The following is a 47329-nucleotide window of genomic DNA, read 5'->3' on the forward strand; positions in this document are numbered from 1 at the left end:
CGAAACGAGCAGCACAAGGAAGCACAGGCCCGTGCCGTCTTCGTCTACAAGCCCCGCGTCGGCCAGCTTGATCGAGACCAATAAAAACACAAGCAGCAGGGCGAAAATGGCCAAGGTCGACCGTCGCGGTTTCCAGCTTGAACGTCGAGGGCCTGTGTGTTCGACGGCAGCCCCGCCGGGTTTCGCGGAGCTTTCCGAGGTGTTCCTTAACCGGGCCGCCTCCTCTCGCTCGAGCTCGATTAAGATCGAATTTAGTTCAAACTCCAAATGGCGTTCCAAAGAAAATGGCTTCGAGTTGATCTCGTCCTCCAACAGGCGGAGCTGCTGCTCTTCGGTCAATGGGAAGAGCAGCTTGTTCGTCGCCCGGAACGGGATGCCGCGGTTTTGCAGCTCCTTCACCCACAACTCCGCTTCCCCGACTTCGTAGAAAGGCACAGGCACGACGCGCCGCTGCGCTCCCTCCTGATAAACGGCATAGAGGATGGGCAAAACGTGGAAAACCGGCTGCTCTTCCGTCATTTTGCTCTTGCGGTAGGCGTAATGATACTGCGCGATGTACTTAGAAACGTAGATACACTCCACCCGCTCGAGAGGGATGGCATCCTCCCGAACGGTACGGGCGTCGTGATTGTAAATACGAAACGCGATCTGATCCGCATAGAGCCGATATCGGCTGAGGAGACGATTTTTCCGGATCGCCGCCCGCAAATAGCCGATGGAAAACTTTACAAGCCATGCACCAGGAAGCAGCAGGAGCAAAAGCAGATAAGTCCAGGATTGAAACTGATAGACCAGATAAACGGGTCCGGCAATCAGAGCGATTCCGAGTGCGATCAGAAAGCACATGGCTTCGAATGTCAAAATCCAGTAGAAGGGCTCCATGCGGCGGTCGACGCGTTCATGGATGAAGCTTCGATCGGCAGAGTCAATCAATCTTTTTCCTCCGTTCCCATTCGTTCTCTTCTTTTTTCTTATACGAGTATAGGGATGAAGAAGTTCCAGAAGTGGGAAGCGATTCAAAAGAATGCGGAAGGCCAGAGCCGATAAGGTCCTGAATAGTAGATTGAATATTCGATTAAATAGAGGGATTTGTCATGGCGCATGGAATAGCAGGATGAGGGAGGTGAATGACAGACGCATGAACGTTCATCACCACGGCGTACGGCTGACAAAGGAGAATAAAAGAAAGGGGTGCTTTCCATGCGGACAAGCAAGAAGGCGAAATGGACGGCAAGTGTAATGGCCTCGATGGTATTGCTCGTACCGGCAGCGGGTTACGCAGAATCTGCCCAGCAGACGGTGGACAGCCCGGCTCTGTCGAGCAACCCTCTCGTTGAGCAGAAGGTAGCGGGAACATTGTGGTTGAAGTCGGCGGAAGCAAGGGCTCTCTCGTACCAGGCATTCAACGTCGCAAAGCTGATGTACGACAAAGCGCTGGCGGAAAATGTGAAAAAGGAAAAGCTGGCGGTCGTGGTCGATATTGACGATACGATCATCGATACGACCGGGTACACGGCGGACGTCATTTTCGGCCTGGAAGCGTCCGGCGAGGCCTGGACGAAATGGATTCAGTCGCAAGTGGCCGTTCCGTTGCCCGGCTCGGTGGAGTTCCTGAATCACGTGGTGGAGACGGGCGGTGATGTCTACTACGTGACCAATCGTCTGCCCGACATCAAAGAGGACACGCTCAAAAGTCTCGAGAAATTAGGCTTCCCGCAGGCCGAGCGGGATCATCTCTTCATTCGGGAAGCGGGTATGCCGTCCAGCAAGGAGAGCAGAAGACAGGAGGTGGCCAAGGACCATCAGATCGTCCTGCTCATGGGAGACAACTTGGAAGACTTCTCGGACGCGTTCGCTCCCGTGAGCGTCCAGGCGCGTGCGGAAGCTGTCGATCAGGCCAGAGAGTTGTTCGGAAGCCGGTTCATCGTTTTGCCGAATCCGATGTACGGGGACTGGGAGAAAGCAATCGTGGAAAGCAAGAAAGACCTCACTATCCAGCAGACGAAGGAAATGAAGAGGAAGGCGCTCTCCGGAAAGGAATGAAGCCCTTATCCGATAGGAGCATCCGGGCGAGGAACCAAAGACGCTATCGTTTCTCCCCGGCTTTTCTGTGTGCAGCAACGAAAAGAAGGGATGAAGACTCCACCCGATGACAACGGTGCTTTCTCTTTCAGATGCTGTGGTATAGTGAGAAAACATCCGGCCTAAGAGGGAGGGGGTTTTATCCATGTCGGCAAAAATTTGGGAGGCGGAATGGGACGTTTCCGAAGACTTGGCCCAGCGGTTGATTGGTCGTCAATTTCCGCAGCTGGCTGCCAGGCCAGTCCGGAGATTGGGGCATGGCTGGGACAATACCGTTTACAGGGTCGGCGACGAATACGTGTTCCGGTTTCCGCGCAGAGACATCGCAGTGGAGCTGCTCCAGCGGGAGGGAATGCTGTTGCCGAAGCTGGCGGATCGCTTGCCGATTCCGTTTCCGAAGCCGATGTTTTACGGGGGGGTAGATGACGAGTATCCGTGCCCGTTTCTGGGATATACGTACGTCTCGGGGACGTTTCCGATCGGGCTTTCGGATGAGCAGCGGACAGCCTCGGCCCCTGTGCTTGCACAGTTTTTGAAAAGTCTCCACTCCACTCCGGTATCCATCGCCAAAGAGGCAAGAGCCCCTCTGGACCATCGAAATCTCAGAGATGTCGCCGCTCGCAAGGAGAGGATGCAGCGGTTTTTGTCCGATCTCTCCGCCTTGACGCAAGAGGAGGAGATCCGCACCGTCGCAGGCTATTTGGAGCGGCTGGAAATAGGGCCGCTGACGCAAAGCGATGTGCTTCTCCACGGCGATCTGCATTTCAAAAACATGCTGGTAGACGAGGCCGGCCGCCTTTCCGGCATCATCGATTGGGGAGACATAGGGATCGGACACCCCGGCTGCGACTTGAATATTGTCTACAGCTTCCTGCCGGCAAAGGCACGCTCCCGGTTTTTCGAGGAATACGGAGAAGTGGATGAGGCGACGAAGGGGTTGGCCCGCATGATGGCCGTTTACATCCCGATGCTGATTTGGATGCAGGCGCTCGACGCAAAGGAGGAAGCTGTCGCGGCAGAAGCCAGGGCAGTAATCCGGCGGGCACTGGAAGATTGATCGGAACAAGGCCATTGCATCGAAAAGAGGGAATGGCAGCAAGTGCTGCCACATATGTCTCAAGAGGAAAATCACCCAGTTGAGGAGGAGAGGTTTCGATGATCGTCAGCGTAAAGCGAACATCCGCAAATGACCCAGATTTCCGCCTGTTGGTCGAGCTGCTCGACAAGGACTTGTGGCTCCGCTATCCGGATACACAAGATTTCTTCACGCCGTTTAATGTCATCAAAGAGGATGGCAAAGTCGTAGTGGCTTACGTCGATGGCAGTCCCGCAGGCTGCGGCTGCTTTCGAGGCATGGATGATCGAAAAACCGTAGAAATCAAGCGAATGTACGTCAAAGACGAAGTGCGGGGCAAAGGGATCGGCAAACGAATCGTGGGCGAACTGGAAGCATGGGCGCTGGAGGAAGAAAAGACGAGGGCGGTTCTGGAGACCGGCAGGAACCAGCCGGAAGCGGTAGCGCTGTACAAAAAGCTGGGCTATGAAGAAACGGAAAGGTACGGTCCCTATGTAGACAGTGAAGCGAGCATTTGCATGGGAAAGACGCTGTCTGTCAAATGAAGCGGCGAGAGCGGGAGAATCGGCGGACGACCAGTATCTCTCTCCAAGGAAGAATGAAACGGCACCCGATTGTCAGACCGACCTGACAATGGAAGGTGCTTTTTTTTGTGCGACCGTTTGGCCAAAGGCAGGCATAATCGGGTCGGGGGAGCCGTAAGGAAAAGAGAGGACAACACAAATGGGGGAAGGAGGGGAGCGTATGGTCGCGAGCCCGTCCGATTATTTGCTGCTGACGTTGACGGGACTGTTTAGCGCACCCCACTGTATCGGCATGTGCGGGGGCATCATGTCCGCCTGGACGCTGCAATCCCGATCCACCATGCTGCAGACAGTCATGGCCTACAATACAGGCCGGATCCTCACGTACATGGGGACCGGGGCGTTTATGGGCGTGATCGGATCGTTTGTGGATGCGGCTGGAGCCATCGTCGGCTTTCAAGGAATCGCGAACATCCTGGGCGGGCTTCTGATTCTGCTGTGGGTCGGCAAAAAGTTCGCGTTGCCGCTCAGCAAATGGTCTGTCCTCCAGCTGCCCCTCGCGCAGAGCTGGCTGGATAAGCAAAAGAACCGGTCAGGAGCGCTGCCGGTCTTTTTGAGCGGGCTGTTGCTGGGCTTTTTGCCGTGCGGCTTGACTTATACCATGTACATGAAGGCTGCCGCTTCCGGGAGCGTCGCGGAAGGCGCGCTCACACTCGCTTTCTTCGGGATCGGGACACTGCCCGCCCTCTTCTTTATGGGGCTGTTTTCGGTCGTTTTGTCCAGGGCCCTCCGCTCCAAAATCTTGCTGATCGCCAATCTGCTGGCCGTCTACATCGGAGTGGTCTCGATCTTGCGTGGACTGGTAATCAACGGTTGGGTTCCCCATGTAAACCCGTGGCTGTGGTAAGGGGTTACGGCTCCGCGACAAACGGATACACCACCGTCGAGGTCTTCCCGTCCGCTTCAAACGTGATGTCCGCCTGCCACTCGCCCACCATCGTGGGGACGATTTTCGCGGCGAACTGTCCCGGCTCCCTGTACGACGACGCCGCATCTACAGCGCCGTGGTCCATGCTTGGCATGGTCAGCCTGACCGAGACTTTCGCGTTCTTCCACCGGTCAGCCTGTTCAGGCGGGAGGGCGATGAGCAGCTCGTTTTCCTTGAGAATCTTGGGGGGAGCGGGCTGCACGCTCACCTCGACCGTCAGCGAAAAAGGCGCAAACGTCAGCTTTCCCTTCTCGGCGCCGGTGGGCTGGGATGAAGGGCTTCCGGCTTCGGGACTCGCAGGCGAAGAGCAGGCAGGCAGCAGCAGTACGGCAGCCAACAGAAAAGAGGGCCAGCGATAAGCTCGTTTCAAAGGATCACCGCTTTCTTTCCGTCATGCAAGCACCATATCGTATTCGGAAACAGGCGGTTCCATGCCCGCTGCGAGGAAATTTCCCCGTATTCCCCCCGTCGCAACGGCGTTTACACGTTTGTGTAAATCAATTCCGCTCTTCGGTTTGGGGAATCTTCACTTGCATTCTAAATCTTCTCGGCAGCGCATACGTATTACAACGGGACATGCGTTGGTGACAGAGGAGTGTTCGGGAATGACCATGAGACAGACGTATCAGGTCACGGGGATGACTTGTGCAGCCTGTGCCAGCCGGATCGAGAAGATATTGACCAGGACAGATGGCGTGATAGAGGTGCAAGTCAGCCTGGCGACCAACAAGGCACGCGTCGCCTACGACGATCAGCAGATCGATGACGAAGCGATCATCGCGCGAATCGAAAAGCTCGGCTATCAGGCAAGGCCGGACAAGAAAGGCGAAGCGCATTCGGAAAAAGACGACCTGCTGCGCCGTTTTTTCTTGTCGGGGCTCCTGACCATCCCTTTTTTGTGGGCGATGGCCGCTCATTTTTCCTTTTCCTCGTTCATTTGGGTCCCGCCGCTGTTTTTGCACCCATATTTTCAACTGGCCTTGGCGCTGCCTATCCAGTTTTGGATCGGCTATCCCTTTTATGCGGGGGCTTGGCATGCCTTGAAAAGCAAGACAGCCAACATGGATGTCCTCGTCGTCCTCAGCACGTCCGCCGCTTTTTTTTACAGCCATTACATCACCTTTGCCACCCAACCGGCGTCCGCTCATCCTCCGACTCTCTACTACGAGACCTGCGCCGTCATTTTTACGTTTCTGCTCTTGGGCAAATACCTGGAAGCGATGGCCAAAGACCGCAGCAAGCACGCGATCCGGCAGCTCCACCAGCTGCAGCCGAAGATCGCAAATGTCCTGCGTCCCTCGGGTGTCACCCCCGTACCGGTCACGGAGCTGACTGTAGGCGATATTTTTATCGTCAAGCCAGGGGAGCGCATCCCGACTGACGGAGTCGTTATCGAAGGCCGATCGACGGTGGATCAGTCCATCTTCACAGGGGAAAGCTTGCCTGTCGAGAAAGGGAGCGGGGAGACGGTCATCGGAGCGACGTTGAACCAAAACGGCTGGCTGAAAGTAAAAACGACCAGGGTCGGGGACGAGACTGCCTTGACCCAGGTGATCCATACGGTGGAAGAAGCGCAAATGTCCAAAGCTCCGATTCAGCGAATGGCAGACGAGATGACGGACATTTTCGTGCCAATCATCATGACGATCGCAGTCACGACGTTTCTGGCCTGGTATTACGTTTTTACCTCCCACGCCTTTGGCGAGTCGCTGGAAAAGGCGATCGCGGTCCTCATCATCGCCTGTCCATGCGCGCTCGGGCTGGCCACCCCCATGTCCATTCTGGTCGTATCCGGAAGGGCGGCTCAGTTGGGGATCTTGTTCAAGCAGGGCAAATACCTGGAGACGCTGCAGAGGGTGGACACCGTCATCCTGGACAAAACCGGCACCTTGACCAAAGGCAAGCACGAGGTCGTGGAGATCTACACCACAGACGGGGAAAAAGAGGAGTTCATGCGCCTGGTGGCGGCGGCGGAGACCGCGTCCGAGCATCCGTTGGCCGCTGCGATCGTCTCCTATATGCAAAGCAGGGGGGTCAGTGTGCCGGCTCCTTCCGCGTTCACGCCTCTGCCGGGATACGGTATCATCGCCAACGTAGGCGACCGGTCTGTCATCGTAGGTTCGGCCAAGCTGATGAACAGCCACAACATCGACATCTCGCCTGTTCAGGAGCGTATCCGCGTGCATGCTGGGGAGGGGAGGATCGTCATGCTGGTGGCGATCAATCATCAGCTGGCGGGGTATATCGCTTTGTCGGATCCGCTCAAGGACGATGCCGGGGTGGCTGTCCAGCGCCTGAAAAAGCTGGGAAAAACCATCGTGATGATCACGGGGGACAATGAGCTGACGGCATGGAGTGTGGCCAGACAGGCCGGGATTCAACGGGTGTACGCGGGCAGGCTGCCGGCAGAAAAGGTGCAGATCATCAAAGAGCTGCAAAAGAAAGGGAAAACCGTCGCCATGGTCGGGGACGGGATCAATGACGCTCCTGCACTGACCGCGGCCAATATCGGAATCGCCCTCGGGACCGGCGCGGATATTTCCAAAGACTCGGCCGACGTGCTGATCATGCACGGGGAGCTGATGGGGATCGTCCACGCCTTTCTTCTCAGTCAGCAAGCGATGAAGAATATTCGCCAAAACCTGTTCTGGGCCTTGTTTTACAATACTGTCGCCATCCCTGCCACGATGATCGGGTTCCTGGCGCCGTGGGTAGCGGGAATCGCGATGGCTTTCAGCTCCTTGTCGGTTGTCCTCAATTCGCTGCGGCTAAGAAGGGGGAAGCTGTAAGGAAAAGAGTCGGCACGCCAAGAAGCCCCTGATCCAAACGGATTGGGAAGGCGTGCCGCTGGCCATGATCCTAAAGCCGGGAGACCTGCCTGTTTCGACGACACTGAAATGACCTGCGGGAGATAGGGAGGTGTTAGGAACGGTTTGGCAGGATTCCGTTATTTCCATTGCTTATTTAGGCATTTCTACCCTTTTCGAGGTTGGGAATGCTTTTTCGATTTCGGCTCCAAAGGCATGGGAAAGCAACGGGCAGATGTAGAGGACAAGCCGGTTCCATCAAGGAGGAACTCCATTGAACATGGAATAGAGAGAAAAGACGCAACTTTCCCGTTGGGCAAACGTCTGTAAAAATATGGATACCAGTGCCATGGGGGGAGAGCCATGAAAAAATGGGTAGTTTGGCTTTGTATGGGGCTGGCGGTGCTGGGCAGCGGGCGTGAGTCGATGGCGGCGGATCATTCGTCACTGTTACAAAAGCCGAACGTCCAGCACATGCAGGTCATCACCCAAAGCCCGGAAGAGTTGGTCATCGTAGACACGTGGCAGGACGTGGAAGAGAAGCATACGAGAATCGACCTCGTTGCCTACGGGCAATCAGGAGGAGCGGCGACGTCGATGAGCGAGCAGCGGTCCGTCACGATTTACCAGGGCCAGGAGCAAGTCAAATGGCCATTCGAGCTCGCCTTCAGACAAGGCGAGAACAAAGAGTTCAGCAGGGACATTTTCGATCCGTTCAACATCTCCAACAGCAAACGGATCCTGTTTGAGGCGTCAGCCCGCTCATTCGAGGGAGCGCGATGGGAGCATACAGGCACCTCCGAGATTGATGGAAAGCAGGTGAAACAGCTGCGGCGGACATATACCACGAAAGATGGCGGCTCTGCCGTCGCCTTCGCCTATACGGATCCTGCGACGGGCATGCCCGTCAAGGAAGGGCACTATCTCGAAGGGGACAGCACCCCTGCGATCACCAAGCTTTATCGCTTCGAGGAAATCCGTGATCCTACCGGATTTCTATTCACGAATGCTGCCGCTTCGCTACTCCAGAAGGAAGCTGCCGATTGGATATCGAAAGCCTTGGACTCCTTGATGCCAATGGACGACGCTCTCAACTTCGGAATGAAATATATTGCGATCGACCTGGGAGGCATACCGGGATTGAATGAGGCAGCCAAACAGCAGGTGCTGCGCTCCTTTGAAAAATACAAAGTGACGACGATGGATTCGTCGCTGGCGAAGCTGAGGGAACAAGGTCTGTACAATCGTAAAAACAGCATGCTCGACGGGGTGTTGTTACGGGTGTACAAAATCGAGTTTGTCGGAGATGCGGTAATGGTCCGTGCCTCCAAATACAGGAGTGGTGACGGAGCAATCGGAGTGAAGGTCATGCTGGAGGAGGTCGACGGAAATTGGAAGGTGACCAGTTCCGATGTAGTGTGGATCAGCTGATGGGGACTGGGCAACAGATCAAAAAAGAGGTCCGTTAATGCGGACCTCTTTGCTTTCCCATGCGTATCCTCCTATGGCGAAAAGCCAAAGCGAATCCGGCAAAGCTACGTTTGCCGGGAATTGGCATACACACAAAGCAGTTTCACAATCCCTTGCGTTCGGTTGTACCAGTTGTGCGGGTTGTTCGACTCCGTGTGAAAGCTGTCGCCCGGAAAGAGCTCGTATTCTTCCTGACCGAAAATCACGGTGAGCACGCCTTCCAATACATAGATGAACTCTTGCCCGTCGTGGGTAAAAGAAGTGACTTTCTGGTTGTTAGGCAAGAGCGTAACCAAGACAGGCTCAAACAAAGGATTCGGAATATCCCCGGACAAGCCTGTGTAGGTAAAGCTGGACTGCCGAAAGGGAAGGGGGCTGCTGCCCGCTCGCCGGATAAAGCCTTTTGGCTGGTTTCTTTCGGAGAAAAAATAGCTCGGGTTTACGCCCAATGCTTCTGCGATATGGGTAAGCGATTCGATTCGGACCGAGCACTTGGAACGCTCCACCTGAGACAAAAAACTGATGGAGAGGCTGGTTTTTTCGGACAACTGTTTCAAGGTCATTTTTCTTTGGAGACGAAGCTCCTTGATTAAAGGCCCCAGACTGTTTTCCATGATTGCTCCTTCACAAAGATAATGGCACAGATCCATTACATCAAAAGGACAATAATAAAAATTTTATCACAAGTGAGACAAAAACAGAAAGAAATATGCAGAATAATAAACGTAAATAAAGAAATATATATGAAATTTGTTGACAGTTTGAATATTTGTAATTATTATAATTGATAGCTATTCTCATTGAATTCTTATTTATGAAGATAATTGCATAAAAGCCCAAAGGACGAACACTCTTTTTTTGTACGGAATTTGAATCGGGACTTCAATTTATGAATTGGTATCAAAAAGATAGAAAATGGAGCAAGACGGCAAGGGATCCCGGTTCATACAGTCCTGACAGCAACGACATGTGCGGATGTCGCATAACTTTGCTTGTCCAAAAATTGAAGTGTACATGCAATTATTGAAGGGAGGATTGAATTCAAAGGGAGGCACTTTCATCGTTGTATTGCATAAGTCAAGCATAAAAGGGGGATGTGTGTATGGGGCAAGTACAAGTGGCGGTTTCAAGCAAAACCGCGAAGAGGGCGCTGATCGCAAGCTTGATCGGTAGCTCGATCGAATGGTTTGATTACTTTCTTTACGGAACGGTGGCTTCTCTCGTATTCAACAAGATTTTCTTCCCGAACTTTGATCCGGTCGTAGGTTTACTGCTCTCTTATTTATCCTTCGCACTGCCGTTCTTTATCCGTCCATTGGGCGGGATTGTGTTTAGCCACATCGGGGACAAGATCGGGCGAAAAAAGACACTGGTGCTTACTTTGTCGCTGATGGGCGGAGCCACCGTTCTCATCGGGCTTTTGCCCGATTATCAGGCGATCGGCGTATGGGCCCCGATCCTGTTGATTACGATGCGCTGCATCCAGGGCTTGGGAATCGGCGGAGAGTGGGGAGGAGCCTTGCTCCTGGCAGTCGAGTACTCAGGCAAGAATAACCGCGGTTTCTTCGGCAGCATTCCGCAAATGGGCGTCACTGTCGGGATGCTCTTGGGCACGTTGGCCGTATCCATGATGACCGTCTTGCCGGAAGCACAGTTTATGTCGTGGGGCTGGCGCGTGCCGTTTTTGCTGAGCGCTCTGCTGGTATTCCTCGGCTTGTGGATCCGCAATGGCCTGGATGAGACACCGGCATTTAAAGAAGCGAAGGAAACGGGCAATATCGCGAAAGTGCCGATCGTCGAAACGTTGCGTTACCACTGGAAAGCGGTGCTGATTGCCACGGGCGCCAAAGTGGTGGAGACAGGGCCCTTCTACATTTTCGGGACCTTTATCATTGCCTACGCGACAAAATATCAGGGCTATACCAACAGCGTGGCACTCAACGCGGTTACCATTGCGACACTGATCGCGACGTTCATGATTCCGTTCATGGGGAAACTGTCGGATAAATACGGCCGCAAACCTCTGTATATTGCAGGTACCGTAGCGATGCTGCTTTTCGCCTTCCCGTATTTTTACCTGATTTCATTGAAGTCGGCGGTATGGCTGACCGTTGCGACGGTAGTGGCTTTGGGGATTTTATGGACGCCGGTCACGGCAGTCCTGGGTACGATGTTCTCGGAAATTTTCAGCACGAATGTGCGTTATACCGGGGTGACGCTCGGATATCAATTGGGAGCGGCGCTGGCAGGGGGCACAGCACCTTTGATCGCCACAGCTTTGCTGACCAAATACAATAATTCATGGGTACCGGTAGCCATTTACATTATCGTGACGAGCGTGATTTCGCTGATCGCGGTGAGTGCTACCCGCGAAACGAAAAACGTCGACTTGGAAAAGTAGGCATTGGCTGTATCCCGCAAACAAAAGAGGAAGGGGGCGTAGAGCTCCCTTCCTCGATTTTTTTACATGGAGTGCTGGCCTTCCGTGTATATTTGGAAGCTCACACCGAACTTGTCCGTCACGATGCCGTAGGCTGGGCTAAAGAACGTTGCCTGCAGCGGCATGACAACGGTGCCGCCCTCTTGCAGGGCTTCGAAAAATTGCTTGGATTTGGCTGGATCGTCCGTCGAAAGACAGATGGTCACCAGACTGCCGTTTTGCACGGGCTGCCCAGGGAATGTGTCCGAGAACATCAAGTCGGATTCTCCGATCTTGATCGTCGCATGACTCACGCGGTTCCGTGCGGCTTCAGGTAGCGGAAACTCCGGGTTTTCCGGCATTTCTCCAAATGTCTGCATAAACAGCACGTTTGCGCCCAACGCTTTCTCGTAAAACTCGATCGCTTCTTTCGCAGTACCATCCATCATCAGGTAAGGGGTCAAGCGAATTGTCATGAACATTCAGCTCCTCGGCTAAAAATTGGGGTCATGCCAAAATGTGCGGCATATGGGTACATCCCCCAGTGTTGCCCGCAATTTGATTATAAAATCAGGAACGTATGTTTGTAAAAGAAAAGTTTGGGATTTGCCCCAACATCGCAATCGAGAAGAAATACCCTTATCTGATTCAGGCTAGAATAGGGAAGCCAAACAATCATCGCAAAGGAGCGCTTGGGATATGCAGGCTCCTCCTGCGATGCGGAAAGGGGAACGATTGTGGAAAAACAGCAGGAATTGAAAGGTGCAGGGGGGACGTTCGGAAGCAAAGGCAACTTGATGGTGATCATGGTGATGATCCTGGGCGTGTTCGTGGCGATTCTCAATGAAACGCTGCTGAACGTGGCGTTGACCAAAATCATGGACGACCTCGGCATTTTGCCCAGCACGGCGCAGTGGCTGTCTACCGGCTATCTGCTCGTCATCGGCGTGCTCATTCCCGTCACCGCTTACTTGCTTCAACGCTTTACGACCCGAACCTTGTTTTTGTCGGCCATGGGGCTCTTCACGCTGGGAACGTTCCTGGCCGCCGTATCCCCGGGCTTTTCTTTTCTGGTAGCGGGAAGGGTGCTTCAAGCGTCAGGTACGGGACTCCTGTTCCCTTTGCTGACCAATGTCGTATTTTCAATCGTCCCGCTGGAGAAAAGAGGATCGGCCATGGGGACAATCGGGATCGTCATCACGTTCGCGCCAGCGATCGGCCCGACTTTGTCGGGGATCATTGTCGAGCACTTCAGTTGGCGCGTCCTGTTTTACGGCGTGTTGCCGATCGCCATTTTCGTGATGGGGTTTGCCTTTGCCCGACTCAAAAATGTGACCGAGACGACGCGTCCGACGGTGGATTTGTTGTCGCTCCTGCTTTCGACCTGGGATTCGGAGGAATCGTGTACGGATTCAGCAGCGCAAGCGAAGGAAACGGGGGCTGGGCTGGCTACGGGGTGCTTCTTCCCATTGCGGTTGGCGCCGTTTCGCTGGCGCTCTTCACGTGGAGACAGCTCGCGATACCGGAGCCATTGCTTGACCTGCGCGCTTTTGGATACCGCATTTTCCGGATATCCGTGCTGATCATGATCATCGTCATGATGGCGATGTTTGCCGCGATGATGCTTCTGCCGATCTTTCTTCAAAATGCGCTGGACTACACCCCGCTGAAAGCAGGGCTGGTCATGCTCCCCGGCGGAGTGATCATGGGGATCATGTCTCCTGTGACCGGCCGCCTGTTCGATAAATTCGGGGCGAAATGGCTGGCGATTGCCGGACTGACGCTAATCGGGAATACGCTTTGGCAATTCGCCCACATTACGCTATCGACGTCGTACAGCACCATCATGCTGTTCAACACGCTGCTCATGCTCGGCATTTCCATGCTGATGATGCCTGTCATGACCAATGCGCTCAATGAGCTTCCTCCGCCGATGTACCCGCATGGGACTGCGATCATCGGGACGCTGCAGCAGGTAGCCGGAGCGGTCGGGACAGCGCTGCTGGTCACCGTCATGATGAACGGCTCGCGAAAGTACTTGGAGCATCCGTTGTCCGGACAGGATGAATCCGCCCTGCAGGCGCTGGCATTGATCGCAGGGATGAAAAACGCATCCCTGCTAGCATTCGGGCTCGTAGCCGTCGCGTGGGTGGCTTCTTTTTTCCTGAAGCGCGCTCATGGGCCCGAGCAGAAGCGGGCTGCCAAGCAAGTGTCCCCGGGATGAAGCGAAGGAACACGCCGTCCATCAGCACTATGTAGTAAAATTGACTAAAAGAGATCGGAGACCCGGCAACGCCAGGAAACGGAATGGAACTCGATAAAACTGTGGACCGCCTGGCACATGAATGGATGTTCGTGCCAGGCGAGTCTGATGGTGCGCTATATACAGTTTTTTTAGATGTGGGATATTTTTCAATCAACCAGGTTGACAATCGATTCTTTTCGTTTTACAATTATCTCGAATTCAAGATATTAAAAACAAAGGGAATGGTACCATGAGTAGAGAAGAGGACCTCGATGCTCTTTCCTTGAAGCTATTTGTGATCTTGTCCCGAGCCTATCGTTCGATAAGCGACTATGTATCGGAGGACATGAAGCGGTACGGATTGAACCCATCCGAGTTCATGGTTCTCGAGCTGCTGTACCATAAGGGCGATCAGCCCATCCAGAAAATCGGCAAGAAGGTGCTGCTCGCAAGCGGCAGCATGACGTACGTGATCGACAAGCTGGAAGCCAAGCGATTGCTGAAACGAAAGCTGTACCCGGAGGATCGGCGGGTCGTGTACGCAGCCATCACTGCAGAAGGGAAGAAGCTGATGGATGAAATTTTCCCGCAGCATCGGGCGGCGATCGAGACGCTGTTCGAGGAATGGACGTCCGAGCAAAAGGAAGCGGTGATTGAGCTGTTAAAAAGGACAGGGCGCAAAGTCTTGGACAGGAAGCAGTAACATTTTCTTGCAGGATATATCTTAAATTAAAGATACATGAATTCGAGAGGAGAGATCCCCATGAGTGATTTTTCTACCCTGGTAAAAGCAAGGCGTTCCGCCGCCAAATTCATTCCCGGTGTGGAGATGGCAGCAAGCGAGCTTGACGAGATTCTCGCGCTTGTGAAGTTTGCTCCATCCGCTTTCAACCTGCAGCACGCCCGCTATGTGATCGTAAATGATGACGAGACGAAACTCAGAGTATACGAGGCTGCCCAGAAGCAATATAAAGTCAAAACCGCTTCCGCTGTCATCCTCGTGCTCGGCGACAAGGAAGCGCACTTGCAGGCGGGAAAAATCAACGAGGGACTTCTCCAGCTGGGCGTCATCGATCAAAGGGAATACGATTATACCGTCTCCTCGATTCAGTCGTTTTACGAGAACGGCGGAGACATGCTGAAACGGGATGAGGCGATTCGCAATGCGAGCCTTTCCGCGATGCTGTTCATGCTGGCGGCAAAAGAGAAGGGCTGGGATACATGCCCGATGATTGGCTTCGATCCCGAAGAGATTCGCCGGATACTGGATATTCCCGAGCGGTTTGTGCCGGCCTTGATGATCGCGATCGGCAAAGAAGACCTGTCGGGCCAGCGTCCTCGAGGCTACCGCAAGCCCGTCGGAGAGTTTGTCAGCTACAACCGATTTCAACAAAAGTGATAATCAGGAGGGTGAATCATGATGAAACAGCAAACGACAGGAATCCATCATATTACGGCTTTTTCCAGAAACGCGCAGGAGAACGTAGACTTTTACGCAGGCTTGCTCGGCTTGCGGCTCGTCAAAAAGACCATTAACTTCGATGCGCCGGAAGTCTACCATCTTTATTTCGGCAATGAGGTGGGGAGTCCGGGAACGGCGATGACGTTCTTCCCGTGGTCGACTTCTCGCAAAGGCCGTGTGGGCGGCGGGCAGGTCGGGTATACGACCTTCCTGATTCCAGTTGGCACACTCGATTTTTGGGCGGATCGACTGGCAAAATTCAACGTCCCTTATACAAGAGTCGAGCGTTTTGGGGAAACGTACCTGCAGTTCGCGGATCAGGACGGTCTGCAGCTGGAGCTGGTTGAGCGCGAAGGCGGGCAGCCCAGCAAGTGGTCGTTCGGCGGCATTCCTGCGGAGAACGCGATCAAAGGATTCGGCGGGGCCATTCTGTACAGCGTCCATCCGGCCAAGACGATGGAAGTGCTGCAAACTGTGATGGGATTGGAAAAAATAGGCGAAGAGGGCGGCCTTGTGCGCTTCCGGGCGACAGGCGATTTGGGCAACATCATCGACGTCAATGCCGAGCCCATGCCGCGCGGGGCAGGAGGAGCCGGGACCGTTCACCATATTGCCTGGAGGGCGAAAGACGACCAGGATCATCGCAAATGGAGAGAGCACGTGCAGGCGAACGGGCTTCAGCCGACCGACATCGTGGACCGGCAATATTTCAACGCCGTCTACTTCCGCGAATACGGAGAAATTCTGTTTGAGATCGCGACCGATCCTCCGGGTTTCGAGAAAGACGAGCCGTTCGAGACACTGGGCGAAAAGCTGATGCTCCCGGAATGGTATGAGCCGTACCGCCAGCAAATCGAGCAGGGCCTGATGCCGATCGAGGTACGTGTCCTCAAGGGGGACGAGTGACATGAAGCATGTATTTCGCAAAGGAACCGATCTGAAGGCGCCTACCTTGCTGCTCCTGCACGGCACAGGCGGAGACGAAAACGATCTGCTGCCATTGGCTTCGCGCTTGTACCCAGGCGCTTCCGTGCTCAGCGTTCGGGGCAACGTACTGGAAAACGGCATGCCGCGCTTTTTCAGACGGCTGGCGGAAGGGGTATTTGACGAGGAAGACCTCATCTTCCGCACGAAAGAACTCAATGATTTTCTGGATCAGGCGGCTCTCGAATACCAGTTTGACCGTGATCATGTGGTAGCGGTCGGTTATTCCAACGGAGCGAACATCGCCGGGAGTCTGCTGTTCCATTACCAGGATGCGCTGAGCGGGGCGATTCTCTATCATCCGATGGTGCCGCGCAGGGGAATTCCGCTCCCGGATCTGTCCCGCGTGCCGATTTTCATCAGCGCTGGCAAGAACGACCCGATCTGCTCTCCGCAAGAGACGGAGGAGCTCGTCCGTCTGTTTGAAGGAGCACAAGCACCGGTGCAGGTCCATTGGACTTCCTTTGGCCATCAGCTCACCGGAGCGGAAGTGGATGCCTCAGCCGGATGGCTCCGAAAGGCGTTCGATCTGGACTGATTCGTACGACCGAAGAACAGCAGGAGAAGGGTTGCTCTGCTGTTTTTTGCTGCGCAAAAACCGGAGCTGCCGGGTAAAAGGACGGCGGACACGACCCGGCAGCAGTATTTTTCGATAAGAAGGGTTACTTAAACGTTTGTTTAGGGACCTTCCCGTGTCCAAAAGGCGTCGCTCGAAGGGGATGCGCCGGGGGAATCGATCAGGCGGATATTCCCCAGGGTCTATAAGCCCTAGTCAAAACAAGTCATTGCCTGTCCTGGCCAAGGCCGATCCGGGACAGGTTTTTTTCGTGGGATAAGGAGTGGCTTATCGGCATCGTTCTAGGCTTATGAAGTTTTACGAATGATGTAATAATTCTTTTTATATTTAAAATAATAAAAAAACGAACGTACAATGTTGCTGTAACGCCATTCGAAGTATAGGGGGTATTTCTTTGAGCCAACTGGGGACAGCAGCGAGCGCAGTGCCTGAAAAAGTGACGAAGGCGAGATGGATCTACATCGGATTGCCTTTGCTCATTTTATTCACCGTTTCCATGATCGACAAGTCAAACATCAACGTCCTGCTGGCGAACAAACCGTTTCTGCAGGATTTGGGGATCAAGGATGGCGCGATCAAGGGTTCCTTGAGCAGCATTTTCCTGATCACCTACGCCATTGGACAGTTTGGCTGGGGGTTTGTCGTTGACCGGATCGGCGCGTTTAAAAGCGGTCTTATCGGTATTTTCTTCTGGGTCGTCGCGATGGTATTGGGTGGATTGGCTGAATCGGTGTCTGCCCTGTTCTGGTCCCGCTCCATTCTCGGTTTGAGCGAAGGCGTGCTGTATCCGATCGCGCTGACGTTGACGGCGAAGTGGTTCCCCGGCAATGAGCAGGCGAAAGCGCAGGCGCTGTGGTTCAACGGCAACTCGCTCGGGCCGGTAATCGGTCTGCCGATTATCGCCATGGTGGCTCAAAACTATGGCTGGAGAGAAAGCTACCATGCGCTGGGTGCGGTTTCTCTCCTCTGTTTCATCTTGTTTTGGGTGATGGTCCGAAATAACCCCGGCTCTCACTACGCGGTAAGCGCCGCCGAAAAAAAATTCATCGAATCGGGCGCAGAAACCGGCAAAAAAGAGCTCGCCAATACGAGCGAAGTCAAAGCGGTATTGAAGAACCCGATCTTCTGGGTGCTGGTCGCGGTGTACGGCTGTATTTCCATCGGCTTCTACGGAATCTCCACATTTCTGCCGAGCTATTTGACGGAAGCCAAGCAAATCCCGTTTGTTCAATCCGCGGTAATCAACGCGGCGGGCTACGGACTGGCGATCCTGGTGCAGATGGGTTCCGGTTTCTGGTCGGACAGGCTCATGAAGCGCGCGGTGTTCGTTGGCGGAGCGAGTGCACTGATCATCCTTTTCATGCTCCTGGCGATGTTCACGTCCAGCGCGGTTGGCGCCCAGGTCTTGACCATTATGCTCATCAGCGTGCTCCTGATGCCGGCGGCTTTGACCATGACCATGCTGCACAAGGTGGCGTCTCCTCAGGTGATGGGACGCATTGGCGGTATTTTCGGCTGTATTTCGTACGTGTTGGCTGCGATCGGGCCGATGGTCGTAGGAGCAGTCAGTCAGCTTAGCGGGTCGTATACCGGAGGCTTCCTGGTGCTCCTCGGCTTTATCGTCGTCTCGCTGGTGCTCTGTCTGGTTTTGATGCGAAAAGGGTACTGACCGACCCATTCAGGACAGCTTAGGGATAACAGGAGGAGGATGTCGACATGTCACGTTTGCAGGAGTTTCGGGACGTAATGGATCAGATCAAGACAGCTTGGCGGGAGGGTCAAAAGACCGCCTTGCTCATGCTCATGAATGTTCAGGGATCGGCGTACAGGCTGCCAGGCACGAAGGTCATGATGGCGGAGGATGGCCGCATCTATGGAACGATCAGCGGGGGCTGTCTGGAGAGCGATTTGTTTGGCTGGGCGGAAAAAGCGATGCAGTCAGGTGAGCCGCGCCTCCAACGTTATGACCTGAGCGAAAGCGAAGTGTGGAGCCTGGGCATCGGCTGCAAGGGCTCGCTGGAGGTCGGCATCCTGCCTGTGGATCCCCACGATCGCTTTTGGCGACAGGTAGACGAAGCTTTGCAGCGGGAAGAGAGCCTGGCGTTGCTTTTGGAAATCGTGGACGGGGCACGTGTGCTGCTCAAGCAGGACGGTTCTGTCGCGGGTGACGTGGAGCAGCTGCCCGAGGCCGTTTTGCGCCATGCAAAAGAACGCTTTTCCCGCCAAACCCGCGCGGAAGTGTTCACGTTCGGCGGGCGGCGGTTCCTGATTGACGCCGCGAAGCCGAGCGAGCGGTTGGTAGTGGCCGGCGCGGGGCTGGATGCCCGGCCCGTCGTCGAGCTGGCTTCCCGAATGGGCTTTTCCGTCACGGTGCTGGACCCACGCAGCGGGTTCAACAATCCCGAGGCTTTTCCGGCCGCCGTTCGGCATCTCGTTCAGTCGCCGTCCGAGGCCGATCCAGCGGAGCTTCCGGGCAGCTGGTGGGTGATCATGAATCATCACTTGGAGCGCGATCAGCAATCGCTCGATTTGGCTTTGCGAAGCTCACCCAGGTTTATCGGGGTATTGGGCCCGCTGTCGCGGACGGAGGAGATGCTGTCCGGAATCAACCGCAGCCTGACCAGCGGGCCGATTCATGCGCCGATCGGGCTCGACCTCGGTGCCGAAACGATGGACGAGGTAGCCATGAGCATCGTCTCGCAGCTTATGGCGGCCAGAAACAGCAGGGATGCGCTGCCCCTGCACGGAAAGAGCAAAATCCATGCCTAGGATTGGAGCGATCATTTTGGCTGCCGGCCTGTCCAGGCGCATGGGAGAGGCCAAGCAGTTTTTGCCGGTGAACGGAAAGCCGCTATTTCGCCACGCGGTAGACAGGGCAATCGTCAATGGCCTGAGTCCGGTCCTGCTGATCGGCGGAGAGCACGTCGAGCGACTCAGACAGTTGACGGGTGACGAGCCGCGAGTGGAAGTGCTGGTCAACCCATCGTATGCGACGGGCATGGCGTCTTCCTTGCGAACGGGGATCGAAGCAGCAGCCGGGCGGGTGGATGCGGCGCTGGTGTTTTTGGCTGACCAGCCGTACGTGCCGAACGAAGTGGTGCAGGCGCTGATCCGGACGTACGAGGAGAACTGGAAGAGGGGGATTCGGATCGTTCGGCCTGTGTACGGGGAAGCAGCCGGCCATCCGGTTCTTTTTGACGCGTCTTTGTTCGGGGAGCTTGCACGCGTGGCAGGGGACCGGGGCGGCAAAGAAGTGGTCGAGAAATACAAGGCTCAGACGCAAAATGTCCCTTTCTCGTGCGCGAGGTGGAATCTCGACATCGATACGCCGGAAGAGTACCGGCAGCTGCAGCAGGCGATACGGCATCGTCCGGAATAAGGCGATCAGGATTTATCCGGTGCGCAGGAGCATCGGGTAAGTCCTTTTTTGCTCCAAAGGCAAAGCCGTGCCCCGATGCCAAACCGTATTACTGGTTAGACATCAGGGCACCATTCTATTTTCATGCAGACAAGAGAAAAGGATCTCTCGCCTGCGGAGAAAGCGCTTTCGATTTATGATACAAAGCAAGCAAAAAGTGCGAATCTTTTGGAAATTTCTTACATGACATCTCTGTTTTGCTCTTCGAAGTACCGGATGGTGAAATCCCGCAATTCGCGGGCAGCCATGGTGAGGTAGCGGCCTTTGATCCAGGATAGACCTACGACCCGTTTGGAGTAGTGATCGACGATTGGCAAATAGACAGGGGTATCCCTTTTTTCGGACGCATGGGTATGCCAGTGATCTGGGTACGTCCACCAATGCTCGGGGACGAGCGCGACACCGAGGCCATTGTGAACCATCCGCAGAATCACTTCGGCGTCGTTGCACTCAAAGGCGATGTTCGGTGTAAATCCGGCTTGCCGGCACATGTTGGTGGTCGTTTCCGTCAGCTCGTATGTTTTGGTCAAGCTGATGAACGTCTCTTCCGCCGCCTCCTGAAGCGATACTTGCTTTTGGCTTGCCAGACGGTGATTGGGGGGCACGGCGAGAAACATGTTCTCGGTCAGCAAAGGGACGCTCTGGACGCGCACTTCCTCAATCAGCGGATGGGTGATGGCGAGGTCGACCTCTCCCCGTTCCAACAGGTTTTGACATTCTTGGGTCGTGCCTTGCAGCAGCTTGACGTTGACGTGAGGATGCCGCCTGAGAAAGGAGCTGAGCAGCTCAGGCAGCAATCGGCCCGTCGCTGCTGCCAGGAATACTTGCCCCCGCTCCAAGCCGGTGAGGTCGGCGAGCTCGTGCTGGCCTTCCTCCAGCTCGGAAAAAACACGTTCGACGCGCTTGAGAAAAGCCTGGCCAAAACGGTTGAGACGGATTTGCTTGCCGTGGCGGTCAAAGAGCGGGACTCCCAAATGCTTTTCCAGCCGGCTGATCATTTTGCTCAAGGAAGGCTGGGAGATATGCAGCTCTTCGGCAGCCCGGGTCATATGTTCCAGGCGAGCGACGACCTGAAAGTATCGCAGTTGAAGCAGATCCATAGGCACTCCCACTTTCATATGTCGATTTGTCTATTGAATCATAAATGATTATGTATTTTAAATTATATAAAATCAAGGCTAAACTGGAGGAAACGGCAACAAGATGCCAGCTGGGGAGTGACGAAATCAATGAATCTAGCGGGTGAGACCACCTTTAAAGAGACCGTTCAGAATATTTGGGATGCTCTGCATAATCCGGAAATACTGAAAGGCGCGATCCCGGGCTGCGAACGTCTGGTCCTGAAAGAAAACGGCGAGTACGACGTCGTGTTGAAGCTGGGAGTGGCTGCGGTAAAGGGAGAGTACATCGGCCAAGTGAAGCTGGAAGATGTCGAGGAAGGCTCCCATTACATTTTGCTTGCGGAAGGCAGCGGTTCTCCTGGACACGTGAAGGCGAAGATGGATTGCAAGCTGGTTCCGACCGACAAAGGCTGCACGCTGACGTGGGACTGCGACGCGGAAGTGGGCGGTATGATCGCCAGCGTAGGCGGACGCGTGCTGGGCGGGATTGCGAAGTTCATGGCCGGTCAGTTTTTCAAAGCGATCGAAAAACAAGTCAAGAGTGGGGGAGCGTAAATGAAACCAGCCGCCTTTGAATATTTGCGCCCGTCGAGTTTGCAGGAAGCGCTTCAATTTCTCTCCGAACGGGGGGAGGATGCGAAGATCATTTCCGGAGGACAAAGCCTGATTCCCGTATTGAACATGCGGCTCTCGACGCCGAAGTACCTGATTGATATCGGCCGAGTGGAGGATCTCTCCTACATTCGCGAGGAGGACGGTTACCTCGTGATCGGCGCGTTGACCAGGCACCGCGATGTGGAATGCTCGCCCTTGGTGAAAGAGCGCTGCCCGCTGTTGGCCGAGGCCGTCCGCTGGATCGGGCATCCGCAGATTCGCCAGAGAGGGACCATCGGCGGGAGCATCGCCCACGCCGATCCGTCGGCCGAGCTCCCCTGCGTCATCGCCGCTCTGCGGGGAGAGATCGTCATCGCGCATGCAGACGGCGAAGAAACGGTGTCGCCGGACGAGTTTTTCCTGACCTATTTGCTGACCTCCTTGCAGCCGGACCAGATGGTAAAGGAGCTGCGCTTTCCGATTATGCCGGAGACGAGCGGGTACGAATTTACCGAGCTGTCCCGCCGCCACGGCGATTTTGCCCTGGTGGAGATCGCGGCGGTGGTTGATCTGGATGAAGCAGGCGAAATTTCGTTGGCCAGACTGGCTGCCGGCGGTGCAAACCCGGTGCCTTGCGTACTCACCGACGCGGAAGAGTTTTTGATTGGCAAGCGGCCTGACGAAGAAGTGCTGGAGGAGGCAAGCGTGCTGGCGAGCGAGCAGGTGGAGCCGGACGGCGACTTGCACGGCTCGGTGGAATACAGACGTTCGTTGGTGAAGACATTGACCAAACGAGCGTTGCAAACGGCAATCAAACGGGCGGGAGGGGCAGCGAGATGAATACGAGGGAAATAACCGTTACGGTAAACGGCAAACAGGTGACGGAGACAGTCGAAACACGCATCCTGCTGGCTGATTTTATTCGCGACCAGTTGAATCTGACCGGTACGCACCTCGGCTGCGAGCACGGCGTCTGCGGGGCGTGTACGGTTCTGGTGGACGGAAAGGCCGCTCGCTCTTGTCTAATGCTCGCCGTTCAAGCGGACGGCTGCACCATTGAAACGGTCGAATCGCTGGCAAGCGAGGACGGCAGCCTGCATCCGCTTCAGCAAGCGTTTTCCGACAATCACGCTCTGCAATGCGGCTTTTGCACCCCCGGATTCCTGATGACGCTGGTCGATTTCCTGAATGAAAATCCGAGCCCGTCCGAAACCGAAATCCGCGAAGCCATTTCCGGAAACCTGTGCCGTTGCACGGGGTACGCCAACATCGTCAAAGCGGTCGAGCAGGCTTCCAGGACGCTTGCCGGACAAGGAGAGTGAACCGATGGCAACTCTAATGGGACAAAGCTTGAGACGGAAAGAAGATTATCGTATGGTGACCGGGACGGGTAAATTCGTGGCGGACATCAAGGTGACGGGCATGGTTGAAGCGACATTCGTCCGCAGCACGCACGCCCATGCCAAGATCAAACACATCGATGTGGAAGCGGCCAAAGCCATGGATGGCGTATACGCCGTCTACACCGGGGCCGATCTGATCGGCAAGGTCAAGCCGCTCACGCAGATCGAGTCGCATTGCCGACTTCCAAAGCACATCGAGGATCAGATCCAGCCGATCATGCTCCACAACGAGGAGCCTGTGCTCGCCCAGGGAAAGGTCATGTACGTGGGCCAGAGCGTAGCGGTCGTGGTAGCGAAAAACCGCTACGTCGCGGAGGATGCGGCAGCGCTGATCAAGGTCGAATACGAACCGCTGCCGGCCGTTGTCGACCCGTTCAAAGCGCTGGAAGAGGGAGCTCCGCTGGTCCAGGACCATCTGGAGAGCAACCTGCAATCGTACTTCCACTTGCCGGTCGGAGACTATGAGGAAGTCCGGAAAAAGGCGGACCATGTGCTGAAAGGACGGTTTACGTCCCCGAGGGTATCCTCCAATCCCATCGAAACCCGTGGCGTGGTGGCGACCTACGATAGCCGAAGCGATCATTTGCATATCTGGTCCTCCACGCAAATGCCGTTCGAGGTGCGGCATTACGTGGCGAAAATTCTGGGCCTGATCGAACAGAACATTCGCGTGACGGCGCCGGACGTGGGCGGCGGTTTCGGTCCAAAGGGCGGCCTTTACACAGAAGAAGTCATGCTGGCTTATCTGGCCCGAGAGCTGAACCTTCCCATCCGGTGGATCGAAGACCGGGTGGAAAGCATGAGTGCGGCTCGCCATTCCCGCGACCAAATCCACGACATCGAAGTCGCCTTTACGAACGACGGCACAATCCTTGGGCTACGGGACGAATTCGTTCTCGACGTAGGGGCGATCAACTACTTCGCCCTTACCTGCGCGTACAACAGCGCGGCGCATTTCCGCGGGGCGTACAAAATTCCGGTGTTCGACCTCACCTGCCGCATCGCACTGACGCACAAGACTCCCAACGTTCCGTACCGTGGTGCGGGCAGGCCGGAAGTCGTCCTGGCGATGGACCGGATGGTCGACATGGTCGCCCGCCACCTGGGCATGGATCCGGCCGAAGTCATGCTGAAAAACATCATCCCTGCGGAAGAAATGCCGTACAGCCAGGGCATGTACTACAAGGATGGCGGCGAGCTCATCTACGATAGCGGCGACTATCCGGAAGCGCTGCGGATGGCGTTGGACATGGCCCGCTATGAGGAAATTCGGGCCAAGCAGGAAGAGTGGAGAAAGGAAGGCAGATACGTCGGAATCGGGGTTTCCTCCAATGTGGAAGGGACCGGCGTAGGCCCGTTTGAAGGAGCGAAGGCGGCCATCGACGCCTCGGGCCAAGTGATGATCCACACAGGCTCGTCTCCGCAAGGTCAAAGCCACGAGACGGTCTTCGGACAAGTCGCCGGGGATGTGCTGGGTGTCGGCCTGGAGAAAGTGACGGTCAAATGCGGAGATACGTCGCTCCTGGGCTTCGGGGCAGGGACGTATGCCAGCCGAAGCGCCGTAAACGCGGGCTCCGCGACCCATCTGGCGGCCGAGAAGCTGCGGGCTAAGGTGCTGGAAGTAGCAGGAAATGTCCTCGGCGTAGCCCCGGATGTATTGACAATGAAAGACGGCGTCGTGTACGCGGCAAACGATCCGGACAAAAAGCTGACCTTTGCGGAGGTGTACGAGGCTTCGCTCCCCGGCATGCGCTGCAAGGTGCCGGATGGCATGGAGCCGGGACTGGAGGCTACGCACTACTTCGTGCCGCCGACCGTTACGTACTCCTCGTCGGTTCACGTCGCCGTAGTGGAAGTGGATGTCGAGACGTGCTTCGTGAAGCTGAAAGACTACTGCATCGTGCACGACAGCGGCCGCGTGATCAACCCGATGATCGTCGAAGGCCAGGTCCAAGGCGGTTTTGCACAAGGGGTCGGGACGGCCCTGTACGAGGAGGTCGTCTACAACGACAACGGTCAGCTGCTGACGGGCACGTACATGGATTACTTGATGCCGACCGCGATGGAAGTGCCGAAAGCGGTGCAAGGGGAGCAGGAGTACTACTCCACGCGCAATCCGATCGGCGTCAAAGGGGTGGGGGAGAGCGGCGCGATCTCGTCGCCTGCCGCGATCGCCAATGCGGTCGTAGATGCCCTCGCTCCGTTCGGGATCAAGATCGACCGTCTGCCGGTCAGTCCGAACCGAGTCTTCCAACTGCTGCAAGAGAGCCAAAACACTTAGGATAAAAGATAGAAGAAAAAGAGGCGCATCCACTCGGTGTAAGAGGTTCTCTTTTGAATCACAAAATGAAAAAAATCATATGAATTAACAAAAGAAAAAGCATGACCATTCACATGTAGAATAGGTCATGCTTTTTCTCTAAATTTCAACTTTGTTAAAAATACGCTTCTATCTTTGGCATCAGCTTTTATTTAACCTCCATTCATTTAATCAGTGACTTTTTTAAGTTCAAAAGATGTTGCCTCCAATAACAAGATAAGCCTATCATTATTAACAATAAAAAAACTTAGAGGTACGCCAAGTTTTGTAGAAGAGTCATTGATTACTATGTATTTTACCTTATCATTTAAATTTATATTTAAAGCATCGGGATCTGTTTTAAATAAACGATAAAACGAGTCTGTGTTATAGCATGTAAAGTCAAGCCTATATAATGGATTCTTGAGTTCATGTTGATAAACATTATAGTTTTTAAGTCCTTTTGATGAAAAGAAGTCTTTTTTGATTATAAATTCATCACCAATAATTTTTTGCCCTGTTGGATATTCAGAAGCATCATTGTATGAATTTGCAAACCCCAAAAGTTTCTCAACTTTCCAAGTTCCATAGAAAGACTTTTCAGTTTCACTATCCAAATTTGTAAATACATCATCACAATATTCAGCGGTATTTTTGGGAATAATGGACTCATCCGTTTCAGACTCATGCTCACTGGTAGTACTTGTTTGAGAAGCATTTGCACCTTTGGAAACAGTTGCATTTTCTACGCTATTATTCGAAGTATTTTTTGGAGTGGGTGTTTTTTCAACACTTTCACAAGCCGATAATAGCATCAACATTATCGTAATACAAACCAATAAACTTTTTTTCATATTGCACACCCTTTTTTTACTAACCTGCCTCGTTAAAAAAGACTACTATTGAATTTTGACAAACGTAAACTTCTAACGAGATTTCTTTTCCTTTGGAATGCTCTCTCTTATTTCATATAAATTATATCCTTTATGTCAAATACTTTATCAGTTAAACCGATCCTTTGTGCAGGAGTTTTCTTATTATCCCCTCTGCCGAACGGAAGACAGTTGATTTATCATGCGATTTTCTATACCAAATATTTATAATCCTTGACATATTAATAAAAATCAGGGTACGAGAACCGTTGCGATTCCGTACCCTATTTGTGCTGCAAATTCAATTGCTGGGATTCAGAAGAGAACGTCTTACACTCCTTGGCGCCTCTTTTTCTTTTGTGCCCGAGGGAGGGAAGCTCGTTCTAGCGGCATGTATTCTGTCATAGCATGGGATGGAATAAGGCTCACGAAAAAATGGTAGAAGGGTGATTGCGGTGAAGCTCTCCATCAGTCTCAAAACCGGTATCGAAATGAAGTTTGTGGCGGCCGGGCCACAGGATGCACCGGTCCTGATCCTCCTGCATGGTCTCACGGATTCCAGACGGTCGTGGTCGCTGTCTTTGCCTGAGCTGTCCAGAGAGTATCGCGTATATGCGCCGGACTTTCGCGGGCATGGCGATTCCGACGCGCCGGACAACGGCTATACTCTTACGGGCTTCGCGATTCGCATAGCCCAATATTCGCCGAAAGCAAAAAGGGATTCCTTCATTCGCCGGAATGAGGAATCCTTTTTACTTGGCAGGCATTCGTTTTTGTTCACGCGACAGTTCTCTGTTCGTCATTTGCCCTCCGATGGCACGGGAACCTTCAGCTCCTTGGCATGCTCGACGCCGGCAGAGATGAGATGGCGCACGTGGTCATCATCGAGAGAGTAAAACACGAGCTTTCCTTCCTTGCGGTACTTGGCCAGCCCCATGTTGCGCAACAGGCGCAAATGGTGGGAGGTATTGGCGATCGAGCTGCCGATGATCGCAGCGATGTCGCAGACGCAAAGCTCGTCTTCCAGGGACAGGATGTGGATGATCTTGGCGCGTGTGTCATCGGCCAGTGCCTTGAAGATTTTGGCGACACCTGCGGATTCGGCTGCAAACGGCTTCAAGCGGTTCACTTTTGCATCGTCAAAACATTGCACTTCACAAATATCGTCCCGTTCTTTTGGAGACACCCAGACTCACCTCTTGCCTCTTTCCAATGTTCTATTATTATAGTCATTCCCGTGAAAACTGGGAAGGAAAAACGACATTTTGCCGGTTCGGTAGTGGGCCGCCAATTTTTGGTGTAAGATAAGCGTATTCCATGGACAATCAGGCGGAAAGGAAGAGGAAGAGAGACGATGAACGTTCAGCAAAAATGTCCGAAATGCCGTTCCAAGAAAATCGACTTCACCGAGTCGATCAACCGGCTTCTATATACCGTCATCTATGTGATCGTTTTGGCTGTGCTGGCCTGGATCGGGATCACTGTCAAAGGCACTCCGGTCATCTTCTTGTTTCTCGGATTGGCTGGAGCTTTCGTGCTCTTCGCCATTCGTTTGGCGCTGGAGAAGCGCAAGATCATCAAGTGCGTCTGCCTGGATTGCGGGGAACGCTGGCAGACAGGGCCGAACTCGGCAGAAAACGCAGCGCGCTGAGGTAGGCAAAGGGACTCTTCCGAAAGGGGAGTCCTTTTACGTATCGACCGAAATGGCTCCCTTCCTCTCCCGCACGAGTGCGGCCACGGCGGCTGCGGACTCGCCAAAAGGTTTGGCGCGCCAGGCCTTCTCATGCTTGCTGCTCGGAACTTTTCCAAGACAAGCAGAAAATAGGCGGAAAAATCTCAATCTATCCTTGAACCGGACAAGGGGTTGGGATAGTATGATAATTAAATATTTGCTTGAATGTTATCCGATATCGAAGGGCAAGATAATGGATTGGAAAATAGGTGAGAGCAGATGGCAGAGGACGGAAAACAGGGTGGCTGCTGCAGCGGCGGCCATCACCATTGCAGCAGTAGCCATGAGCATGATCCGGGAGAGTCGAATGCAGGGATGAGGCTGCTTCCCGTCGTCGGCGCCGAGACGGCGGCCGCGGGGGCGCTCAGCCTGGCCCATGCGGATGTGTACCGGATTGCAGGGATGGATTGCAGCTCATGTGCCAAGTCGCTGGAGAAGCACATGAGAACGCTTGCGGCTGTACAGGAAGTCAGCGTCAATTTTTCGACCGGAAAAATGCAGATCGTGCAAGAAGGGCTCACGGACGACGCGATCGTCAGAGAAGTCTCCAAAGCGGGATATTCGGCCAGTCCGCTGTCTCGGGGCAAGAGGGGGCAGGCGAAGCAATCGGACAAAGTTGGCACCGTCCTCGCCGTCATCTCGGGTGTGCTGCTCGGTCTCGGAGCTCTCCTCTCGCTTGGCGGGCTTCCCGAGGCAATCGCGATCGTGTGCTACGCCCTGTCCATCGTAGTCGGGGGCTACAGGCCGGCTCGCAGTGCCTTCTACGCCATCAAAAGCAGGTCGCTGGACATGAACGTGCTCATGTCCGTCGCTGCTATCGGTGCAGCATTGATCGGGGAGTGGCAGGAAGGGGCGACGGTCGTCTGGCTGTTTGCCGTCGGAAACTGGCTGCAAACGAAATCAATCGAGAAGACGCGGGATTCGATTCGCGATCTGATGGATTTGGCCCCGGCGGAAGCATGGGTCAAACGGGAGACCGGACTGGTCAGGCTGCCGGTAGAGGAAGTCGGGGTAGGCGATGTCATCGTCGTCAAGCCGGGAGAGAAGGTGCCTCTTGATGGCGATGTCATCACGGGAGAGTCCAGCGTCAATCAGGCGCCGATTACCGGCGAGTCCATACCGGTGGATAAGCAGGCAGGAGATGCTGTCTTTGCAGGGAGCGTCAACGAAAGCGGATCGCTGGAAGTGCGCGTGACCCGATTGGTCGAAGACACCGCCATCGCCAAGATCATCCATCTGGTCGAAGAGGCGCAGGAGAAAAAAGCGCCAACTCAGGCGTTTGTCGATAAATTCGCGGCGATGTACACGCCGATTGTCCTCGTCCTGGCCCTGCTGGTCATTTTGCTTCCCCCCTTTTTTGGCTGGGGAGTGTGGGGCGATTGGTTTTACAAAGGACTGGAGCTGCTCGTCGTAGCGTGCCCGTGTGCGCTGGTCATCTCGACACCGGTTGCCATCGTGTCCGCCATCGGGAACGCGGCGCGAAACGGCGTCCTGATCAAAGGCGGCACCTCGCTGGAGAAGGCAGGGGCGATTGACGCGATTGCATTTGACAAGACAGGCACGCTGACCGTTGGAAAACCGCGAGTCTCCCGGATCGATGCGGGCAAAGGCGACGAGGATGAAGTGCTGGCGATCGCCCGGACGATCGAGGAGCATTCCCGGCATCCCATTGCTCAGGCCATCATGGACTGCGCAGTCGGCAGGCAGATCGCTTCCCTGGAGGGACGAGATTATCGCGTCCTCCCGGGAAAAGGCGCAGCCGCGACGATCCACGGGCAGACGCATTACGCGGGGAAGCCTGCTTTATTCGCAGAGCTTGGCGTCTCCACGCAGGAGTGGACCGAGCAGATCGAGGCGCTGCAGCGAGCAGGCAATACGCTGGTGATGATCGGCACTGCACAGAAGATTCTCGGCCTGATTGCCGTTTCGGATACAGTAAGGGATAAATTGGTAGCCGCCATCGGCAAGCTGAAGGCTGCAGGGGTCGACGAGATCGTCATGCTGACCGGTGACAACCGCGGCACAGCTGAAACGGTCGCGAAACAGACAGGAGTCAGCCGGTATTTTGCCGATCTGCTTCCCCAGGACAAAGTGACGGTGATCAAACAGCTGCAGCAGGACGGGAAAACAGTCGCAATGGTCGGCGACGGGATCAATGATGCGCCGGCGCTTGCGACCGCCAATCTCGGCATCGCAATGGGAGGAGCCGGTACCGACACGGCCATGGAAACAGCGGACATCGTTCTCATGGCTGACAATCTGGAAAAGCTGCCGCACACGGTAAGCCTCAGCCGGCAGGCGCTTGCGATCATCCGGCAAAACATCTGGTTCTCGATCGTCGTCAAGCTGGCGGCTCTCGTGCTGATCTTCCCGGGCTGGCTGACCTTGTGGCTCGCGGTGCTCAGCGACACTGGCGCCGCGCTGATCGTCATTTTGAACAGCATGAGGCTGCTTCGGACAAAAGAATAAGATTTGCATATGAGACCTTCCTGGCTTAACGCCGGGAGGGCTTTTTTGCGTTACCGCACTCCGTTTGTCGCGGGATATCCGAACAGCGCTTGAGCGGAATGCCAATCAGTCAAAGGAACGCGAGGAGCCGGTGAACAAAAAGAGACAAAACGAGACAGGTGTCCACTTTTGTTCCTTTTCAAAAGTAAAGCGGTTACAAAAAAGCCGCAATGTTGCCTGCTTCGGCGGTTGGCATTCTTTTTGCGATATCCCTGTGTCAAAGGCTGCACCTCAATCAAACATGTTCGAGGAGGAGACACGCAAATGACGAAAGTGGATCAGCAAGTCAAAGGGATTCCGTTGTCCCGCGAAAAGGCCGCTTGGATGTATCAAAAAATGCTCGAGATCCGGAAGTTCGAGGACAAAGTGCACGACCTGTTCGGCCAAGGGAAAATCCCCGGTTTCGTTCATCTATATGCGGGGGAGGAGGCCATCGCCGTCGGGCTTTGCGCTCACCTGGACGACAGCGACACCATTACCAGCACGCATCGCGGACATGGACACTGCATCGCCAAAGGGTGCGATCTGAATGGAATGATGGCGGAGATTTACGGCAGGGCCACCGGGCTTTGCAAAGGGAAGGGCGGCTCCATGCACATTGCGGATTTGGACAAAGGCATGCTTGGGGCAAACGGCATTGTCGGGGGAGGCTATCCGCTGGCGTGCGGAGCTGCGTTGACAGCCAAGTACAAGCAGACAGGCGCGGTGAGTGTATGCTTCTTCGGAGACGGAGCGAACAACCAGGGCACGTTCCACGAGGGAATCAACCTGGCTGCCATTTGGAAGCTGCCTGCGGTGTTTGTGGCGGAGAACAACGGATACGGGGAAGCCACGCCGTTTTCCTACGCCTCCAGCTGCAAAACCATCGCGGACCGTGCGATCGCCTACAACATTCCGGGCATCCGGGTGGACGGCAAAGATGTGCTGGCCGTTTACCAGGCTGCACAGGAAGCGATCGAGCGTGCCCGCCGGGGAGAAGGGCCGACGCTGATCGAGTGCGTCACGTACCGCAACTACGGCCACTTTGAGGGCGACGCCCAGAAATACAAAAAAGAAGAAGACAAGAAGGCGCATTTGTCGGAAAAAGACGCGATCGGCAAATTCCGGAACGATCTGCTCGACGAAAAGCTGTTTACGGAAAGCGAGCTGGATGCAATCGAAGCGGCGGTTGACAAGGCGGTCGAGGAAGCAGTCGTGTTTTCGGAAAACAGTCCGTATCCGGAGCCGTCCGTGCTGCTGACAGACGTGTACGTATCGTACTGAACATAAGGAAGCAAAGGGGGAAGGGAACATGACCAAAAAAATGAGCATGTCGCAGGCAATCAACGAGGCGATGAAACTCGCGATGCGCAGAGACGAAAACGTAATTTTGATGGGGGAAGACGTAGCCGGCGGGGCGCAGGTGGACCATTTGCAGGATGAAGAGGCATGGGGAGGCGTTCTCGGCGTTACCAAAGGGCTCGTCCAGGAATTCGGCCGGGGGCGGGTGCTGGATACGCCGATTACCGAAGCGGGCTATGTCGGCGCGGCGATGGCTGCTGCGGCCACTGGTCTTCGCCCGATTGCGGAATTGATGTTCAACGATTTCATTGGAAGCTGTCTGGACCAGGTATTGAACCAGGGGGCCAAGTTCCGGTACATGTTCGGGGGCAAGGCCCAGGTGCCGGTTACGATCCGCACGACGCACGGCGCCGGATTCCGGGCGGCGGCGCAGCATTCGCAAAGCCTGTATGCGCTGTTCACAGCCATACCGGGCATCAAGGTGGTGGTTCCGTCCACGCCGGCCGATGCGAAGGGACTGCTGCTGGCATCCATCGAGGATAACGACCCGGTGATCTTCTTCGAGGACAAGACGCTCTACAACATGACAGGAGAGGTGCCGGAAGGTTATTACACCATTCCGATTGGGAAGGCGGACATCAAGCGCGCCGGTTCGGATTTGACGATCGTCGCGGTCGGCAAACAGGTGCACACGGCCTTGGAGGCGGCGGAGCAGCTCGCCAGGAAAGGAATCGAAACAGAGGTCGTCGATCCGCGCAGCCTGTCGCCGCTCGATGAGGACGCGATTTTGGGCTCCGTGCAAAAAACGAACCGGCTGATCGTCATCGACGAGGCGAATCCTCGCTGCAGCATCGCGACCGACATCGCGGCCCTGGTCGCGGACAAAGGCTTCGACAGTCTGGATGCGCCGATCAAGCGGATCACGGCGCCGCATACTCCGGTTCCGTTCTCGCCTGTGCTGGAGGACCTGTATTTGCCGACGCCGCAAAAGGTCATTCAGGCGGTATCCGAACTGCTTGGCGACAAATCGCTTTTGAGCGTCTGATTCAGAAAGAAAACGGAGGGAAAACCGATGGCAGTCGAAGTGCTCATGCCGAAGATGGGAATGGCGATGAAAGAGGGAACGGTTTCCCATTGGAACAAACAAGTCGGCGATCTCGTATCCAAAGGAGAAGTGATCGCAAGCATCAGCTCGGAAAAAATCGAGGCGGATCTGGAAGCCCCGGCGGACGGCGTTTTGTTGAAAATCGCCGTTTCGGAATGGGAGGGTGTGCCGCCTGGAACAGTCATTGGGTATATCGGACATCCAAGCGAGCAAATCGTGGAGGAAACGGCCGCAACGGCAACGCTCGAAGCGGCTGCTCCTGAGGCAAGGGAGGAGCTGCCCGCTGCCTCGACGGCGATGGCACCGATGGCGGCAACCCCTGCAAGTTCGAAGGAAGTGAAAATTTCCCCGGTCGCCCGCAAATTGGCCGAGGCTGCCGGCCTTCCCTTGGAATCCCTCATCGGGACGGGACCGGCGGGCAGGATCACCAAGGAAGACGTTGAAAAGGCAATTGCTGACCGGGAGACGAAGCAGACTGTGGCACCGGAAGACGATCAGCGAGCCGCCGTTGCCGGGAAGGAAACGGTGGAGCAGCTGCCAGTCTCCGGTATGCGCAAAGTGATCGCTTCCCGGATGATGGCAAGCCTGCGGGAAAGCGCGCAGCTCACGATCACCGCCCGGGCTGACGTGACCGACTTGATCGCTTGGCAACAGAAAATGAACGAGGTCACGCAAAAAGAGCACGACACCAAGCTGACCTTGACGGATCTCATCGCGAAGGCGACGGTGCTCGCGCTGCAAAAGCACAAGCAAGTAAACAGCGCTTATCTCGATGAGCGGATTCATCGGTACGGGCACGTCCACTTAGGGATCGCCGTCGCGCTTGAACAAGGGCTGGTCGTTCCGGTCGTGCGCCATGCAGAGTCTGTGTCGCTGCCAGACCTCTCCCGCCGGATCAAAGCGCTGGCCGCTCAGGCACGGGAAGGGACGCTCGGCATGGAAGAGATGCAAGGGTCCACCTTCTCCATCACGAACCTTGGCGCGTACGGCATCGAGTTCTTTACCCCAGTGCTGAATCCGCCAGAGGCAGGCATACTCGGTGTGGGGGCCGTACAAGATACGCCGGTCTTCGTCGGCGAGGAAGTCCGACGGCGGAGCCTTCTCCCGCTCAGCCTGACGTTCGACCACCGCGTATTGGACGGAGCGCCGGCAGCCGAATTTTTGCACACGCTGAGAAAATACCTGGAAGAGCCGTACCGGATGCTCTTGTGAAGGACGTGATAGGATGAGTGCGATTGCAGTAATCGGAGGGGGGCCAGCCGGCTACGTTGCGGCGATTGCCGCCGCCAAGAAAGGCAGGCAGGTCACTCTGATCGAGCAGCGGGCGCTGGGCGGGACCTGTCTGAACGAAGGATGCATGCCGACGAAATCGCTCCTGGAGTCTGCCGAGATGGCCGAGAAAGTAATGCATGCCGGCCGTTTCGGCATCCGCGTGCCCGAGCGGGAGGTCTCCATTGACTGGCCGGGCGTGCAGAGCTACAAAAACAACATCGTGCAGCAGCTCGTCACGGGAATCGGATTTCTCATGAGAAAAAACAGAATCAAGGTGCTTACGGGCAAGGCGCGCTTTGTCAGCCAGCATCAAATAGCGGTAGAGAAAGAACAGGGAGAGGAAATCGTAGAGGCCGAAAAAATCATCATCGCTTCGGGATCGGAACCGGTCGAGCTGCCGTTTGCGCCGTTTGACGGCAGCTGGATCGTCCACAGCGGACAGGCGATGTCGCTTTCTTCGATTCCCCGGACGCTGCTGATCGTCGGCGGAGGCGTCATCGGATGCGAGTTTGCCAGCATTTACAGCCGCTTGGGGTCCGAGGTGACGGTGATCGAAATGGCCGATCAGCTTCTTCCCGGCGAAGATGCTGATATCGTGGGCGTTTTGCAAGAACAGCTGGAACAAGCAGGGGTAAGGATCCTGACCTCCACGTCCTTGACAGCGGTCGATGCGCAGACGAAAACGGTTCGTTACCAGAGCCCGGACGGTGCCGGGGAGGCCGCAGCAGACATCGTGCTGGTGGCGGTCGGAAGGAAGCCGCGGACCGCCGAGCTGCAGCTGGAGCGGGCCGGTGTGGCATTCGGCAGGCAGGGCATCTCCGTAAACGGACAGATGCAGACAAACGTGCCCCATATTTACGCTTGTGGGGATGTCGTCGGGGGCATCCAGCTCGCCCACGTTGCTTTTCATGAGGGAACGGTAGCCGCCTTGCACGCGTGCGGTCTGGATGCCAAAGCGAATTATCGGGCCGTACCAAGGTGCATCTACACGTCGCCCGAAATTGCCAGCGTGGGCCTCACTGAAAAGCAAGCCAGGTCGCAATACGGAGACGTACGCATCGGGGAATTTCCGTTTTCCGTCAACGGCAAGGCCATGATTCTCGGTGAAGCGATCGGAAAGGTGAAAGTCATCACGGAACCGGAATACAACGAAATACTGGGTGTATCCATCGTCGGACCGCGCGCGACGGAGCTGATCGGCCAAGGCACGGTCATGCTCCATGGGGAAATGACGGCGGATATGATGGAGACGTTTATTTCTGCCCACCCGACGTTGTCAGAAGCGATTCACGAAGCCTTGCTGGCTGCCATCGGCCATGCCGTGCACGCCTGAATCAGCTGACCCATGCAAAAGCCCCCTCTGTGAGTCAGGGGGCATTTTGCGTGGCTGCCATTGTAAACGCTGCCATAATTGATTAGAATTTAGACAAAGAGAGAGCGACCTTGCATACATTCTGACACGAGTTACTTCAGGCGAGTTACTGAGGGAGGGAATGTATCTTGTTAGAAACGGCATTGAGTACGCAGACGTGGAAGCGGTTTGTTCAGGAAGGTGTGCTGGATTCTTCGCGGATTCACCAATCCATCATCGAATCCTGGTATCGTTCCCGAAACGCCCAGGTCAGCCCGTATCTGGATCGGGGGAGGCACATTTTGAGCGGTGAATCCCTTCGGCGCCAGCAGCAAAAGAACGCTTTGCTTACGGACGTTGCGGCCCCGTTCCTCGAAAAAATGGACCGAATTGCGAGAGAGATGGGAATGATCGCGCTTTTGATCGATCCGGAAGGCTACGTGTTGTCGATGAAGGGGAGCGAAAATGTCCGGGAGGTAGCCGAAAAAATCCGATTCGTAGAGGGCGTGCGCTGGACGGAAGCCGAAATGGGGACCAATGCCATCGGGACGGCGTTGTCGCTGGGTCAGCCGATCATGGTCACCGGCACCGAGCACTATTCCATCGCTTCCCATGGCTGGAGCTGTGCCGCCGCACCGATCTGCAACGAAGACGGAGAGGTCCTGGGCATCCTGGATGTTTCGTGTCCGGTCGACCGGGCGCATCCTTACATGCTGGGGATTGTCACGCAAGCGGCCTATACGCTGGAGAAAGAAGTAAAGATCCGCTCGCATCGCGACGAGATGGAATTGATTCAGCGTTCGATGGAAGTGCTGGAAAAGGAACAGCCGCTCATTATTTGCACCCCACGCCAAAGCGTCGTTGCGGCGAGCAAGCCGATTCGTCAGAACATTCCAAACTGGTGCGGAATGCATGCGGAAGAGATATACCTGCGCGGATACCGCAATCGAATGGAAGTGCCGATTTGCTCTGCGGAGCACGGAGGCTTCATCGGCACATGTATCTACCTGCTGAAAGCGGAGGAGCAAGCGTCAAGGCCGGCAGTCTGTCAGGACAAGGCTTCCTCTGCTGCCAAGCCGTTCCGGTTCATCGGCGAGGCAGGCACAAGCCGTGTCTTCCGGCAGACGCTGGAAGAGCTCGGGCGGGTAGCTCCCGCAGACATTCACGTCTTTATCTCGGGCGAGACGGGAACCGGCAAAGAGGTGATTGCTCGTTCCATTCACGAGAACAGCAAAAGGGCAGGCGGGCCATTTGTTGCGGTAAACTGCGGAGCCATCCCGAGAGAGCTGCTGGAAAGCGAATTGTTCGGTTATGTGGAAGGGGCGTTCAGCGGGGCGAAGCGAACCGGAGCGAAGGGGAAATTCCAACAAGCCCACCAGGGCACCATTTTCTTGGATGAAATCGGGGAAATCCCGTACTCCATGCAGGTGGCGCTGCTCCGTGTCTTGCAGGAGCGAAAAATTACTCCGCTGGGCGGCGGCCAGGAGATACCCGTCGATTTTCGCGTGATTGCAGCCACACACCGCAACATCCATCAGCTGGTCAAAGAAGGGAAGTTTCGCGAAGACCTTTTTTATCGCCTGTACGTATATCCGGTGCATGTTCCGGCACTCAGGCAGAGGGTGGAAGACATCCCGCACCTCGTTCACCATTACTGCGAAAAGCATGACTGGGATGCTGTTTTCGCTCCGGAATTTTTTGCTGCGCTGATGGATTACACCTGGCCCGGAAACATTCGCGAGCTTTTCAATGTGCTGGATAAATTGAGGATTCTTGCCGTGAACAGAAACGGCGACCTCTTGCCTCTTCTGCATTCCCTGCTCTATCAAAACGCAGAGTTGAGCAAAAGCATCTCCGCCGGCAGGAGCCTACCCGAACAGAGGGCGGAGGGGCACGGCACGTCTCTTACGTTTCGCGACAAGATCCTGCAGCAGCAAATGGTCGAGGCGCTGCAAAAGACGAACGGGAATGTGTCGAAAGCGGCAAAACTGCTGGGCATCCCCAGAAGTACATTCTACAAACGAATGCACCGGTTTGAAGAAACGCCAAAACCTCCCCGCGGTTGAGGGGGTTTGACGGGAGCACTTCATGAACATGCGGCTTTCGCATGGAAGGAGTGCTCCTTTTTCACTGAGTCAGTATGATCGTCCTCGCCGATTCTCGCTACCGGATTCGGCAAGAGTAACCCCACCCCTTAAGTCGCGGCCGCTCATCCTCGAATCGCCGCGATAGAGGTTTACTTATGGAAAGGAAGGGAATTCCATCATGGACATCTAAAAAGGGAAGATCTGTTTTTTGACAAGTCACAGGAAAACGAGGGGAAGAGATGTCCAAAACGGATAACATGCTGGCTATTTTGTGGCTGCTGCGCTCAGGAAAACGGCTGACCGCAGGACAACTGGCTGAAGCGCTGGAGATAAACGTCCGCACCGTTTACCGCTACATCGATGCGCTGTGTGCGAGCGGGGTTCCCATCATTGCGGATGCCGGCCATCACGGGGGCTACACGCTGCTTCAGCCCTTTACCGATGCGCCCTTGCTCTTTGATCTGAACGAACAAAAGGCGCTGATTCACGCCGCCGTTTTTGCCCAGGAAGCGGGCTATCCGTTTAGCGAGGATCTGAAGCGGGCCATCGCGAAGCTGAAGCGGTACGCCAATGACGAGCAGCGAGGTGCGATGGAGCGTCACAGCAAGGGCGTCGAGGTCATCCTGCCGCCCGCCAATCCACTGCTGGAGTCGATCTTGAAAGAGCTGGAGCTGTCTGCTGCCAACGGACAAACACTCTGCATCGAATACCAGAAAAGCTACCAAACCGATCACCGGAGCAGGCAGATTGATCCGTACGGCCTCGTCCACTGGAAGGCCAATTGGTATCTCGTCGCCTTTTGTCACCTGCGCGGCGACATTCGGAGCTTTCGTGTCGACCGCATCCTCAGCATAAACCGCACCGATTCGACATTCGAACGTCCGGCTACCTTTTCGGCCCGACAATTTTTTCTGGCCAATCTCCTTCCCGAGTCGGACAAGCAGGAGAATCCCATCCATGTCCACGTCACGGGGAGAAAGCAGGCGATTAATGACTTGTGCTGCCACTGGTATCTCGGCCGACTGCTGGTGGAGCGCTCCGGGGAACATGCCCGATTCCTGGTGGAGGAAGAGCTCGTACACAAGCATGTCCCGCATTTCTTGCTGCCCTACGGAAAATCCATCTCCGTACAGGAGCCCGCCTTTCTGAAGGAACGCCTGGCTGCGGTCGCGGCCGATTTGCTGCACTATTACCAATCGACGTAACTTAACTGACCAAGATTGTCAGGGAAGATGAGGTATGATCGAGTTAGCCATTAGCAATGAAGGGACTGGAGGAAAAAGAGATGAAGCACGAAAGCCTGCGTCTGTACGACTACCATTTATGGGAAAACGAAAAAGTATTTCAACGCTGACGTGAGCTCCCTCCGAGGTGTGCGAGCAAGAGATCCAGAGCGTATTTCCCTCCATCAACAAGACGCTCGTACACATGCTGCTGACGGACCATGTGTGGCTTCTCGCTATGAAAGGGGAAAGCTACGAGCGGGTCGGCCAAATCATGGGAAGTCTGTCGCAAGAGCGAAAGCTATGGATTGGATGATCTGGTACGCCGGATTTGCGGAGGTAGCCGAGAAATTCAAGGACTTCTTCTCGCAAATCGATCTGGATGGCAGCTCTTCCTACTCTCACCCGGTGATGGGCACACTCGTCGCACCGTACAGCACCATCATCCAGCACGTCGTCAACCACGGGACGTACCATCGCGGAAACATTTCAGCCATGCTGGGGCATGCGGGAGCGTCGCACGATTACATTTTCTACTTGTTTGAAAAAAAGGACGAGCGCTGACAATTGCTTCTTGAACTGGGAAAAAGGCGTATGGTATGCTGTGAACATCTCAAACGGAAGGGTGACCATCAAGCCAATGATCTTCTAAGTCCTATTTCCAAGAAAGCAATCGAATCAAAAACGATGCGTATTTCTGGATAGGCTTAGGTGATGCATATTGGCGATTGGATGGGGGACCCTGTTTTTTTGGTGCCGGGTTTTCTAGTCTTTTTGTGATGATATGTGATGCCTCCTGTCCAGAAATGATGGATAAGGAGGTTTTTTCATGTCAGGACTGTTTCGGAATCGCTATGTGCGGGCCATTCTTCTGTCGGCCCTGTTTTTGCAAATTGGCATCTGGGTGCGAAACTTCGCCATTCTTCTCTACGTCATGGAGCAAACAAACGGGGATTCGCGTGCCGTCTCGCTGATTTCCGTAGCGGAGTATGCACCGATCTTTTTGTTTTCGTTTTTGGCGGGGACATTCGTGGACCGCTGGCGCCCGAAGCGCACAATGGTATGGTGTGACGTCATCAGCGCCGTATCGGTCGCGGTGGTTCTGCTGACCTTTGTTTACGGTACGTGGAAGGCGGTCTTTTTTGTCACCCTGATTTCCGCCATCCTGTCGCAATTTTCCCAGCCGTCAGGGATGAAGCTGTTCAAGCTGCACGTGCCGGGAGAGCAGCTTCAGGCGGGGATGTCCCTGTACCAGACGCTGTTTGCGATTTTCATGGTGCTGGGGCCGATCCTCGGGACGTTTGTCTTCCAGCAGTGGGGTATGGAAGTCGCGATGGTCATTACAGCGGCAGCGTTTTTGCTCTCTGCCCTCGTGCTTGTCACCTTGCCGGCTGATCGCGTGGAAAGCGGGTCTGCTCAGCCGAGCGATTTCTGGAAAGAGATGGCCAGCGGGATACGCTATGTAAGGGATAGCCGCGTTCTTACGATGCTCGGCCTCTGTTTTTTGGCCGCCGGTTTGGCCATCGGGATGGTTCAGCCGCTCGGCATCTTCCTGGTCACCGAACGGCTTGGCTTGCCCAAGGAAAGCTTGCAATGGCTGCTCACGGTCCAAGGGATCGGCATGATCGCGGGTGGAGGACTGACGATGGCCATGGCCAAGAAGGTCGCCCCCCAAAGGCTGCTCGTTGCCGGACTTGCAGGCAACGCGGTCGCACTCGCCGTAGCAGGGTGGTCCAATCACTTGTGGCTGACGCTCGCCGCCCAGCTTTTGGGAGGGCTGCTGCTGCCGAGCATTCAAATCGGCATCAATACATTGCTGCTCAAGAACACGGAGAGCACGTTTATCGGACGGGTGAACGGGATCTTGACCCCGATGTTTACGGGCTCGATGGTAGTGACGATGAGCGTGGCGGGATTCCTAAAGACAAATCTCCCGCTGCTTTTCATCTATTTGCTGGCTGCCCTGCTCTTTGTCGTCGGCATCCTGTTTATTTTGCCGCTGTATCGGATGCAGGAAGGAAAGGCGCCTGAAAATCGGGAACAGATAGGATAGTAGATTTTGCAGGAAGACAGGAGGGCACGCGCGATGGGGCATTATCCGATCACATCCAAAGAGGGCTTGGCCTTTGTAGAGCAGGTTCGAAAGCTGGCTATGCGCCTGCCGGAGGTAACCGAAAAGGTGGATCATTTTGGACACCAGACGTTTCGGGTGAATGACAAGCCTTTTGTCATGCTCGGAGAGGGCGAGGATGGAACTCCGAAGATGTCGATCAAGACGCTCCCGACTACCCAGGAGGTACTGCTGACGAGACCGCACTTCACCAAAACGCCTTACATCGGACACCACGGCTGGGTCTCGATTGCGGCGAAAGACATTTCGGACTGGAAAGAGATCGAAAGCTACCTTCTCGAGGGGTACTTGCGGTCGGCGCCGAAGCGTCTTGCCAAGCTGGTTCGTCCGGTTTGATCCGAGGGCGAGGCGCGAGTTTTTTCTCTCGCGCTGTCGCACCTGTTATCATTCAAGAGGTCTGGAAAGGAGGAGTCGTTATCGATTGGAATCTTCAACAGATGAGCAAGCTGCTGGAGGTCGTCTTTGAAAACGCGCACGAACCGATGATCGTGACGGACAAAGACGGGAAAATCCTCCTCTTGAACAGAAGCTATCGTGAATTCTTGAATGTCGGGGATGTCATCGGCAAACCGGTCACGGAAGTCATCGAAAACACGAGGATGCACATCGTCGGGCAGGCAGGTGTCGCCGAAATTGCCGATATTCAGCGGATCAAGGGGCAAAACATGATTGCCCACCGCATCCCGATCATGTACGAAGGAAAAGTGTTGGCGGTCCTGGGCACCGTGTTGTTCCAGGACGTAAAGGAATTGGCCTCACTTGCCGCGATGGTAGACCAGCTCAAGGACGAGCTGACATACTATAAAAAAGAGCTGCGTCGCCGGTTGGGGGCTACTTATCACATCGACCAGATTGTCGGGTACAGTCAAAAGATGCAGGTCCTCAAGCAATTCTCGCAAAAAGTGGCGAAAAGCGATTCGACCGTGCTGATTACCGGCGAAAGCGGAACGGGCAAGGAGCTGTTCGCCCACGCGATCCATGCCGAAAGCAAGCGGAAAATGGGGCCTTTTATTCGGGTAAACTGCGCGGCGATTCCGGATTCCCTTCTGGAGTCGGAGCTGTTCGGCTATGAAGAGGGCGCATTTACGGGAGCGGTGCGGAAAGGCAAGAAAGGCAAGTTCGAGCTGGCCAACCACGGCACCATTCTGCTCGACGAGATCGGCGACATGCCGCTGCCCTTGCAGGCCAAGCTGCTGCGCGTTTTGCAGGAAAAGGAAGTGGAGCGGGTCGGAGCCGTACGCTCGACGCCCATCGACGTGCGCGTCATCGCCTCGACCAACCAGGATATGCTGGCAAGCATCAAGGAAGGGAAATTTCGGGCAGACCTCTACTACCGCCTGAATGTCGTCTCGCTGTCGATTCCGCCTCTGCGGGAGCGCCTGGAGGACCTGCCTGAGCTGGTTTCCAACCTGTTGGGTCAGCTGGTAGAATCGACGGGAGTGACCGTTCGCTCGATCGACGACGATGTATGGGGAGTGCTGAAGAGCTACTCTTGGCCGGGAAACGTGCGCGAGCTGCGAAACGTCCTTGAGCGTGCGCTGCATTTGATGGAGGACGACGTGCTGAAAAAGGAGCACATTTGGCTCCCGGCTGCCGCTTCCGAGGCAAGCACCAGCGCTTCCGCGGTCCGGCCGCTGAAGGAAACGCTGGAGCTCGCCGAAAAGGAAGCGCTCCTTTTGGCGATGAAAGAGGCCAACGGAAACAAGCAGGAGGCAGCCAAGCTGCTGCGTATCAGCAAGTCCAGCTTTTACGAGAAGTGGGAAAAGCACCGATTGGAGAAATGAACGGATATCCCTGTCAGCCCGAGAACCGAGGTGTTCTCGGGTTTTTGCTGGTCCAAGCCCGGAAATTGCAAACGGGACAACCGATTTTCCCGGATTCCGAAATTCCGGAAGAGCGTGCGCGGCCTTTTGGTGAAGCGCTTACAACTCATTCCGGATTTGTGGAATCTTTTTTCCGAGCTTTCGGAAATTTTGGCGACGACATCCCTCGACGGTGCGACCCATGACCGCGAAAAGCCAGCATTCGACACAATTTTTCATGGGGCAGCGGAGTTTGGCACGGTCCGTGCTATATAGTCTCGACAGAAAGTTGAAAGCGGTTTCTTAGCATCGTCAGAGAGGAGAATGCTTTGCCATTCCATCAAAAAAGACGCCCGATCTTACAAAGAGGCGTACTTGAAAGGAGAATCGTATGATCATAGAAGTGTTGTCCATTGTCCTCGCACTCGGACTCCTGATGTTCTTTGCGTATCGCGGCTACCCGGTGATCGTGTTTGCCCCGATCTTTACCTTGCTCGCGGTCGTCCTGTCCGGGATTGCCTTGTTGCCTAGCTATACCGAAACCTTCATGACAAACGCAGCCAACTATGTGAAATCATTTTTCCCTATTTTCCTGCTTGGCGCGATCTTTGGGAAAGTCATGGAACTGAGCGGGGCGGCGTCCTCCATCGCCCACACGATTGTGAAAGCGCTGGGGTCGAACCGCGCGATCCTCGCAGTCGTGCTCGCATGCTCGATTTTGACGTACGGCGGCGTGTCGCTGTTCGTTGTGGCTTTCGCAGTCTATCCGTTCGCTGCCGCGATTTTCCGTGAAGCGAATATTCCCAAGCGGCTGATTCCGGGCACCATCGCACTGGGTGCTTTCACGTACACGATGGATGCACTCCCTGGCACACCGCAAATTCAAAACATTATTCCGACCACTTATTTCGGTACGGACGCGTACGCGGCTCCGGTGGTGGGAATCATAGGTGCGATCATCGTATTTGCCGGCGGCATCTACTGGCTGGAGCGCAGGCGCAAACAGGCGGTTGCTGCGGGCGAAGGCTACGGCGAAGGGCATATCAATGAGCCGGAGCTTGCGCAGAGCCAATCCTACATGAACATTTGGGTCGCGATTCTGCCGCTGGCGCTGGTGTTGATCGGCAACTACCTGTTCAGCCGCGGCATCTGGTCGGTATCTTCCTGGTATGACGCAGCCATGCTGAAGGAATCGTTTAAAATCGAGCAGGTGAAAAACGTCGTATCTTCCTGGGCATTGATTATCTCTCTCAGCTTGGGGATCATCGCAGCCCTCCTGATCAACGTCAATCAAGTGAAAAACAAATTGGCTAGCGGCCTGACTGCTGCCGCTATGGGTGCTCTGCTGGCGATCTTCAACACGGCTTCCGAGGTCGGTTTTGGTAACGTTGTCAAAACGCTGCCTGGCTTCAAATTGATCCAAGGCTGGATTTTGGGCGCAAGCAGCCATCCGCTGGTTTCGGAAGCGGTCGCGGTAAACGTGCTGGCTGGTGTAACGGGCTCCGCTTCCGGCGGGATGTCGATCGCGCTCGAGGTCATGGGCAAGCAGTATCTGGAGATGGCAAATGCTGCGGGGATCAGTCCCGAGCTGCTGCACCGCATCGCCTCAATGGCGTCCGGCGGCATGGACACCTTGCCGCACAACGGCGCTGTCATCACCCTTTTGGCCATTACGGGCCTCACACATCGTCAGTCGTACAAAGATATTTTCGCGATTACGGTTTTGAAAACACTCACCGTATTCATTCTGGCATTCGCCGTTTCCATCTTCGCATAAGCAACGGGACAATCAGACGATCGAGGTAGGAGAGGAGATCAGAGAGATGGAGAAACTATTACAAGAGCAGGTGGCTTTGGTGACAGGAGCGGCAAGCGGGATCGGGCTGGAAATTGCCCGTACGTTTGCCGAAGAAGGTGCCAAAGTGATGATTCTGGACCTCAACCGGGAAGCGGCAGAAGCGGCAGCGTCCCGGCTGCAGGGCGAAGGGCACCAGGTTCTCAGCCTGGCGTGCGACGTCACGGATGAGGAGCAGGTCCGGGAAAGCCTGCAAAAGACGGTGGAAGCCTTCGGGCGGCTGGATATCTTGGTTAACAACGCCGGACTGCAGTTCGTTTCGCCGATCGAGGAGTTTCCGACCGCGAAATTCGAACGCATGATCAGCATTATGCTGACGGCTCCTTTCGTCGCGATCAAACACGCCTTTCCCATCATGAAGAAGCAAGGCTACGGGCGAGTTCTGAACATGGCTTCGATCAACGGCTTGATCGGCTTTGCCGGAAAGGCTGCCTACAACAGCGCCAAGCACGGCGTGATCGGCCTGACCAAAGTGGCGGCGTTGGAAGGAGCGGCAGACGGCATTACTGTCAATGCGATTTGCCCCGGCTACGTCGACACTCCGCTCGTGCAAAACCAACTGGCTGATTTGGCGAAGACGCGGAACGTGCCATTGGAAAAAGTAATGGAAGAAGTCATCTATCCGTTGGTGCCGCAAAAGCGTCTGCTGAGCGTGCAGGAAGTGGCGGACTACGCCGTGTTCCTGGCCAGCAAAAAAGCGCAAGGTGTGACGGGCCAGGCCGTCGTAGTGGACGGCGGCTATACGGCACAGTAAGAGGAGAACAAAAAGCCCCATGATCAGGGGCTTTTTTACTGTTTTAGCGGGTGGACGGGCCTTCCTTTGGGAATGGCAGCCAAACGGTAAAGGTGCTGCCCTCTCCGATCATGCTTTCGACGGATAAGCGCCCGCCGTGCACCTCGACGATGGAGTGGGAGATGGACAGACCCAGGCCGGATCCGCCTTGTGTGCGTGCTCTCGCTGTATCGACCCGGTAAAAGCGGTCGAAGAGATGCGGAAGAGCTTCAGCCGGAATTCCGGGCCCGTTGTCTTTTACTGTCAGCTGAACTCCGCCAGCGGCTTCCGTGAGCGATACCTCGATGCGGCCGTGGACAGGATCGGTGTGCTGGACGGCGTTTTGAAACAGATTGAGAATGACCTGCTTTATGCGGTCGGGGTCGAGCAGCAGCTCCGATTCCGTGCCGATTGTGACGCGAACGTCCCTCGATTTGGCTAGCATGCGGAGCTGGGGCTCCATCTCCCCGAGAATGCGATGCAAGCCTCCGCGCGTCAGCTGAACGGCCAATGCTGGAGCCTGATCGACCTTCGCGAGAAACAGCAGATCCTGGACGAGCTTGGTCAAGCGCTCCGATTCGCCGTGCATGCTGAGGAGCGCTTCCTTCAATTGATCGGGTTTGGCAGCGGCCCCTCGGAGCAGGACCTCCACAAATCCGTGAATGGAGGTAAGGGGAGTCCGCAGTTCGTGCGAGGCGTCCGCGACGAAGCGGCGCATCTGTTCCTTTGCTTCCTTTTCGGCGGCGAACGAGTCCTCCAGCCGCTGGAGCATGCCGTTGAACGCCGCAGCCAGCCGATCCGTTTCCAACTGGCCTTGCTGCTCTGACAGCCGTTGATTCAGGTTGCCGGCATTGATGGATTCTACGGTTTGAACCATGCTGGAGAGAGGCACGAGCGTTTTCCGCAAGACAGGCAAAAAGGCCAGCACCCCGCCGATCAAGGCCAGTGCCGAGAGCGCGACATACGTAGTCAGTTGCCGGATCAGCACCTCGCGTACAGAACGGATGCTCGCGGTCAGCTGGACGACTCCTGCAGGCTGCTCGCTGGATCCGATCGGTTGCAGCACCAGGATCTGGGGCATGCCGAGGGCATCCGTCGTAATGGTGAAGGGGGCTCCGCCGTGTTTTCGCTGTGGCTGCATCGCATCTATATACGTCTGTTTCGAGAGAGGAGGGGGGGATCCGTGACGCGGATCCGCCCATTCTTTTCGGATCGTCCCCGTATGGTCGATGAGGGCGAGGGTCGAATCGGGAATGTGAAGGGTCTCTAGCGGATTCGGTTCCGTTCCGTTCGGATTTTTCTGCAGGTAGGACAGCCATACCTCCGGCGATATCGAACGAAGCTGGCTCAGAAGGGAGACCGCCTGTTCTCTGTACATAAAATCTTTCATGTAGACGTGCTGCAGGATGCCGATGATCAGCAGGAGACCGGACAGAATCATGAGGGACCGCAACAGGATTTGGGAGCGGATGGATCTCGATTGCCTCATGGCAGATCCACCCGGTAGCCGGAGCCGCGGATGGTGCGGATCAACTGATGCTCGCGGTCATCCAGCTTCTCGCGCAGCGAGCGGATGTACACCTCTACGATGTTTTCCTGGCCCCCAAAATCGTACCCCCACACTTTGTCCAGGATGGTCGCCTTGCTGAGGACGATACCGTGGTTGACCACGAGGTATTTCAACAGCTCGTACTCCGTGGCGGAGAGGGACAAGACCCGCTGATCGTAGCGGATTTCCTTGCGGCGATCGTCGATGCGGAAAGGTCCGATCTGCATTTCGCCCACCATATGGGGAAACTGGTTGCGAATGCGGGCATGGATCCTTGCGAGCAGCTCCTGAAAACTGAATGGCTTGCTCATGTAGTCGTCC

The 47329-nt window shown here is 55.3% G+C and carries 43 protein-coding genes, 2 pseudogenes and 1 riboswitch (2 of these 46 cut by a window edge); of the genes and pseudogenes, 36 read left to right on the forward strand and 9 right to left on the reverse strand.

All coding sequences use genetic code 11. The features are described 5' to 3' along the window. Nucleotides 1-933, reverse strand: partial view of a hypothetical protein gene (locus tag RGB73_RS01950; protein WP_310768572.1) — the 5' portion only. Its footprint begins 231 nt before the window's first position; only the first 933 of its 1164 coding nucleotides appear in the window; the start codon lies at nt 931-933; the stop codon falls past the left edge of the window. A 267-nt stretch (nt 934-1200) separates the two neighbouring features. Between RGB73_RS01950 and RGB73_RS01955 the strand changes: the two genes are divergently transcribed. The 4 genes from RGB73_RS01955 (at nt 1201) to RGB73_RS01970 (ending at nt 4588) form a co-directional block, all read left to right on the forward strand. Continuing rightward, entirely contained in the window at nt 1201-2043 is an 843-nt protein-coding gene (locus RGB73_RS01955; protein ID WP_310768575.1) for a 5'-nucleotidase, lipoprotein e(P4) family, read from the forward strand. A gap of 184 nt (nt 2044-2227) precedes the next feature. Beyond that, entirely contained in the window at nt 2228-3139 is a 912-nt protein-coding gene (locus RGB73_RS01960; protein ID WP_310768578.1) for an aminoglycoside phosphotransferase family protein, read from the forward strand. Nucleotides 3140-3237: 98 nt separating this feature from the next. After that, nucleotides 3238-3702: a GNAT family N-acetyltransferase gene (locus RGB73_RS01965; RefSeq protein ID WP_310768580.1), complete on the forward strand. Its 465-nt coding sequence runs from the start codon at nt 3238-3240 to the stop codon at nt 3700-3702. Between the two features lie 199 nt (nt 3703-3901). Then, nucleotides 3902-4588 carry a sulfite exporter TauE/SafE family protein gene (locus tag RGB73_RS01970; RefSeq protein WP_310768583.1) on the forward strand — a complete coding sequence of 229 codons (687 nt, stop codon included), beginning with the start codon at nt 3902-3904 and terminating at the stop codon, nt 4586-4588. Nucleotides 4589-4592: 4 nt separating this feature from the next. Here RGB73_RS01970 and RGB73_RS01975 read toward each other — a convergent pair whose 3' ends face one another. Further along, nucleotides 4593-5039, reverse strand: coding sequence for a FixH family protein (locus tag RGB73_RS01975; protein WP_310768586.1), 447 nt, complete (start codon nt 5037-5039; stop codon nt 4593-4595). Nucleotides 5040-5307: 268 nt separating this feature from the next. Between RGB73_RS01975 and RGB73_RS30535 the strand changes: the two are divergent. Together RGB73_RS30535 and RGB73_RS01985 are read left to right on the forward strand one after the other, a co-directional pair. Next, a pseudogene (locus RGB73_RS30535) lies at nt 5308-7383 on the forward strand (heavy metal translocating P-type ATPase); the annotation flags it as partial. A 14-nt stretch (nt 7384-7397) separates the two neighbouring features. Beyond that, nucleotides 7398-7565: riboswitch (cobalamin riboswitch) on the forward strand. A 274-nt stretch (nt 7566-7839) separates the two neighbouring features. Continuing rightward, on the forward strand, nt 7840-8907 hold the full coding sequence (locus RGB73_RS01985; protein ID WP_310768592.1) for a hypothetical protein: 1068 nt from the start codon (nt 7840-7842) through the stop codon (nt 8905-8907). A gap of 104 nt (nt 8908-9011) precedes the next feature. Here the strand turns inward: RGB73_RS01985 and RGB73_RS01990 are convergent, their stop codons facing one another. Then, nucleotides 9012-9560, reverse strand: a complete 549-nt coding sequence (locus RGB73_RS01990; protein WP_310768596.1) for a helix-turn-helix domain-containing protein — start codon at nt 9558-9560, stop codon at nt 9012-9014. A gap of 488 nt (nt 9561-10048) precedes the next feature. On the opposite strand from RGB73_RS01990, the gene RGB73_RS01995 reads away from it, so the two are divergent. Continuing rightward, nucleotides 10049-11347, forward strand: coding sequence for an MFS transporter (locus RGB73_RS01995; protein WP_310768599.1), 1299 nt, complete (start codon nt 10049-10051; stop codon nt 11345-11347). Nucleotides 11348-11409: 62 nt separating this feature from the next. On the opposite strand, the gene RGB73_RS02000 is transcribed toward RGB73_RS01995, so the two are convergent. Further along, the gene (locus RGB73_RS02000) at nt 11410-11841 is read right to left on the reverse strand and encodes a VOC family protein (protein WP_310768602.1); all 432 of its coding nucleotides are present in this window, start codon (nt 11839-11841) and stop codon (nt 11410-11412) included. A 336-nt stretch (nt 11842-12177) separates the two neighbouring features. On the opposite strand from RGB73_RS02000, the pseudogene RGB73_RS30540 reads away from it, so the two are divergent. From RGB73_RS30540 to RGB73_RS02045, 9 genes and pseudogenes are all read left to right on the forward strand, one after another. Then, a pseudogene (locus RGB73_RS30540) lies at nt 12178-12489 on the forward strand (MFS transporter); the annotation flags it as partial. A gap of 278 nt (nt 12490-12767) precedes the next feature. Further along, nucleotides 12768-13589 carry an MFS transporter gene (locus RGB73_RS02010; RefSeq protein WP_396136162.1) on the forward strand — a complete coding sequence of 274 codons (822 nt, stop codon included), beginning with the start codon at nt 12768-12770 and terminating at the stop codon, nt 13587-13589. Nucleotides 13590-13860: 271 nt separating this feature from the next. Next, nucleotides 13861-14313: a MarR family winged helix-turn-helix transcriptional regulator gene (locus RGB73_RS02015; protein ID WP_310768608.1), complete on the forward strand. Its 453-nt coding sequence runs from the start codon at nt 13861-13863 to the stop codon at nt 14311-14313. Nucleotides 14314-14373: 60 nt separating this feature from the next. Continuing rightward, the gene (locus tag RGB73_RS02020; protein ID WP_310768610.1) at nt 14374-15009 is read left to right on the forward strand and encodes a nitroreductase family protein; all 636 of its coding nucleotides are present in this window, start codon (nt 14374-14376) and stop codon (nt 15007-15009) included. A gap of 21 nt (nt 15010-15030) precedes the next feature. After that, entirely contained in the window at nt 15031-15978 is a 948-nt protein-coding gene (locus RGB73_RS02025) for a ring-cleaving dioxygenase (protein WP_310774053.1), read from the forward strand. 1 nt (nt 15979) lies between these two features. Then, the gene (locus RGB73_RS02030) at nt 15980-16594 is read left to right on the forward strand and encodes an alpha/beta hydrolase (protein WP_310768613.1); all 615 of its coding nucleotides are present in this window, start codon (nt 15980-15982) and stop codon (nt 16592-16594) included. Nucleotides 16595-17027: 433 nt separating this feature from the next. After that, nucleotides 17028-18302, forward strand: a complete 1275-nt coding sequence (locus RGB73_RS02035; protein ID WP_310768616.1) for an MFS transporter — start codon at nt 17028-17030, stop codon at nt 18300-18302. A gap of 47 nt (nt 18303-18349) precedes the next feature. Then, nucleotides 18350-19402: an XdhC family protein gene (locus tag RGB73_RS02040; protein WP_310768619.1), complete on the forward strand. Its 1053-nt coding sequence runs from the start codon at nt 18350-18352 to the stop codon at nt 19400-19402. After that, nucleotides 19395-20012: a nucleotidyltransferase family protein gene (locus tag RGB73_RS02045; protein WP_310768622.1), complete on the forward strand. Its 618-nt coding sequence runs from the start codon at nt 19395-19397 to the stop codon at nt 20010-20012. Before RGB73_RS02040 ends, RGB73_RS02045 begins: the two co-directional genes overlap by 8 nt. A 218-nt stretch (nt 20013-20230) precedes the next feature. On the opposite strand, the gene RGB73_RS02050 is transcribed toward RGB73_RS02045, so the two are convergent. Beyond that, entirely contained in the window at nt 20231-21151 is a 921-nt protein-coding gene (locus RGB73_RS02050) for a LysR family transcriptional regulator (RefSeq protein ID WP_310768625.1), read from the reverse strand. Nucleotides 21152-21280: 129 nt separating this feature from the next. Here RGB73_RS02050 and RGB73_RS02055 point away from each other — a divergent pair, with 129 nt between their 5' ends. From RGB73_RS02055 to RGB73_RS02070, 4 genes are read left to right on the forward strand one after another with little or no spacing between them, the layout of a single operon-like run. Next, on the forward strand, nt 21281-21727 hold the full coding sequence (locus RGB73_RS02055; RefSeq protein WP_310768627.1) for an SRPBCC family protein: 447 nt from the start codon (nt 21281-21283) through the stop codon (nt 21725-21727). Continuing rightward, nucleotides 21728-22606, forward strand: a complete 879-nt coding sequence (locus tag RGB73_RS02060; protein ID WP_310768630.1) for an FAD binding domain-containing protein — start codon at nt 21728-21730, stop codon at nt 22604-22606. It begins immediately after the preceding gene. After that, complete coding sequence (locus RGB73_RS02065) at nt 22603-23088, forward strand: (2Fe-2S)-binding protein (protein ID WP_310768633.1); 486 nt, start codon at nt 22603-22605, stop codon at nt 23086-23088. Before RGB73_RS02060 ends, RGB73_RS02065 begins: the two co-directional genes overlap by 4 nt. Before the next feature lie 4 nt (nt 23089-23092). After that, nucleotides 23093-25450 (forward strand): xanthine dehydrogenase family protein molybdopterin-binding subunit, encoded by a 2358-nt coding sequence (locus RGB73_RS02070; protein WP_310768636.1) that lies wholly within the window; start codon nt 23093-23095, stop codon nt 25448-25450. A gap of 206 nt (nt 25451-25656) precedes the next feature. On the opposite strand, the gene RGB73_RS02075 is transcribed toward RGB73_RS02070, so the two are convergent. Next, nucleotides 25657-26322 carry a YajG family lipoprotein gene (locus tag RGB73_RS02075; protein WP_310768639.1) on the reverse strand — a complete coding sequence of 222 codons (666 nt, stop codon included), beginning with the start codon at nt 26320-26322 and terminating at the stop codon, nt 25657-25659. A 509-nt stretch (nt 26323-26831) separates the two neighbouring features. On the opposite strand from RGB73_RS02075, the gene RGB73_RS30545 reads away from it, so the two are divergent. Further along, nucleotides 26832-27236 (forward strand): alpha/beta fold hydrolase, encoded by a 405-nt coding sequence (locus RGB73_RS30545; protein ID WP_396136192.1) that lies wholly within the window; start codon nt 26832-26834, stop codon nt 27234-27236. Here the strand turns inward: RGB73_RS30545 and RGB73_RS02080 are convergent. Continuing rightward, a complete protein-coding gene (locus RGB73_RS02080; RefSeq protein WP_310768643.1) occupies nt 27140-27526 on the reverse strand; it encodes an ArsR/SmtB family transcription factor in 387 nt (128 codons plus the stop codon). The genes RGB73_RS30545 and RGB73_RS02080 overlap by 97 nt on opposite strands. Nucleotides 27527-27694: 168 nt before the next feature. On the opposite strand from RGB73_RS02080, the gene RGB73_RS02085 reads away from it, so the two are divergent. From RGB73_RS02085 to RGB73_RS02155, 15 genes are all read left to right on the forward strand, one after another. Further along, entirely contained in the window at nt 27695-27991 is a 297-nt protein-coding gene (locus tag RGB73_RS02085; protein ID WP_310768647.1) for a hypothetical protein, read from the forward strand. 300 nt (nt 27992-28291) lie between these two features. Further along, nucleotides 28292-30541 (forward strand): heavy metal translocating P-type ATPase, encoded by a 2250-nt coding sequence (locus RGB73_RS02090; RefSeq protein WP_310768650.1) that lies wholly within the window; start codon nt 28292-28294, stop codon nt 30539-30541. Nucleotides 30542-30844: 303 nt separating this feature from the next. Further along, on the forward strand, nt 30845-31843 hold the full coding sequence (locus RGB73_RS02095; protein ID WP_310768653.1) for a thiamine pyrophosphate-dependent dehydrogenase E1 component subunit alpha: 999 nt from the start codon (nt 30845-30847) through the stop codon (nt 31841-31843). A gap of 28 nt (nt 31844-31871) precedes the next feature. After that, the gene (locus tag RGB73_RS02100; RefSeq protein ID WP_310768655.1) at nt 31872-32906 is read left to right on the forward strand and encodes an alpha-ketoacid dehydrogenase subunit beta; all 1035 of its coding nucleotides are present in this window, start codon (nt 31872-31874) and stop codon (nt 32904-32906) included. Between the two features lie 27 nt (nt 32907-32933). Then, nucleotides 32934-34178, forward strand: coding sequence for a dihydrolipoamide acetyltransferase family protein (locus RGB73_RS02105; RefSeq protein ID WP_310768658.1), 1245 nt, complete (start codon nt 32934-32936; stop codon nt 34176-34178). 13 nt (nt 34179-34191) lie between these two features. After that, nucleotides 34192-35571, forward strand: coding sequence for a dihydrolipoyl dehydrogenase (gene lpdA, locus RGB73_RS02110; RefSeq protein WP_310768661.1), 1380 nt, complete (start codon nt 34192-34194; stop codon nt 35569-35571). A 167-nt stretch (nt 35572-35738) separates the two neighbouring features. Next, nucleotides 35739-37655, forward strand: a complete 1917-nt coding sequence (locus RGB73_RS02115; RefSeq protein ID WP_310768664.1) for a sigma-54-dependent Fis family transcriptional regulator — start codon at nt 35739-35741, stop codon at nt 37653-37655. Nucleotides 37656-37915: 260 nt separating this feature from the next. Continuing rightward, entirely contained in the window at nt 37916-38881 is a 966-nt protein-coding gene (locus RGB73_RS02120; protein WP_310768666.1) for a helix-turn-helix transcriptional regulator, read from the forward strand. A 166-nt stretch (nt 38882-39047) separates the two neighbouring features. Then, nucleotides 39048-39215, forward strand: a complete 168-nt coding sequence (locus RGB73_RS02125) for a DinB family protein (RefSeq protein WP_310768669.1) — start codon at nt 39048-39050, stop codon at nt 39213-39215. After that, nucleotides 39203-39463 (forward strand): DinB family protein, encoded by a 261-nt coding sequence (locus RGB73_RS02130; protein WP_310768672.1) that lies wholly within the window; start codon nt 39203-39205, stop codon nt 39461-39463. Before RGB73_RS02125 ends, RGB73_RS02130 begins: the two co-directional genes overlap by 13 nt. Before the next feature lie 265 nt (nt 39464-39728). Next, nucleotides 39729-40952, forward strand: coding sequence for an MFS transporter (locus RGB73_RS02135; RefSeq protein WP_310768675.1), 1224 nt, complete (start codon nt 39729-39731; stop codon nt 40950-40952). A 33-nt stretch (nt 40953-40985) separates the two neighbouring features. Then, nucleotides 40986-41366 carry an MmcQ/YjbR family DNA-binding protein gene (locus RGB73_RS02140; protein ID WP_310768678.1) on the forward strand — a complete coding sequence of 127 codons (381 nt, stop codon included), beginning with the start codon at nt 40986-40988 and terminating at the stop codon, nt 41364-41366. Nucleotides 41367-41446: 80 nt separating this feature from the next. Then, nucleotides 41447-42814, forward strand: coding sequence for a sigma-54 interaction domain-containing protein (locus RGB73_RS02145; protein ID WP_310774055.1), 1368 nt, complete (start codon nt 41447-41449; stop codon nt 42812-42814). 409 nt (nt 42815-43223) lie between these two features. Then, complete coding sequence (locus RGB73_RS02150) at nt 43224-44609, forward strand: GntP family permease (RefSeq protein ID WP_310768682.1); 1386 nt, start codon at nt 43224-43226, stop codon at nt 44607-44609. Between the two features lie 46 nt (nt 44610-44655). Continuing rightward, entirely contained in the window at nt 44656-45441 is a 786-nt protein-coding gene (locus RGB73_RS02155; RefSeq protein WP_310768685.1) for a 3-hydroxybutyrate dehydrogenase, read from the forward strand. Nucleotides 45442-45484: 43 nt separating this feature from the next. Here RGB73_RS02155 and RGB73_RS02160 read toward each other — a convergent pair whose 3' ends face one another. Both RGB73_RS02160 and RGB73_RS02165 read right to left on the reverse strand, forming a co-directional pair. Then, nucleotides 45485-46948 carry a sensor histidine kinase gene (locus RGB73_RS02160; RefSeq protein ID WP_310768687.1) on the reverse strand — a complete coding sequence of 488 codons (1464 nt, stop codon included), beginning with the start codon at nt 46946-46948 and terminating at the stop codon, nt 45485-45487. Beyond that, a protein-coding gene (locus tag RGB73_RS02165) for a response regulator transcription factor (protein WP_396136164.1) crosses the window boundary here: on the reverse strand, nt 46945-47329 show its 3' portion. 398 nt of this gene lie beyond the right edge of the window; 385 of the gene's 783 nt are visible here — the last part of the coding sequence; its start codon lies off the right edge, out of view; the stop codon is at nt 46945-46947. Before RGB73_RS02165 ends, RGB73_RS02160 begins: the two co-directional genes overlap by 4 nt.

Origin of the sequence: Brevibacillus brevis, from assembly GCF_031583145.1 — a bacterium.
Taxonomy (GTDB): domain Bacteria; phylum Bacillota; class Bacilli; order Brevibacillales; family Brevibacillaceae; genus Brevibacillus; species Brevibacillus brevis_E.

Excerpts from the sequence above, each read along its gene's own strand:
- RGB73_RS01955 (WP_310768575.1), top strand. The coding sequence starts at position 1,201 with ATGCGGACAAGCAAGAAGGCGAAATGGACGGCAAGTGTAATGGCCTCG.
- RGB73_RS01960 (WP_310768578.1), top strand. The coding sequence starts at position 2,228 with ATGTCGGCAAAAATTTGGGAGGCGGAATGGGACGTTTCCGAAGACTTG.
- RGB73_RS01965 (WP_310768580.1), top strand. The coding sequence starts at position 3,238 with ATGATCGTCAGCGTAAAGCGAACATCCGCAAATGACCCAGATTTCCGC.
- RGB73_RS01970 (WP_310768583.1), top strand. The coding sequence starts at position 3,902 with ATGGTCGCGAGCCCGTCCGATTATTTGCTGCTGACGTTGACGGGACTG.
- RGB73_RS01985 (WP_310768592.1), top strand. The coding sequence starts at position 7,840 with ATGAAAAAATGGGTAGTTTGGCTTTGTATGGGGCTGGCGGTGCTGGGC.
- RGB73_RS01990 (WP_310768596.1), bottom strand. The coding sequence starts at position 9,560 with ATGGAAAACAGTCTGGGGCCTTTAATCAAGGAGCTTCGTCTCCAAAGA.
- RGB73_RS01995 (WP_310768599.1), top strand. The coding sequence starts at position 10,049 with ATGGGGCAAGTACAAGTGGCGGTTTCAAGCAAAACCGCGAAGAGGGCG.
- RGB73_RS02000 (WP_310768602.1), bottom strand. The coding sequence starts at position 11,841 with ATGACAATTCGCTTGACCCCTTACCTGATGATGGATGGTACTGCGAAA.
- RGB73_RS02015 (WP_310768608.1), top strand. The coding sequence starts at position 13,861 with ATGAGTAGAGAAGAGGACCTCGATGCTCTTTCCTTGAAGCTATTTGTG.
- RGB73_RS02020 (WP_310768610.1), top strand. The coding sequence starts at position 14,374 with ATGAGTGATTTTTCTACCCTGGTAAAAGCAAGGCGTTCCGCCGCCAAA.
- RGB73_RS02025 (WP_310774053.1), top strand. The coding sequence starts at position 15,031 with ATGAAACAGCAAACGACAGGAATCCATCATATTACGGCTTTTTCCAGA.
- RGB73_RS02030 (WP_310768613.1), top strand. The coding sequence starts at position 15,980 with ATGAAGCATGTATTTCGCAAAGGAACCGATCTGAAGGCGCCTACCTTG.
- RGB73_RS02040 (WP_310768619.1), top strand. The coding sequence starts at position 18,350 with ATGTCACGTTTGCAGGAGTTTCGGGACGTAATGGATCAGATCAAGACA.
- RGB73_RS02045 (WP_310768622.1), top strand. The coding sequence starts at position 19,395 with ATGCCTAGGATTGGAGCGATCATTTTGGCTGCCGGCCTGTCCAGGCGC.
- RGB73_RS02050 (WP_310768625.1), bottom strand. The coding sequence starts at position 21,151 with ATGGATCTGCTTCAACTGCGATACTTTCAGGTCGTCGCTCGCCTGGAA.
- RGB73_RS02055 (WP_310768627.1), top strand. The coding sequence starts at position 21,281 with ATGAATCTAGCGGGTGAGACCACCTTTAAAGAGACCGTTCAGAATATT.
- RGB73_RS02060 (WP_310768630.1), top strand. The coding sequence starts at position 21,728 with ATGAAACCAGCCGCCTTTGAATATTTGCGCCCGTCGAGTTTGCAGGAA.
- RGB73_RS02065 (WP_310768633.1), top strand. The coding sequence starts at position 22,603 with ATGAATACGAGGGAAATAACCGTTACGGTAAACGGCAAACAGGTGACG.
- RGB73_RS02070 (WP_310768636.1), top strand. The coding sequence starts at position 23,093 with ATGGCAACTCTAATGGGACAAAGCTTGAGACGGAAAGAAGATTATCGT.
- RGB73_RS02075 (WP_310768639.1), bottom strand. The coding sequence starts at position 26,322 with ATGAAAAAAAGTTTATTGGTTTGTATTACGATAATGTTGATGCTATTA.
- RGB73_RS30545 (WP_396136192.1), top strand. The coding sequence starts at position 26,832 with ATGAAGTTTGTGGCGGCCGGGCCACAGGATGCACCGGTCCTGATCCTC.
- RGB73_RS02085 (WP_310768647.1), top strand. The coding sequence starts at position 27,695 with ATGAACGTTCAGCAAAAATGTCCGAAATGCCGTTCCAAGAAAATCGAC.
- RGB73_RS02090 (WP_310768650.1), top strand. The coding sequence starts at position 28,292 with ATGGCAGAGGACGGAAAACAGGGTGGCTGCTGCAGCGGCGGCCATCAC.
- RGB73_RS02095 (WP_310768653.1), top strand. The coding sequence starts at position 30,845 with ATGACGAAAGTGGATCAGCAAGTCAAAGGGATTCCGTTGTCCCGCGAA.
- RGB73_RS02100 (WP_310768655.1), top strand. The coding sequence starts at position 31,872 with ATGACCAAAAAAATGAGCATGTCGCAGGCAATCAACGAGGCGATGAAA.
- RGB73_RS02105 (WP_310768658.1), top strand. The coding sequence starts at position 32,934 with ATGGCAGTCGAAGTGCTCATGCCGAAGATGGGAATGGCGATGAAAGAG.
- lpdA (WP_310768661.1), top strand. The coding sequence starts at position 34,192 with ATGAGTGCGATTGCAGTAATCGGAGGGGGGCCAGCCGGCTACGTTGCG.
- RGB73_RS02120 (WP_310768666.1), top strand. The coding sequence starts at position 37,916 with ATGTCCAAAACGGATAACATGCTGGCTATTTTGTGGCTGCTGCGCTCA.
- RGB73_RS02130 (WP_310768672.1), top strand. The coding sequence starts at position 39,203 with ATGGATTGGATGATCTGGTACGCCGGATTTGCGGAGGTAGCCGAGAAA.
- RGB73_RS02135 (WP_310768675.1), top strand. The coding sequence starts at position 39,729 with ATGTCAGGACTGTTTCGGAATCGCTATGTGCGGGCCATTCTTCTGTCG.
- RGB73_RS02140 (WP_310768678.1), top strand. The coding sequence starts at position 40,986 with ATGGGGCATTATCCGATCACATCCAAAGAGGGCTTGGCCTTTGTAGAG.
- RGB73_RS02150 (WP_310768682.1), top strand. The coding sequence starts at position 43,224 with ATGATCATAGAAGTGTTGTCCATTGTCCTCGCACTCGGACTCCTGATG.
- RGB73_RS02155 (WP_310768685.1), top strand. The coding sequence starts at position 44,656 with ATGGAGAAACTATTACAAGAGCAGGTGGCTTTGGTGACAGGAGCGGCA.
- RGB73_RS02160 (WP_310768687.1), bottom strand. The coding sequence starts at position 46,948 with ATGAGGCAATCGAGATCCATCCGCTCCCAAATCCTGTTGCGGTCCCTC.